Source organism: Kineosporia sp. NBRC 101731 (assembly GCF_030269305.1).
GTDB lineage: Bacteria > Actinomycetota > Actinomycetes > Actinomycetales > Kineosporiaceae > Kineosporia.
The window spans coordinates 261,467-319,137 of the sequence record NZ_BSTC01000001.1; the positions used below are offsets into that span (position 1 = coordinate 261,467).

32 protein-coding genes and 1 pseudogene (1 of these 33 cut by a window edge) are annotated in these 57,671 nt (G+C 66.8%); 15 read left to right on the forward strand and 18 right to left on the reverse strand.

Features of this window, described 5'->3' with window-relative positions:
* Positions 1 to 6,337 precede the first annotated feature (6,337 nt).
* Positions 6,338 to 7,496 (reverse strand): annotated as a pseudogene (locus tag QSK05_RS36210) (IS630 family transposase).
* A gap of 8,246 nt (positions 7,497 to 15,742) precedes the next feature.
* Here QSK05_RS36210 and QSK05_RS01185 point away from each other — a divergent pair.
* Complete coding sequence (locus QSK05_RS01185) at positions 15,743 to 16,873, forward strand: ParA family protein (RefSeq protein WP_352299594.1); 1,131 nt, start codon at positions 15,743 to 15,745, stop codon at positions 16,871 to 16,873.
* Positions 16,874 to 17,154: 281 nt separating this feature from the next.
* Entirely contained in the window at positions 17,155 to 18,261 is a 1,107-nt protein-coding gene (locus QSK05_RS01190; RefSeq protein WP_285592981.1) for a ParB/RepB/Spo0J family partition protein, read from the forward strand.
* Between the two features lie 70 nt (positions 18,262 to 18,331).
* Here the strand turns inward: QSK05_RS01190 and QSK05_RS01195 are convergent, their stop codons facing one another.
* Positions 18,332 to 19,273 (reverse strand): D-alanine--D-alanine ligase family protein, encoded by a 942-nt coding sequence (locus QSK05_RS01195; protein ID WP_285592983.1) that lies wholly within the window; start codon positions 19,271 to 19,273, stop codon positions 18,332 to 18,334.
* Between the two features lie 40 nt (positions 19,274 to 19,313).
* On the reverse strand, positions 19,314 to 20,633 hold the full coding sequence (locus QSK05_RS01200; RefSeq protein ID WP_285592986.1) for an aminotransferase-like domain-containing protein: 1,320 nt from the start codon (positions 20,631 to 20,633) through the stop codon (positions 19,314 to 19,316).
* Positions 20,634 to 20,866: 233 nt separating this feature from the next.
* On the opposite strand from QSK05_RS01200, the gene QSK05_RS01205 reads away from it, so the two are divergent.
* A complete protein-coding gene (locus QSK05_RS01205) occupies positions 20,867 to 21,529 on the forward strand; it encodes a GNAT family N-acetyltransferase (RefSeq protein WP_285592988.1) in 663 nt (220 codons plus the stop codon).
* A 99-nt stretch (positions 21,530 to 21,628) separates the two neighbouring features.
* Here the strand turns inward: QSK05_RS01205 and QSK05_RS01210 are convergent, their stop codons facing one another.
* The 9 genes from QSK05_RS01210 to QSK05_RS01250 all read right to left on the reverse strand — a co-directional run bounded on the left by QSK05_RS01210 (position 21,629) and on the right by QSK05_RS01250 (position 35,818).
* Positions 21,629 to 22,792 (reverse strand): N-acetylmuramoyl-L-alanine amidase, encoded by a 1,164-nt coding sequence (locus QSK05_RS01210; protein WP_285592990.1) that lies wholly within the window; start codon positions 22,790 to 22,792, stop codon positions 21,629 to 21,631.
* Between the two features lie 56 nt (positions 22,793 to 22,848).
* Complete coding sequence (trxA, locus tag QSK05_RS01215) at positions 22,849 to 23,184, reverse strand: thioredoxin (protein ID WP_231483662.1); 336 nt, start codon at positions 23,182 to 23,184, stop codon at positions 22,849 to 22,851.
* 145 nt (positions 23,185 to 23,329) lie between these two features.
* On the reverse strand, positions 23,330 to 24,352 hold the full coding sequence (gene trxB / locus QSK05_RS01220) for a thioredoxin-disulfide reductase (RefSeq protein ID WP_231483664.1): 1,023 nt from the start codon (positions 24,350 to 24,352) through the stop codon (positions 23,330 to 23,332).
* A 114-nt stretch (positions 24,353 to 24,466) separates the two neighbouring features.
* Positions 24,467 to 25,819: an RsmA family anti-sigma factor gene (locus tag QSK05_RS01225; protein WP_502879722.1), complete on the reverse strand. Its 1,353-nt coding sequence runs from the start codon at positions 25,817 to 25,819 to the stop codon at positions 24,467 to 24,469.
* Between the two features lie 2 nt (positions 25,820 to 25,821).
* On the reverse strand, positions 25,822 to 26,589 hold the full coding sequence (sigM, locus tag QSK05_RS01230) for an RNA polymerase sigma factor SigM (RefSeq protein WP_285593000.1): 768 nt from the start codon (positions 26,587 to 26,589) through the stop codon (positions 25,822 to 25,824).
* Positions 26,586 to 29,657, reverse strand: coding sequence for a protein kinase family protein (locus tag QSK05_RS01235; protein WP_285593002.1), 3,072 nt, complete (start codon positions 29,655 to 29,657; stop codon positions 26,586 to 26,588). Before QSK05_RS01235 ends, sigM begins: the two co-directional genes overlap by 4 nt.
* 259 nt (positions 29,658 to 29,916) lie before the next feature.
* Positions 29,917 to 32,715: a murein biosynthesis integral membrane protein MurJ gene (murJ, locus tag QSK05_RS01240; protein ID WP_285593006.1), complete on the reverse strand. Its 2,799-nt coding sequence runs from the start codon at positions 32,713 to 32,715 to the stop codon at positions 29,917 to 29,919.
* On the reverse strand, positions 32,712 to 35,336 hold the full coding sequence (locus QSK05_RS01245) for a DUF6049 family protein (RefSeq protein WP_285593008.1): 2,625 nt from the start codon (positions 35,334 to 35,336) through the stop codon (positions 32,712 to 32,714). The genes murJ and QSK05_RS01245 overlap by 4 nt, the downstream gene beginning before the upstream one ends.
* The gene (locus QSK05_RS01250; RefSeq protein WP_231483675.1) at positions 35,333 to 35,818 is read right to left on the reverse strand and encodes an NUDIX hydrolase; all 486 of its coding nucleotides are present in this window, start codon (positions 35,816 to 35,818) and stop codon (positions 35,333 to 35,335) included. The genes QSK05_RS01245 and QSK05_RS01250 overlap by 4 nt, the downstream gene beginning before the upstream one ends.
* Here QSK05_RS01250 and QSK05_RS01255 point away from each other — a divergent pair.
* Together QSK05_RS01255 and QSK05_RS01260 are read left to right on the forward strand one after the other, a co-directional pair.
* Positions 35,817 to 37,439 carry a CCA tRNA nucleotidyltransferase gene (locus QSK05_RS01255; protein ID WP_502879699.1) on the forward strand — a complete coding sequence of 541 codons (1,623 nt, stop codon included), beginning with the start codon at positions 35,817 to 35,819 and terminating at the stop codon, positions 37,437 to 37,439. The two genes, QSK05_RS01250 and QSK05_RS01255, sit on opposite strands and share 2 nt — an antisense overlap.
* A gap of 409 nt (positions 37,440 to 37,848) precedes the next feature.
* Positions 37,849 to 40,164, forward strand: coding sequence for an FHA domain-containing protein (locus tag QSK05_RS01260; protein WP_285593012.1), 2,316 nt, complete (start codon positions 37,849 to 37,851; stop codon positions 40,162 to 40,164).
* Here QSK05_RS01260 and QSK05_RS01265 read toward each other — a convergent pair whose 3' ends face one another.
* Together QSK05_RS01265 and QSK05_RS01270 are read right to left on the reverse strand one after the other, a co-directional pair.
* Complete coding sequence (locus QSK05_RS01265) at positions 40,165 to 41,529, reverse strand: MFS transporter (RefSeq protein ID WP_285593016.1); 1,365 nt, start codon at positions 41,527 to 41,529, stop codon at positions 40,165 to 40,167.
* Positions 41,530 to 41,631: 102 nt separating this feature from the next.
* The gene (locus QSK05_RS01270) at positions 41,632 to 42,147 is read right to left on the reverse strand and encodes an endonuclease V (RefSeq protein WP_285593018.1); all 516 of its coding nucleotides are present in this window, start codon (positions 42,145 to 42,147) and stop codon (positions 41,632 to 41,634) included.
* A 174-nt stretch (positions 42,148 to 42,321) separates the two neighbouring features.
* On the opposite strand from QSK05_RS01270, the gene QSK05_RS01275 reads away from it, so the two are divergent.
* The gene (locus QSK05_RS01275) at positions 42,322 to 42,624 is read left to right on the forward strand and encodes a hypothetical protein (RefSeq protein ID WP_285593020.1); all 303 of its coding nucleotides are present in this window, start codon (positions 42,322 to 42,324) and stop codon (positions 42,622 to 42,624) included.
* A gap of 19 nt (positions 42,625 to 42,643) precedes the next feature.
* Here the strand turns inward: QSK05_RS01275 and QSK05_RS01280 are convergent, their stop codons facing one another.
* Together QSK05_RS01280 and QSK05_RS01285 are read right to left on the reverse strand one after the other, a co-directional pair.
* Positions 42,644 to 43,717, reverse strand: a complete 1,074-nt coding sequence (locus QSK05_RS01280; RefSeq protein ID WP_285593022.1) for an inositol-3-phosphate synthase — start codon at positions 43,715 to 43,717, stop codon at positions 42,644 to 42,646.
* A 19-nt stretch (positions 43,718 to 43,736) separates the two neighbouring features.
* Positions 43,737 to 44,381: a PadR family transcriptional regulator gene (locus QSK05_RS01285; RefSeq protein ID WP_285593026.1), complete on the reverse strand. Its 645-nt coding sequence runs from the start codon at positions 44,379 to 44,381 to the stop codon at positions 43,737 to 43,739.
* Between the two features lie 910 nt (positions 44,382 to 45,291).
* On the opposite strand from QSK05_RS01285, the gene QSK05_RS01290 reads away from it, so the two are divergent.
* From QSK05_RS01290 to QSK05_RS01320, 7 genes are all read left to right on the forward strand, one after another.
* On the forward strand, positions 45,292 to 47,835 hold the full coding sequence (locus QSK05_RS01290) for a transglycosylase domain-containing protein (RefSeq protein ID WP_285593028.1): 2,544 nt from the start codon (positions 45,292 to 45,294) through the stop codon (positions 47,833 to 47,835).
* Positions 47,836 to 47,838: 3 nt separating this feature from the next.
* Entirely contained in the window at positions 47,839 to 49,572 is a 1,734-nt protein-coding gene (locus tag QSK05_RS01295; RefSeq protein ID WP_285593029.1) for a glycosyltransferase family protein, read from the forward strand.
* A gap of 80 nt (positions 49,573 to 49,652) precedes the next feature.
* Complete coding sequence (gene rpsF, locus QSK05_RS01300) at positions 49,653 to 49,943, forward strand: 30S ribosomal protein S6 (protein ID WP_231483693.1); 291 nt, start codon at positions 49,653 to 49,655, stop codon at positions 49,941 to 49,943.
* A 73-nt stretch (positions 49,944 to 50,016) separates the two neighbouring features.
* A complete protein-coding gene (locus QSK05_RS01305) occupies positions 50,017 to 50,595 on the forward strand; it encodes a single-stranded DNA-binding protein (RefSeq protein WP_285593031.1) in 579 nt (192 codons plus the stop codon).
* Positions 50,596 to 50,659: 64 nt separating this feature from the next.
* On the forward strand, positions 50,660 to 50,896 hold the full coding sequence (gene rpsR / locus QSK05_RS01310; RefSeq protein ID WP_052528300.1) for a 30S ribosomal protein S18: 237 nt from the start codon (positions 50,660 to 50,662) through the stop codon (positions 50,894 to 50,896).
* A 17-nt stretch (positions 50,897 to 50,913) separates the two neighbouring features.
* A complete protein-coding gene (rplI, locus tag QSK05_RS01315; RefSeq protein WP_285593034.1) occupies positions 50,914 to 51,363 on the forward strand; it encodes a 50S ribosomal protein L9 in 450 nt (149 codons plus the stop codon).
* Between the two features lie 99 nt (positions 51,364 to 51,462).
* Positions 51,463 to 51,666: a hypothetical protein gene (locus QSK05_RS01320; RefSeq protein WP_285593037.1), complete on the forward strand. Its 204-nt coding sequence runs from the start codon at positions 51,463 to 51,465 to the stop codon at positions 51,664 to 51,666.
* 6 nt (positions 51,667 to 51,672) lie between these two features.
* On the opposite strand, the gene QSK05_RS01325 is transcribed toward QSK05_RS01320, so the two are convergent.
* Complete coding sequence (locus tag QSK05_RS01325) at positions 51,673 to 53,028, reverse strand: MATE family efflux transporter (RefSeq protein ID WP_285593039.1); 1,356 nt, start codon at positions 53,026 to 53,028, stop codon at positions 51,673 to 51,675.
* Between the two features lie 450 nt (positions 53,029 to 53,478).
* On the opposite strand from QSK05_RS01325, the gene dnaB reads away from it, so the two are divergent.
* Both dnaB and QSK05_RS01335 read left to right on the forward strand, forming a co-directional pair.
* Positions 53,479 to 54,861 (forward strand): replicative DNA helicase, encoded by a 1,383-nt coding sequence (gene dnaB / locus QSK05_RS01330; protein ID WP_285593041.1) that lies wholly within the window; start codon positions 53,479 to 53,481, stop codon positions 54,859 to 54,861.
* Between the two features lie 79 nt (positions 54,862 to 54,940).
* Entirely contained in the window at positions 54,941 to 55,804 is an 864-nt protein-coding gene (locus QSK05_RS01335; RefSeq protein ID WP_285593043.1) for a phosphotransferase, read from the forward strand.
* Between the two features lie 224 nt (positions 55,805 to 56,028).
* Here QSK05_RS01335 and QSK05_RS01340 read toward each other — a convergent pair whose 3' ends face one another.
* Positions 56,029 to 57,671, reverse strand: partial view of an MMPL family transporter gene (locus tag QSK05_RS01340; protein ID WP_285593045.1) — the 3' portion only. Its footprint extends 538 nt past the window's final position; 1,643 of the gene's 2,181 nt are visible here — the last part of the coding sequence; its start codon lies beyond the right edge, outside the window — the gene reads right to left on this strand; it ends in the stop codon at positions 56,029 to 56,031.

A 57,671-nucleotide genomic window follows, 5' to 3' on the forward strand; every position in this document is an offset into this window, starting at 1 on the left:
GTGCGTCCGTGCGTCCGTGCGTCCGTGCGTCCGTGCGTCCGTGCGTCCGTGCGTCCGTGCGTCCGTGCGTCCGTGCGTCCGTGCGTCCGTGCGTCCGTGCGTCCGTGCGTCCGTGCGTCCGTGCGTCCGTGCGTCCGTGCGTCCGTGTCGCCGTGGGACTTAGCCGGCCCTGCCTTGATGGCCATAAGCCTACGGATGATCGTTTCGCCACTCGCCGTCGCCCGATGCCAACTTGTCAGACCCATGGCTACCTACTTGCACCACCACGAGCACCAGCCCTAGCGAGGAAAGTGGCGTGTCAGATAGTGACGGGCGGCGCGACCTACGGCGGTCAACCGCCAGTTCGCCACCGAGCCTTGATGCTTAGGTGGACCCCTGACGCTTGGCTGTCCTCTCAGACCACGTGTCCAGCTGCCGATCGTCTAGGCCTGCCATGACAACGACGCCCAACGTCTCTCCGCCGTAGGTCGATCCCTCTGCACCACCTGAGGTGCCCTCGACCTCGCATGCAGCCTCTGCTTGCATGAGCACACCTCGCAGAGCCCCCCGATGAATGCACGGGTCAGAACACTCGGCAGACTCCTCGTCTCGTCGATTCACGTGAAACATGCTGACAGCCGATCGAGAGCAGTCGCTGCGGTCGAGCCACCTATTGAAATGGGACAGGGGCTTGTCGCATAGGGGAGGGCTTCTCGTATGTCATCTGGCATGGAGGACATCACGAAGTGCCAGACAGAGGCGGAGCCCTATGGGGTGCAGCCAGGCGAGTCTGGACATGGCGCAACGGGCGATTCTGGCGGAGCCGCAGTCAGTGAGCAATCCGTCGACGGCGGCGAACTGGCGGCTGCGGCGGACGATGACTTGGCTCAGCTGGCAGCTGTGGTCCCAGGCGTGGCGAAGAGCTGCTGATGTAGTGAGGACCTTGTCGAGTCAGGTCGACTCGCCACGCGTTCTAGCATTGCTCAGCGGTGAGGGTCGCTGCGGCAAGCCGTCCAGTCGTGATGTGGCTGGAATGCGTCCGCCGGTGTGGTTGCCCACCGGGCCGGCCATCTGTCGAGTGGCCATCTGGCGGTTGTGAGGTCGTTGAGCACCTTCGGGCTCGTGTTGACTGCTGCATAGCAGTGGGTGCTACCAGGCCTAGCGCGGTGGCCACCAACGTTCGCGGGGTCAGCCCGACCAAGATCCGGTGCTTCCGCCGAGGGTGAAGCCGGTCAAGGTTCGTGGCCGCTTAGCCGTCCGTGGCCACAGCAACCAGCGCGGCAGCTCACGAGCGCAGATCGTGCTGCAGTTGCGTGCGGGCTCACGAACGCGGGGAGTGCCTGGAGGCCGGGGTGAGCGTGGATTTGCAGCGCTGCTGGAGGAGACGCGGTTCACGCAGACCCAGCCGGTGGGAATGACTGCTGCTCTGGATGATCGGTCCGTCCTGACAGCCCGTTGGTGCTAGCACTCGATCGTGCGGGCGTGGGTCATGTGGTGACCCACGCATCCTGCTGGCGCAGATCGTTGGCCCGTTGGCACTGCGGTGCCATCGTCGGGCACGTCCTGGCTAGCGTTGGAATGAGGGTCATCCTGAAGCATCTGGCGCCGGCTGAACGGGATGCCCCATGCCCCATGCCTCAGGCACCTGGTCCCTGGTAGCGCCAGTCCTGGGTCTCGGTCCATGACCCGGACCTCGCCGAACGGCTGGTCCTAGACCTGCCATTGACCTTCGCAGGGGATGGTGCGTTGCGCCCTTCACATAGGCAGGCGTTGTCGTCGCGTGCTGCTAGAGGCGCAGTGCTCAATAGCTATTGCAGTGGCCACAAATGATGGCTGGCCGCCGCTAGTTCGTGACCATGCAAACCCTCCCAAGGACGTGCAGACACATCCCGGCCGAAAATTTGGGATTGCCTGATCACGAACGTCAAAGGTGGCCGACATATGTAGTTGCCGCCACTCGCCCGTTGGGTGGTGCCTAGCTCGATGCTGGGACTGGGACAGCGGAACATCGCTCTCCGACCGATGTTCAACGGTCAGACTCTCCCCGTCCAAGCGGGCTATCCATCACCGTTCGCGATGGTGACGCAGAAATGGCGAGATCCACACCGGGCCGGCAGCCCGTGCACAGCACCTCTGAGCCACTTCATTCGGGAGAGCTAAGAGCGGGCGCAACCTATGGTCACGGGCGGAATGGTGAGGACAGGTACGGAAGATGACAGCCATGGACGCGCATGATGCGGACTGAGAGCAGCGTTCCCTCGGTTCTCGTGGCGACTGGCCAGCGAGGGCGTTGACGTCAGCGAGGTGTTACTTCCCAATGAATCAGGGCCCAATGGCTACGCGTCCCGAACTAGCGCAACATCATCTGATGGAACTTTGAGGAGATGAGGCGTTCAAGAGCTGGCAGCAGATCTGCACCTCGTTCGTCTCATGTCCACTGCAGGAGTCGGCAGTTGGGGCCGCTGCTCGCGATTGTCAGCCGCTGTAGGTCGCCCCAGGGGACTTCCCGTGTGCCCTGGGGCGGCCTGCGACCTGCGACCTGCGGCCTGCGGCCTGCTTGGCTGACGGGCCGATCGGGCGGCTCGGTTCCTATCTGGTTGGCACAAGAGGTTCACCGCAGAACGTTTCACGTGAATCAAGCTAGCCACGTTAGTTGGACACGCGTGGGGGAGCCAAGACCGGTTGGGTCAGCCAGCCCGACTCAGCTGATCTGACCGGTCCGTGGCACTGTCCAGACTTCGCCTCGAGCAAATCCCTACCTCCGGGCGGTGGTTGTACGCGCGTGCTCGGCACGAGGCTGGCCTGCGCGGAACTATGACGCCGGCGCCCCTGCGGAGGGTTCGGTGATGCCAACAGCCTTCCGTGAGAGGTTCTGTACAGGGCAACGCGCCAGTCTTGGGTGGTGGCATTGTCCGGTGAAGAGGGGTCACCCTGCGCACGGCACCCCCGTGACCGTAGGTCTGTGGCACCGTCGCGGCAATGACTCATGGACGTCGCTCCATCGATCGTCCGAGCCTGTCCAGAACGGCCCGGACGCCTCCTCGGGTGGGGAATTCCATCAGCATGAGTGTCCGGCGCCTGATGCATTACGTCCTGCCGTAACGCTTCACCCCGCTGTCTGGATCCCGGGATACTTCCTCCGCGGCGAAGTCGCGCCATAGATGCTGATCGCCGAGTGGTCCGACGGTGCCGAGGCGAACCGCGATGGCGAGATGGGGCAGGACGCAGAACCGAGGCTTGCGTAGATCGTGACCGTCGGCTGGGCGTCCACTTGCCTGTACGCGAGCTGAGGCGTTTCACGTGAAACCTCGACTCGCCCGGAGAGATCTTGGGCGGCTCCTACTGCCTGAACACGGTGCGGTTGCCGTGCAAGGCCAGTGCCTAAGCGTGACTGCTGGCCGAGAGCGGAGGATACGTCAGCCGACAGGCGGGGCTCGCCCGGTCCAATTCGGAGAGCTTCAGTTCACGGCGTGCGTCAAGGCTTAGCCTCCTACGCAAACAAAGCTGGGCCTGGAGCCGAGTGCCGGTGATGACAGTGACGGTGGGGGCCTTCAAGGCAGCCCGAACGGCTTCGACTGAACCGGGCTCGGCTCGGTCGTCGTGCCGGAGTCGTCAGCAGCTGGCGGGCTTGTTGGTCTTCGCAGAGGGGATCACAGCTTGGGGGCCATGTTACTGAGACCCAGTTCGCAGCAGAGATCCTTCTGTGTGGCCGGCCAAGCCTCCTAATGCCCCGCCTTGCGATGCAGGCGCCTTGCGATGGCTAGATGCCGAATGCATTGGATCCACCGTGGGGGTTGTCCGCAAGACCCACCTCGCTCAATCAAACTTGCTGCAAGGCTCCTCGTCGGCGAGGAGCCTTGCAGCGTCACCATGACCAACTGCGCCCTGGCAGATCTTGCCAACGATCACGCCGATCGGGACCTAGGCCAAGCACATTCGGGACCACACCCACGCCCGTACTCAGCCACCGCGACTTCGCCCTGCGCACCTCGCGAGCTCACAAGCTGGGTACTGCTTCGATGAACTATCGGAAGCCTCGCAACAGACGATCGCTGATCATCAGCAACTGCGCATCCACCGATTGGTATCCGAGCCGCACCAATCCTGTCGTCGTCGAATCTTTCCCGGACGCGCTCATCGCTACCGGCCACGAGCTCTTCGTCGACGGAGCCAGCTATCGACCTGGAAGCGATCCAGCCATACCTAGCCTGGAGGCTCGACACTCGAACCCGCCAACCAGATTGCACCAAGACCACAGGACACCAGGGAATGACGTGATCGAGACCGGACGCTGATCATTCTGTCCTCCCTTTCGTGTGGCGGCCGCTGAAAGTGGTTGTCCACAGACTCATCCCCACTGTGGACGAGCGTTGGTTGGGGAATGGCCTCTCGAAGGGAAGAGTTCGGCCGCTGATCTACGGACCCCAAAGCCCTGTGGAAAACTCGCTCCAGTTCCCCCGTCCGGCGATGCGCCGATGTTCTTCCAAGGAGCAGGCCTCGTGTGTAGCTGTTTGCTGGGCGAGGACTTCGGGGAACAGATTGACGGACCATCTCCGCCCTGTGGATAGCGCTGTGCAGTTTTGTGGTCACAGTCGTTTGACCTGCGGTTTGGCATCACCATGGCTGTGGAGAAACCTGGGGACAACCGATCAAGTGTTGATGTCCTGGAAGCATTAATCAGGGCCTCATTGGTCGACTCTGCGTCGGTTGAGACCAAGAGCGATGAGTCTTCTGATTCCCCTTCGCCGCACGCGTTCACCACGCGGAATCAAGGCTAAGAGCCCTGCTCGCCGACTGGCGGTGCCCAGCAATGGGGGAAGGTTTTCACAACAGGGACTGCCTCAGGGCGACCTAGTGCGGTGACCACAGACGTTCTCCGCCACTCCTTCAGCCGTGATCATTCAGACCTTCCCCGGGGAGAGTCTGCATGATCATGAACGGGGAGGCGGCTGACCTTTGTGGTCACCGCACTAGATGTTTGGCCTTGGAAGCTTTCCCACAGGGCGTGGATGGACCTGTGGATTCTTGCTTCAGAAGCGCTACGAGCCTTCGGACCACCTGAAGCTGAACGGTGTCCCGCGTCGCGACATCGCTAAATCCAAACCGCTCCGCTCAACGGTGTGGTTGAAGAACCGTTCCAGGTCAACAGCGCATCCGGGTCAGACCCGATCCGGTTGCATCAGAGGGCTGCCAATCGCTACTCGGGAGCGGAGGTTGGCGGTCGCGACAGCTGATGCGAGGCTTGGTGCGTCCACGATCGGGTAGGTCCGCGTAAGGATCTGCTAGCAGATCAACGCCGGCAGGGCATCCGCCAGGCATAGTCCCTTGTTTGAGTACCTGCCGCCTATGTGATGTACGAGTCCCATTCCCGCAGGCGGACCAATGTCCGTGCCTGCATTTCAAATGCTGGCACTAGAGCGAATCCTCGATCTGCGTATGCGAGGCGCTACTGATGCGCCGTTCCACGTGAAACACATACCAGGGCTCTCACCCTCAGGAGGACGTAGTGGCGCTCGCACCGATTCCCAGGAGCGAGAGGACCTGAACAAGTGACGGGGGACGGCCGAGTCAATCGCCTTCTTGACGGGTGATTAGGTGTGGATCACCTGTCAAGAACGGCCCGCGCAACTTCGGTCGGGAGCATCGGTCCCAATTGACCAGCAGCCAACCGCCTGACGTATCGGTCGCGGTGAACCCGTGGGCAGCCACAAGGATCTGCCATTGCCTCTAGCAAGGACTCCCAGCGCCGCCTTGCTATCTGGCTCACGCCGTACGTGCTGACGTGCAGCAGGCGGGGATGCCGAAGCGAGCAGAGAGTCGCACTTGGGTGATGAGGACTGGGTGGCGAGCAGATCCATCCAGTCTCCGTAGACAGTTGGTTCGCGCGTGCTGCCGAGAAGGTTCAGTTCTTCGCAGAGCCGGCCGCGTCGAGCACCCGGAGATATGAAGGAGAGGATCTTGCTGTGGACGGCCAGCGCCTGGCGGATGTATTCACCAGTGGGTCGCGATCACCCTCGGCTTCGCTCGTTCGCACCCGAACCTGTTGACGTAGTCATGGGGGTCCCGGATCCCCGGACTCCCGGTGCTGGGCTACTGCCAGGATCAGCTTCGCGAGACGCTCAAGGCCCGTCGATCTGAGGTACATGCCGTTGTGCAGCGCATGGCGACGGCCGGATATGTGTCGACGCCGGCGTAAAAGTGCTCGGGCTCATTGAATGTGCCAGGCTCCCTACTCAGACACCAAGTTGTCGAGGGTTGCTGTTTGCTAGCGCCCCTATCGCTCGCTCCGTTTCACGTGGAACGGAGCGAGCGATACGACTAGTCCTGCATCTAGTGCGTTGGCCACGAACGTTGCGGGTCAGGTTTCCGCGGGAATGATCGTGGTTCTTGGCCGACCCCAGCGGTGACCTTTCTCGGCGCGGATGCGGGCTCGTTCGCGGCGTTGGGTGGCCAGGATGTCGGGGTGGCGGGCATTGGCGTTGCGCCAGCGCAGGTGGGCTTGCAGGTCGCGGGTCAGGACGGTGTGGTTGGGGTAGTTCGAGGCGGCCATGGTGAATATCCGCGAGGGCCTGAACTGGGCTTCGATGGGGTTGGCCCAGGACGCGTAGGTCGGGGTCAGGCAGAGCTCGATGTTGTGCGCCGCGCACCATTTCCTCACCGCGGGTGTCTTGTTCGCGGAGAGGTTGTCCAGGATGACGTAGATCGGTGCGCCGTCCGGGCGGGCCGCGCGGATGCTTTTCATCGCGGCCAGGGTGTTCTGCCCGCCTTTGTGGCGGCGGTTGATGCCCCAGAGCTGGTCGTCGCCGAGGCTGTAACAGCCGTGGAGGTAGCGGATTGCGTGGCTGCGGGGGTAGGTCGCCGGGAGTTGGTCGGGGTGTTTGGCGCGGTTCCAGGTTGAGCCTTGGTGCGGGCGGATCGGCAGGGGTCCGAACTGGTCGAACGCGAAACACCGGTCCGGGAACCGGTTGGTGACTTCCTCGATCCGGTTCACTTTCGCTTAGAAGTCGGGGTCGGGGGTGACTCTTTCCAGGTCCTAGTCCGCTGGAACGTGATGTCATGTGTGGCGAGGATCTGCCGCAGCCGTTCCCGCCCGACGGTGATCAGCCGGGCCGGTTTCATGTCCGGGTCGACCTTGGAGAATGAGCCTTTCACATAGCCGGAGAGTTTACGGATGTTCCACTGGATGAAGGGAAGCCCCAGTTTTTCGGTCTGGTGGTGGCCGTCGTGACGATGGCTTTCACGTCGTCGTCACTGATTAGGCGGGGACGGCCTCCCGCCCACCGAGGGTCCAGGCATGCCAACCCTCGATCGTTGAAGTCGTGGATCAGTTTCCCAACGGTGTCCTCGTCCGCTGCGACCAGCCGGGCGATCGCCGGGATCGGGGTCCCGGACGCCGATGCCGTGATCATCATGGCCCGCCGGACCCGGATCGATCCGTGTTTGCCTCGCCGCATGATCTGCTGCAGCCGGCGTCCTTCATCCTCGCTCAGCCGCCGGGCCCGCACTCGTTCCGCCATCGCCGCCCCTCTCACACCTGCACGAACTGTGAGGGATCAGCGTGATGGTCTGACGGCCATCACGCCCGGACCGGGTCCCGGCGTGTCACAAACCGGGCAACGTATATGGCCAACGCACTAGGTGGAACGACCTCAAGCACTGAGCAGTGCTCTGGGCAGTCATCGGCCTCCGAGCTATCAAGAGTGGCGTCAGCCGGCGAAGACCAGGGGAGTCCGTACTCGATAACTGCCGCGAGATCGTCGACCGAGCTCTGTCGATTTGAGGGAGAGAGTCTCGACTTAGGGACGTGCGGGCGACGGCGGGGGCGCCATGATGGACGCGCATCCCAGGGTTTAGGGCTGTGGGTTGGAAGACCGCGCACAGCAGAAGGGTGGCGCGGGAATGCTCCCTCACTGTGCCACCGACCTTGGAATGCCAGTCATTACTTGATTGCCACGAGAAATCCGACGAGCCATTGCGTCTGACACGGAACCGCATGACTGGTCAGATTGTCATCACAGTGCTCGGACCGGCTGCACACGCAACGACTGGCTGATGGTGGCTGGCGATGCTCGTTGGACGTGGCAATCGGTTGTGGCTGATCTGTCACACCCAGCGAAATGACAGCCAGATTCCCCGCTTCGTCATGCGGTGGCTCGTCACGCTTGGACGCCGCCATCGACCTTTGTCACGACGGATGAGCTTGTGAATCTTCGCTGAGGCAGGTCACGAAGATGTGCCTTTCATAGGGGAGAAGTGGACTGAGCTCGATGTCACTGTGCATACAGATGGATATGGCAGGGGACTCCAACTGAATGGCGACCCTTGGCCAGCCGCCTTCGTCAGGTCAACCCGTGCAGCGCTTCGGCTGCTCATCGGCGGTACATGGCAGATGGCTTCCGAAGCAGCAAGCCACAGCAGTGGAACTGTTCGGCAGGTGAAATTGGCAGGGCAATTGCGATCAGGTGAATGACGCGCCAGTGTCCGCTGAGCCGATCTGGCATCTGTGGCTAACTCCTGAGCTTGGCTCAACGGCGAATGCTGGTCTCCAACGGAGGTCGTGCTGTGCAGCGCTTCGCCTCCAGCGGCTGTTGCGGATCGGGATGGGTGAATGAGCAAGGCAGCCTTGGGAGTTGCTATTCCGCATCCCTTGGGCGGAGGCCTGTTTCTAGATCAGGCAGGGTCCTCCACAGGGTGTGGGCTGAGCTGTGGATCGCTGTCGATCGTTCTGGGCGCATAGAGCAGAGCAGCGCCGGGTGTCCCTGATGGAGAATGGGAGATGCGTGAAGCCCAAGGTTCGCCGCTGTCGACACGTCGGGTGGGTGGTTGCTCATGACCTGGTTCGGTGGCCGCAAACGTTCGCCGGCACTCTCTCAGCCGTGATCGTGTGAACCTTCCCCAGGGACGGTTCCCATGATCACGAACGGGGAAGTGGCCAAACTCCGTGGGCACCGCCTCAGCACTGATTCTCGCGATCAGTACTCAACCATCCTGATTCTGTTCGGGTCCTCGCACCGGCAAGAGCGCAGGCGCGTGGCTGTGACCGACTGAGGTCGATAGCCCTCGTCTTGGTTTCACGTGGAACGTTGCCAAGGCACTCCACATCGGTACTGGGTTCGTCATGCGCGGTGAGCGCGGGTGACCTCCATCCAGGGGGAGATCTGGCAGGATCCTTCGGCGCATTCTTGGGATCGCTGTGGATAAGACTTCAGGTGGATCCGCCAGGCCAAGGGCGGTGCCCTGTTCCGCGGCCCCACCGCTGGGAACTCCTGGCATAGACCATCGAGGATGGTTCTGGCTGGCCGACACTGAGATCCCGTGCGATGGGACTTCCCTGATGCTGTGAGTTCAGCACCGCGGGTACGGGATGTGTTGAGGTCGGGTACGGGATGTGTTGAGGTACTGACTGCCTAGGCGCTGCTCATCTTGGCGTTGCGAATGAAGGCCCGAGATGCGCAGCCTGGCTTCGCGGGATCGGGAATGGTTGTGGACAGACCAGCGACTCGATTTCCAGCAGGCCTTCTAGGTATTTGGCCGAAGTGGTGGGTCATCGGTGGGCTGATGATCCTGAGCTGGAGTGCGCTCACGTCATCGCGACACATCTGTTCGCCATAGTTCCCTCAGCGGCCCTTGCTCGGGTGACAGTGCTTCTGCGGGGTGGCCACTCGTTGTGTCGCGATGAACCACGAGGCCTTCGATCTGTGACAGCTACTTAGTTCGTCTTCGATCGAGCTGGAGCTCGAAGCCATCTTGGATTACGGAGTCCATTGAACGACATCGTGATCTTGGATCTGCTGCTGGACCTTGAGCAGAGGAGAAGAGCTGAAGTTGTCTGGCGCATCTGAACGATGCTGGATTCGGTCATGGAGTGGATCTGTCACGCGAACGACTCCACCTCTTCGGAGCCAGCATTGTGCGCTACCGCCTTCCTTCCGCGTGAGAGTCGGGTCGGTTGGTAAGCCTCAATTTCCGTTGCAGGTCTCAACCAGGGCTAGAAGATTCGGGCTTTTCCGCCGGCGAGATTTGGGCAGCTCCAGGGAAAAACTGCTGAGTTCTAGCATTGCGGCACGGCTGCAACGGGATGATGCCTGCGGCATTGACCGCAACGGCTTCGTCATGGGTGCCTGCTGGGCCACGGTGGTGTTGGAGTCCATGCCCCACACCAAAAGCGCGCGGGGCCACGTTCTACGGCACCATTCGGAATCTGTCCGCTACCACAATTGCGCTCGGTCATGGGTCGCCTTCAGCTGGTGTACGAGGCGTTTGCCATCGAGGTCGAATTTGCTGATCCGGGTCAGCTCCTGCATCGTTGGGCGCCGTACTCGCGATGATGAGGGTTGTTGCGGATGAGCGTGCCCGCAGCAGAGCTGCCAAGCGCGGCTCAGACCCCTCATCGTGGGTGGGGCCGGCCGCATCCCAGGCCACGAATGTTTCACGGGAAACGCCGCGTCCTGCGTGGATCAACGGCCCATGGGGGAGTGGGTCCTGATGAACATCGAGCCGCTGAGAACTGGATCAGATCCGTGAAGGCTGGGCCACGCAGCCACCCGATATCAACGGGCTTGCTCTGAAGAAGTGATCCAAAAGGTCTGGCACCTTGCGGGCAGAGGCGATGCGATGTTTCTGGGAACGGAGGGGTGATCGGCGATTGTTCGTGGTCACTGCACTAGACCGAATCACTGCATCTGTCGGATGCGGCAATACCAGCGCTGTCAGCCCCGACGCCGCAGAGTCGTCACCCGCGCGGATAGTGCCACGCACCCGAAGGGTCCTTGGCCGGCCAATATCAGACAGCTTCGGCTCGAAAATGACCTAGTGCGGTGGCCACCAACGTTCGCCTGCACTGCTTCGTTCGCGATGAGGCAATCCCCAGTCTTCGGCCTGCAGATGCCCCTACTTCCTCCCCGGGGATGGCTTGCATGATCATGAACGGGAAGGTGGCCAACCTTCGTGGTGACCGCACTGAGTCTGGGGCAACCGCCGGCAGACCCAAGGTTGACTGGACCGGTATTGCTTCTGGCCGCTGGCATCTTGGGTTCTGTCACCTTGCCGTGGCTACGGCAGATGTGCTCGTTCTGATGACACAGACGCCCAGAGCTGGTGAGCGAAGAGCTCCTCGCGATGTGCCTTCGGCTGAGTCACAACCAGATCTGACCTGCTGTGGCTGATCGAAGTCTTCGGGAAGATGTTGATCATTGGTCGCATCGATATTTGCTCTAACCGAGGGCCGTCAAGCCTGACTGGCTGAACCACTGACTGTTGCGTGTCGGACCGGAGTAAGCGTGTTGACAAGCTGTCTTGCCTTGCGGATGTCCAGCTCAATGACAGCACTCTGAGCATTGCCAGCATCATGAAAGCGTCTTGGCCGTCCCGTCCTTCTCACGTGCCAGAGGGTCTCGGTTGGTGGCGAGACATTCAGAGGCCCAAACTTTCCTGACCGATGTGACCTCGCTGGGCCCGCCTAGAAATGCGGCGAAGAGATCTGACAGGCGATGTGGCGACATCACTGCCACTCAATGGCCCGCCTCGGAAGTGACTAGTCGTGTGGAATGGCGGCCGATCCGAGCCAGGCAGGTACCGAGCTATAAGAGAAGTTCTCATGCATCTGGGTGGCGATCCCGTGGCCAGAAAGTTGACTGGTGGCGAACCGTGGTTTGGGCGGAGGCACCAGCAAGCACTCCCTAGCGCGATCCTGACGCGAGCACGAATTGGCCAGGCCTGGAATCGGATCATGACGGCTGACGGCAGTTAGCGGATAAGGAAGTTGCCCGAACATGGCTGAGCCAGCTGTCGTTCACCCAGCCGATGGTCATCTCAGGAGTGGCCTGACGATCGCAGCCGATGAGCCACATCGAATTCTGTCTGCCGGCATCTGGCTCATCCGTTGCAGCACGCTACTCAGGAGGTGACGAAGCCCAGAGGGATGAGTCGGTGGCTGCTGGATTGGAAGGATGCCAATAGCCATCTGTTCACGTGAGCGAGCCGACCGCCATTGGCTGGACCAAGCGGCGCAGCTCAGCTGGCCGGCGCTATCCATGCATGGCGAAGCGATGGACGTCCCTAGTCCGGGCGCACGATGAGACATCTCATGGCCAAGATCCAGCTCAGAAGCCATAACGGTCGTAGGGCCGGGTAATTGGCTGGCTTGGCTTCGCGATTGACTACTACGACGAAATGGCGCCGACGCGGCCCCAGCCGTCCGAGCACCGGGCCAGACCGGTGCTCATGACGAGCAGCGAATCCCCAAGCATGTCCCCTGTTGATGCGCGCACAAGATGAGCCGCAACTGCCTGTTCGACCTTGGACAGGCGCCCGTCCGAAAACAGATCATGCCGATAAGGCTCCTCGATCGCCTCACCACCCGTGAGTCAAGGCCACGGACGCGGTCTTCAACGGCTGTCTCTTCTTGGGTGGCTTGCCATGACGAGTCTGTCGCTTCCGCCATCGACTCCGGTCGTGTGGCGATCGCGATCCGCTTCTGAAAGGGCTGGAAGCTTCGGCGGCTCACGGTCAGCATCCACTGATGTGAACGACCCGCGTCAGCAAGACCCCAGATCCTGTCAGAGGCGTGACCGTACGGAAGGTCCTCGAGCGGTATGGCCAAGTGGGATCAGCCAGAACGAGGTGGCTCACGTCAGGGGAGTGCTGGGACTAACGAATGGCACGGCGCCGCTCAGTTGGCGAGCACCTCGGGATTCACACCGTTGCGGTCCGGTGTGTCGCCCAACTGAGCTGATCTTCCGAAGGGTGCCCCGGCGGTTGATAACAGCGGTCGATCTGGCAGTGGGCTCATACAAGAAAGATCGATGACGGGGTGATGACCGCCGGCGCTCTGTGGAGGCACCACATCCGAGGTTCCCTCCTCGTGAGCCGTCCCGTGAGTTCAATAGGCCTTGGCTTGAGGGGGGTGGGCCAGGGTCTGCCGCGGAACCTGTCTGCGTCTCAACCGCCCGAGTCTGACTGTCTCAGTCTGAGTGACGCTTCACCTCTGCGCCCGATTCAGCCGGCGACGTTCGTGCTGAGAGGCAACCAGCCTGCGTCAGGCACTCCCATAGAACGAGCCAGGGGTAGCCGGCGATGTTCAGACCTGGACGGATGGGCCGCCACAGCGAACCGTAGAGCAGCGGAGGTTCTGCATGAGAGGGACGCTGGTCGGCCGCAAGCTGTCCGACGATCTCGGTGGTTGTTCGCTCAGTCCGCGGCAATACAGCTGGTTGTGACGCGGTTCGACGTGGATCGGTTCATGGAAGCAGGCCATGCACATCACCCGGCCATGGGAGCAGGTCAAGGAGCCGGCCCGGGTTAGCAGTCGGCCGATTCGAGATATTTGATTCACATGATTGAGACGCTGGCGTTGATCAGGATGTGACGCTGGAAGACGGATAGTGGTCCCGGAGTCCCGGAGTCCCGGAGTCCCGGAGTCCCGGAGTCCCGGAGTCCCGGAGTCCCGGAGTCCCGGAGTCCCGGAGTCCCGGAGTCCCGGAGTCCCGGAGTCCCGGAGTCCCGGAGTCCCGGGCGCGCGGAGTCCGGGGGGTATGAAGCCCTGGGATTCCGGAGTCCCGAAACTCGGCCGTTCAGTAGTCGAGGAGCCCAGGGGAATCGAAAGACCCGGGCCCAGGAACCGGGCAGAGTAGCTGGCTTGAGACCAGCGAGGGATGGCAGCAAGACCTGATAGTGATTGATGCTGTGGCCCCGGATAGAGATTCCGGTTACGAGGGGCAGAACTGGATGCACCAGCTGGGACGTGGATCGCCATTTTCGAAGCGATCCTCAGATGGATTCAGGCGATCTCTTCGAGTCAACTCGGGCGAGGCGTGAATCATCAGCCGGTCACGCCGGCCGGCCAATCGCTCACGGTCGGCTGACCGCTGGATGGTGATCTGTCGGACGGGAAAGGTTCACAGGATCACGAACACGGAGGTAGCTGGTGGGGGAGGCGCTCATCGCGGATGAGGTGGCCTCGCAGCTCATGGCCTCCTGCGTCTGAGTCCTGCCTAGCGCAAGGTTGTCCAGTAGCGCTGACTCCTTCCGCGGGTCGCCAGCGATCTACTGATCACTGATCGCGTGGCAAGGAGCAGCCTCAATCGATAAGGGCACTAGGGCCGCGAGCGTGAGCAGTCAGTTGCCGCAAGACGGGCCGCCTCAGGATGTCTGGCCAGCCGCTGTCACCGGTGTCTGAAATGGCGTGCGGTCGGCGTAGACACAGCGTTGTGCGAGCCACTCCGAAGTTGCTGTATGCGCTACATCTCGTCGTTTCACGTGGAACAACAGGGCCCATGTAGCCGCCCTTCTCCGTCCCGTTCTTGCTCCGGGTCGCCCCTGGAGCGGGCGTCCACGAACCTTGACCGGGCCCCACCTTGTCCTTCGCCAACCGGCGGTGACCAGCCTTCGGCCGAGAGGCGTCCTCAGATCTCCGAGGATGAGGTGAAGGCCTTTCGGGAAGTAGAGGCAGTGCCTGGCCGGAGGCGGGGGGTGCAGGATCAGCAACGAGGGGACGTCGGTCGCAGCCGACGAGGGTTCGTGTCCACCGCACTAGCGCGATCCTCGCAACAGGCGAATGACTGCGCCGTCACGGTCGCCACCTGATTAGTGACTCGCAGTACACCTGGCCTCACATCATGGGTAGTGTGATGTCGACATGGTTGACTGAAGTCATCGCGATGAAAGAGCGCCGTGGGGGCGGTTCGGCGCACATCGCTCACCACTGACCTGTGGACAATGTGGGGATCTTCAGGTGTGGATGACTGCGGTGGATAGCGCGGAAGGCCTCCTCACCTGCTCTGATTGACCAGGCTCCGCGAGTGTCCACAAGGCAGAAAGTTTTCCACAGTCGGGAAAACCTGTGGATGAGCGCACCGAGAGTGGGTCGAACGCGAGATGATGGCGGAGCTGGACAATGGAAGGGACGTTGGTGAGCGAATTGGGCTGGCCCTCGGCAGCACTTAAGCGAATGGCCAATGGTCTCGGTTGGCCCAAGAGCGACCGCACGTTGGTTTCCCGTGAAACATCGCCCCGTAAACCCGAATCCCACCCTGAGCCCGCCGCCAAGCGCGCCAACGTCTTCGCTCGTGCGGCCGAAGCAGAAGCGAAATTCGCAGTAGAGGATTCTCCGGCTTCGGGGAAGCCGGCCACCGGTCTCAGGACCGGACGGCACGCAGCGCCGGCCCAGGTGGTGCAGTCTCCGATAGCACCCCCACCCCCGTCCGTGCCCCAGTCTTCGGCAGGGTCCCAGTCTTCGCCAGGGGCTCCGCTTAAGGCGACGCCTCCAACACTGCCGACGGCTCCCTCCGGTGAGGTGGTGCGGGATGAAGATGGACTGGTCCAGTCGGTCCCGCCCCCGCCCACCGCGCCGGAGATGACGTCCAAGACCTTGAATGACCAGGGCCCCAGCTTGGCTCGGCGCCCTGATGCCGTAGTAGACCTGCGCGATTCGGTGGTCGACCTGCGCGACGACGATTTGCCACCTGCTCCGGTAGACCGCTTCACCACCGGGGGAGGAGTGTTCGCCGCGGAGAGATACGATCGTGGCGGTACACCCTTGAGAGTTCCGGGCCGGCCGATCGCTACGCCTGACATTGAAGAGATCGTCGCGACGTACGCGAGCCGGGCGGCTCTTAGTGAGAGTGGCACTTTGATCGACGTGGACCGGGCCGAGCGACATGGAAGCGCTCCGGCCAATGATCACCAGTACGTCGGCGCCGACAACGGTGCCAGCCGGACCGGGGCACGAGCCCTGAGTTCCCCCACATCATCTGCAGAGGTTCGGATGTCATCGAGCAACGAGCCCAGCAATGCGGACACTGAGGCCGGATACTCGGTTTCTGTCACCCGTCCCTGGCTGGGAGTGGAGCTGGGCGCGGAACCGACTCCGGGATTCCGGCAGCCGGTTCAGCGTCCCGCAGAAGCCCGGGAGGCAGGCGCGACGACCGCACCGGCGGCGACAGGAAGTCAGCCGCTGGTCGAATCGATCTCGCTGATCGACGACACTCCGCTTGCGCTGGAGGTCGCTGAAGACACGCGCCGCCGCATCGCGCTGGCCGGGCGTCGTTTCCCCCGCCCGAAGGAGACGCGGGTACTGACCGTGTCGAACCAGAAGGGCGGCGTCGGTAAGACAACGACGACGGTCAACCTGGCAGCTGCTCTCGCCCAGGCCGGCCTGCGGGTGCTGGTGCTCGACAACGACCCCCAGGGCAACGCGTCCACCGCTCTGGGCATCGACCACCACGCCGAGGTGCCGAGCATCTACGACGTGCTGGTCGAAGGGATGCCGCTGAAAGACGTCGTGCAGAAATGCCCAGACGTCGAGAACCTCTGGTGTGCGCCGGCCACGATCGACTTGGCCGGTGCCGAGATCGAACTGGTCTCGTTGGTGGCGCGTGAGTCGCGGCTGCAGCGGGCAGTGGCCACCTACCTCGAGGAGCAGGAGGCCGGCCCTGGGCGTCTCGACTACATCCTCATCGACTGCCCGCCGAGCCTCGGACTGCTGACGGTCAACGCGTTCGTCGCGGCGCAGGAGGTGCTGATCCCGATTCAGTGCGAGTACTACGCGCTGGAGGGTCTGTCTCAGCTGCTGCGTAACGTGGACCTGATCAAGGGGCACCTCAACCCCAGGCTTCACGTCTCCACGATTCTCCTGACCATGTACGACGGGCGTACCCGCCTGTCGTCGCAGGTTGCCGACGAGGTTCGGGCACACTTCACCACCGAGGTGCTGAAGACGACGGTTCCGCGGTCGGTCCGGATCTCCGAGGCTCCGAGTCACGGGCAGACGGTCATGACCTACGACCCGGCCTCGAGCGGTGCGCTCTCCTACCTGGAGGCCGCACGTGAGCTGGCCGAGCAGGTCCTTGACGACAATGAGCGCGAGCAGCGACAGGCCCACGCAAACCGCACGTGAAACAGACAGCAACGACCAAAGATCAAGACCGACCGGTCGTGACAACGGCCTTGGTTGCGACTGGGGCGTTCGGACGAGAACGGCCAGTAGCCACCCGACTCGACGGGCTGAGGGGTTCAGCCTTGAGGCATATCCGTCGAGTCGGGATGTAAGAGCTGCGCCACACGGGTGAATCTCACCCGATGGGCGCACAGGCAAGGCCGTTGACGGGGACTCGACAGCCAACCGGCGCAAGCACGTGACAGAGCGGAAAGACCCATGCGTAATGACGAGGAGCAGGCGTGAGCGACAAGCGTAGAGGCTTGGGGCGAGGCCTCGGAGCGCTGATCCCGCCGCCTCCGGCCGCCCGCCCTGCTGGCGACAGCCCGGTAGACAGCGCTTTCTTCAGTGAGCGTCAGGACGGCGAAAGTCCGGCCGACGCGACGAAGGCCAAGGAGCCGGCGGCGAAGGTCACGCCGGAGACGACAGACACCAAGGTCGAGCCGGAGGCCACGCCGGCCAAGCCCGAAGAGCCGAAGGGCCCCGAACTGGTCCAGGTGCCGGGCGCCTACTTCACCGAACTTCCGGTCGGCACCATCGGGCCGAACCCCCGCCAGCCGCGGACGGAGTTCGACCAAGAGGCGATGGCCGAGCTGGTGCACTCGATCAAAGAGATCGGTGTTCTTCAGCCCATCGTCGTGCGAGCGGTGCCCGGCATCGACGCCGATGGCAAAGAGATCTCCTACCAGCTCATCATGGGCGAGCGTCGGTGGCGAGCGAGCAAGGAGGCCGGGCTCGAGACGGTCCCGGCGATCGTCCGCGACACCAACGATGATGACCTGCTGCGCGATGCCCTGCTCGAGAACCTGCACCGCAGTGAACTGAACCCTCTGGAAGAGGCCGCGGCCTACCAGCAGTTGCTCGACGACTTCGGTTGTACGCACGAGGTTCTGGCCACGCGGATCGGCCGGTCCCGGCCGCAGATCAGCAACACGATCCGGCTCCTTCGTCTGCCGTCCAAGGTGCAGAAGCGGGTTGCGGCCGGAGTGCTCTCGGCCGGTCACGCCCGTGCGCTGCTCGGTCTCGAAGACTCCGAGGCCATGGACAAGCTCGCGACGCGCATTGTTGAAGAGGGACTCTCCGTCCGGTCGACGGAAGAGGTCGTCAAGCTCACCGATCCGAGCGAGACCAAGTCCAAGCCGCGCAACAAGCCGAAGGCAGGCGGCCGCAACGTCGAGCTCGACGACCTGGCGAGCCGCCTAGCCGACCTGCTCGACACCCGCGTCAACATTGCTCTCGGCCAGTCCAAGGGCAAGCTGAGTGTCGAGTTCGCCAGCGTCGAAGATCTCAACCGGATCCTCGACATCCTCACCCCGGAGTTGCGTAAGGCATTCCAGAACGGGGAGTAGAACCCAACACCTTGAGGACGCCTACCAGCACGCGTGCTGGTAGGCGTCCTCAATGCTGTGGGAAGAACCGTCAGACGAGCGCCCGCTCGACCAACTGCCGGTAGACCGACGCCGGCGACAGCCCGGCGGCCTCGATCGACATCGGCAGCAACGACGTCTCGGTCATGCCCGGCGCCACGTTGACCTCGAGAAACCACGGTTGCCCGGTCTTGTCCACGATGAGATCGGTGCGGGACACATGGCGCAGCCCGAACGCCTCGTGCGCAGACAGCGCGGCGGCCTTCACCGCGGCCGCGGTCTCGTCAGAAAGCCGGGCCGGGCAGAAGAACTCGGTTGCCCCGGCGATGTACCGCGCGTCGAAATCGTAGAAGCCGGAGTCCGGCACGATCTCTACCGGTGGCAGGGCGACCGGACCGTCACCCGTGTCCAGCACCGTCACGGCGACCTCGACCCCGGAGATCTGCTGCTCGACCAGCGCCACATCCCCGTACGCGAAGCAGTCGACCATCGCCCGCGGCAACGACTCCTCCCGGCGCACGGCACTCGCGCCCAGCGCCGATCCACCCCGCGCCGGCTTCACCACCAGCGGCAGACCGAGGCGTTCCACGATCGAGGTCAGTACCCGGTTCGCCCCGAGCTCCCGGAAGATGCCGTGCGGCAACGCGACGAATCGCGGTGCGGTCAGCCCGGCCTCCGCGGCGATGCTCTTCGCTACGGACTTGTCCCACGAGAGCCGGCACGCGGCCGGGTCGGAGCCGACGTAGGGCACCCCGACGAGCTCGAGAACATCTCGTACGGCGCCGTCCTCACCACTGACCCCATGCAACAGCGGCCACACCACATCGATCTGACCCGACCGCAGGGTGTCGAGCAGCCGGTCGTCGACATCGGTGACCGTGACCTCGCATCCGGCCTCACGCAAGACCTCGGCGACCCGGCGGCCCGACCGTAGAGATACCTCGCGCTCGTGCGAGAGGCCACCCGCCAGGATCAGAACCCGCGGTGACAACATGACTTCCGTACCTCCATCAGACATTTGTTCGTGACGTGAACTAGGAGAGATCAGGGCCCGGCGACTCGAAGGACGAGCCGATCCGGTTCGATCGCGGTGCGGGGCCGAAAGTGGCCTGCACCTCCAGCTCTTCGTCGATGACTCCGGCCAGCCGGCGGACGCCTTCACGAATCCGCTCCGGGGTCGGGTAGCAGTACGACAGCCGCATGTAGTCGCGACCCTGCCCGTCGGTGTAGAAGCCGGTTCCGGGCGCATAGGCCACGCGGGCCGTGACCGCGCGGGGCAGCATGGCTTTCGTGTCCAGGCCGTCGGGCACCTGGACCCAGACGTAGAAACCGCCCTGCGGGTTCGTCCAGTTCGAGGTGGGCAGCATGTCGTGCAGAGCCTGCAGCATGGCGTCGCGGCGTTCGCGGTAGAGCTCGCGGAACAGGCCGATCTGATGCTTCCAGTCGTGCTCGGCCAGGTAGGTGGAGACTGCCATCTGGCTGAACGAGCTGGGGCACAGGATCGCGGATTCGCTGGCCAGGACCAGTTTCTCGCGCACGGCGTGCGGGGCGACGGCCCAGCCCACCCGGAAACCGGGGGCGAAGGTCTTGGAGAAGGAACCCAGGTAGATCACGCCGTCGTCATCGAAGGAACGCATCGCCGGCAGTGGGTCGCCGTCGAAACCGAGCAGACCGTAGGGGTCGTCTTCCATCACGAGAACGCCGAAGCGGCGGGTGATCTCCAGGATCTGAGGGCGCCGGTGGGCGGCCATGGTGACGCCCGCCGGGTTGTGGTAGTTGGGAACCGTGTACAGCAGTTTTGCTCGTCGGCCGGCGCGCCGCAGAGCGACCAGGGTCTCCGAAAGCGCCTCAGGAATAAGGCCTTCCTCGTCCATCGGGACATGGATGACATCGGCCTGATACGACCGGAAAACTCCCAGCGCACCCACGTAGCTGGGAGCCTCGGCGAGAACGACGTCCCCGGGGTCGACAAAAATGCGGGTCACCAGGTCGAGGGCCTGCTGGGAGCCGGTCGTCACGACAATGTCGTCGGGATGGGCGGTGACCTGGTTGGGCGCCATCACGTCGAGGATGCGCCGGCGTAGGTCCGGATCTCCCTGGCCGGAGCCGTACTGCAGAGCGACCGAGCCTTTCCGGTCGACCAGCCCAGCCAGCGACCGGCTGACCACATCCATGGGAAGGGCCGAGAGGTTGGGCATGCCACCGGCGAGCGACACCACCTCGGGGCGACTGGCCACGGCGAACAGGGCCCGGATCTCGGATGCCGTCATTCCGTGGGTGCGTGCTGCGTACGAGCCCAGCCAGCGGTCCAGCCGCGAACCCTTGTCGTTCCTGAACCCATCACCGGTCTGCATGGTGCTGATCCCACCTTCACCGCTCGCGAGGCCTGAGTGGAGCAGACCATCAGGAAGAGTGGGCGTTGTCCATGGCATTACGTTCAGTAACTGGAAAGTAACTACATGACGTATTCACGTGGGCGGCGCGACAGGCTTACGATCTTTTTCGTTCGTACCCCTCGTCAGTATCCTTCTGTCTGCCGAGGATCTGATCGTCTCAAGATCGCACCGACCGCTGCAGGAGCTGCTGGATGAGCCGCAGGCTCGCACCGCTCACGCTGGACAACCTCTCGGATCTTCCGAGTACGTGCCGGCGTTGTGTCACCTGGGAACTCGACCCGCTGGCAGCGAAACAGGCCATGAAGGCCGGGGATACCGGGTTCGAGAAAGAGGCCTGGATCTCCGGGACGCTGCTGGAGTGGGGTTCGTGCGGCCGGATAGCCTATGTCGACGAGCAGCCCGCCGGTTTCGTCACCTACGCGCCGCCCACCCTGGTGCCGCGGGCCCTGGAGTTCCCGACGTCACCCGTCAGTGGCGACGCCGTGCTGCTGATGACCGCCCGGGTGCTGCCCCAGTTCGCCGGCGCCGGCCTGGCCCGGATGCTGCTGCAAGCCACGGCGAAAGACCTGAGCAAGCGCGGAGTGCGGGCGCTGGAGGCTTTCGGGCTGACCGCCGGTGGAGCCATGACCGCGGCGCCGGACGATGAGGACAAGGAGAAGGCGTCCTGCCTCGTGCCGGCCGACCTGCTCACCGCTGTCGGGTTCAAGACGGTGCGCCAGCACCACCGTTTTCCGCGGCTGCGACTCGAACTCAAGACCGCTACGTCGTGGCGCGAAGATGTCGAACTCGCCCTCGAGCAGATCCTGGGCACCGTTCGCCTCCCCGCGCTCACCGGCACCGGCGTCGCTCCGTAGCTCACGTCGTCCTCAAAACAACTCAATGAGGGACGTTGGTCAGCCCCACGCGAGAGGCCCCCACCGATGCGGTGGGGGCCTCTCGCGCGACTCAAGAGATCAGCGCTGACGAGCGAAGGCCTGAACGTCGCTGAGCGACAGCGTGCCGGTCTCGGCATCGTTCTCGGCCAGGTACAGACGCTGCACGGCGAACAGCATCGACTCGGCGATCAAGGCCCGGAAGTCCGCGTCACCCAGACGCTCGGCATCGCCGGGATTGGTGAGATACCCCAGGGCGAGGATCACCGCGGGCATCCGGGTCAGCCGCACCGGATCGTACGAGCACGGGTGGCTGCGGTCGTCCAGCATCCCGGTGCGGGCCACGATCTCGCGCTGCAACAGCACCGCCAGACGCTGTCCGACCTCCGAGTGCTGCCCGACCCGGCCACCACCCCAGTAATACGTGGCCACACCCGAGGCCACCGGGTTCGCGAGCCGCTCGGTGACCAGGGAGATCACCAGATCGGCGCCCTCCGACTCGGCCAGGGCCACTCGGTCTTCGGTACTGATGTCCTCGTCCGGCTGACGGGTCAACCGGACCCGGGCACCGACGGCGGAAAGCCGTTCGGCCAGCTGCAGAGCGACGTCGTAAGCCACGGTCGCCTCGTTGAGCCCACCGGCACCCGGTGTGCGGTCGGATCCGGGGTCGAGCACCACGGTCTTGCCGGTCAGGCTGACACCGGCCATGGCCACGGAGCCCCGCGAGCGCAACGCCCAGGCGTCTCCGCCCGAGACGGACCGCCCGAGAGCGCCGATGGCCGTGAAGGTGGGGCGACCACAGATGCCGTCGGCGGGCAGGCCGAGACCACGCTGCAGTTCACGCAGCGACGCCTCGGTGGCCGGCCCGAAGATGCCGTCGACCGGGCCGGCGTGCAGACCCAGCACGACCATCCGCTCCTGGAGCGCCGACACGTCGTCGCCGCGCATCCAGTGGCCGGCGGTGAGCAGCAGGGTGCGGTCGCCCAGACGCCAGCGGGCGCCGTCCAGGGCAAAGGCCGTCTGCGGCCCGACCAGGCCGTCGGCGACCAGGCCGCGGTCTTGCTGGAAACCGCGCACGGCCCCGTCGAGCTGGTGATCGAAGAGGGATTGCTCGGCCGAAGGAGCGCCCGGCAGCAGGGCACCCGCCCGGATCAGCAGGGCACGCACAACCGGCACGAGATCGTCGGTGTCACCCAGGCGGAGCGGGCGCCCGGCCGCAGCGAGCAGGCTGGTGGGCACATCCACGGCGGCCGGCGCTCCGTTCTGATGGCGGGGGGAAGAACTCACCATCGTCGGTGGGGTCAGTTCAGGAAGTCGGCCAGTTCACGGAGCAGGATCGGCTTCGGCTTCGCACCGATGAGCGACTTCACCAGCTCCCCGTTCTGGTACACGTTCAGCGTCGGGATCGAGGTGATGCCCGCGGAGGCCGCGACCTTCGGGTTCTCATCGGTGTTGATCTTCACCACGGTGATCTCCGGGTGCTGCGCGGCGATCTCGGCCAGGACCGGCGCCACCTGCAGGCACGGACCGCACCACGGGGCCCAGAAGTCGACCAGCACCGGCTTGTCAGACTTCAGCACCTCGGCGTCGAACGTCTCGTCCGTGACGGCCTTCGGCGCGCTGGTCGTGTCAGCCATGGGTTTCTCCTCGAAAGTGGCAAGCAGTGAAGCGATTTCAATTCAGCGAGACCAGGCCCACAACGGGTCTGGACGATGATGCCGGACCCGGTGGGCCACGGTGGGGAGGCCGGGCCCGCGAGTTCCCCGCGGGCCCGCAACCACCTCAGTGAGTGACGGCGCTCCAGTTGGCGACCGTTTCGGTGCGCTCCTTGGCCGCGCTCGCCACGGCACCCTCGTCGAGGCCGTTGGTGACGTCTTCCACCGCGGCCAGGAAGCGCTCGGCGTCGATCGCGGCCGTGGTGCCGGACGCTGCGGCGGTGATGGCCTGCTGGTACTCGTGGTCGACCACGTCACCACAGGCGAACACACCGGGCACGCTGGTGCGCGAGGACCGGCCCTCGGTCTTGATGTAGCCGGCGTCGTCGAGCTCCAGCACACCCTTGATCAGCTCGGTGCGCGGGTCGTGGCCGATCGCCACGAACAGGCCGGTGATGTCCAGGTCGCGCTCCTCACCGGTGACGGTGTCGCGCAGCCGGATGCCGGAGACCTTCGCGTCGCCGTGGATGTCCACGACCTCGCTGTTCCAGGCCCAGCGGATCTTCGGGTTGGCCTGCGCACGGTCCTGCATGATCTTCGAGGCGCGCAGCGAGTCGCGGCGGTGCACCACGGTGACCGAGCGGGCGAAGCGGGTGAGGAAGGTGGCCTCTTCCAGCGCGGAGTCGCCACCGCCGATCACGGCGATGTCCTGCTCGCGGAAGAAGAAGCCGTCACAGGTCGCGCACCAGCTCACGCCGTGCCCGGAGAGAACCTTCTCCTTGGGCAGGCCGAGCTCGCGGTAGGCCGAGCCGGTGGCCAGGATCACGGACCGGGCCCGGTAGGTCGTGCCGTCGTGCAGCTTGACCTCTTTGATGTCACCCGTGGCGTGCAGCTCCGTGACGTCGTCCGGGATCAGCTCGGCCCCGAACTTCTCGGCCTGGCTGCGGATCTTGTCCATCAGCTCCGGGCCCTGGATGCCGTCGGGGAAGCCGGGGAAGTTCTCCACCTCGGTGGTGTTCATCAGAGCGCCACCGGAGGTCACCGAACCCTCGAAGACCAGGGGGTTCAGGTTGGCGCGCGCCGCGTACAGAGCCGCGGTGTAGCCCGCCGGGCCCGAACCGATGATGATGACGTTCCTGACGTCGCTCACGTCTTCTCCAAGTCCACGGAATTGCCTGCTCGCTGTAGAACCGTTCGGGTGGTCGTCGTGTTCCCGACGCCACCGACCGCGCAGGCTCAGTAGGTGCCCCTGTTCAGAGGCGCCTCACGACTGCACCTCGACCACGTCGATGGTGCCGTCGTCACCAGGTTGACAGGTTCTGGCGACGATCCACACGTCGTATCCGCCACTTGCACCAGGCAGGACGATCAGTGCGGCCTCGCGGCCGTTGTACGTGGCGAGGTCGACCGCGACCGGCTGGGCGTCTTTCTGGTCGATCGCCTGGAGACATTTCTCCAGCGCCTCCGGGTCTTTCAGCAGGTCACCGTTGTCGGCCGTATCACCCGTATCGGCTGAATCGCCCGAGGTCGAGGAGTCGGAGGCACCCGGCATCTCGCCGGTCTCGGGCTCACCCTCGCTCCGGGCGGACATGGTGGTGTCGCCGTCTTCCGCAGCTCCGGAAGAAGCCGTGACCGGGGTCGTCACCAGACTGTCGATCTGCTTCTTCAGGCCGGCGCGCTGGTACTTGGTGCCGGTTTCCTGCACCGAGGCCAGAAGAGGACCGCTCGCTGTCGTGCTCGCGCTGCTGGAGTCACCGTCCGAGCCCCGGCCCTTGAGCATCCAGGCGGTGCCGCCGCCGGCCAGGGCCAGCACCAGCACCACCGCGGCCACGAGGCCCGCAGGGATCCGCGGCCAGCGCGAGGGCTCTTCGGCCTTCTGCTCCTCCAGCGCCTGGCGACGCACGCGCACGGCCTGGGTGGAGTTCTCCATCCGGGTGAGCTTGCCGGGAGCACGGTCGCGCACCGGCCGCATCGTCCGGGTCATCGAACCGGTGTCGGGCCCCTGCACCGCCCGGGCCCCGCGGCGCTTGCGCACCGGCTGGGTCAGCTCCGGGTCGGGGCCGTTGTCACGGACCGCCGGCTGCAGGATGGTCGCGTCACCCGCCGGGAACGCCGGCGAGTCGTTGCTCGTGGGCAGGTTGAGAGGCCGCACCGTGAAGGACGAGGTGTTCGGGGCGGGCTGCGAACGATCGCGCCGCACCGGTTGCGGGCCGGTGTGGTGCTGAGGCGGGGATTGCTGGGGTTGCGGGCCGGTCGGGCGCTGACGCTGGGGGCCGGTGGGGTGTTGCTGCTGCGGGCCGGTGTTGCCACCGTGGACATCACGGCGCATCGGGCCGGTGGCGCCACGACGGGTCTGCGGTTGTGACTGCGGCAGCGGTTGTGACACCTGGCCGCCCCGGGCCATGGCGAGTGCCTGCTCCAGCCGGGCCATCACCTGCGGGGGCATCGTCTCGGGCGGTGCCTGCCGGATCAGGCTACGGATGCCCTCGGCGCTCGAGAGCACCGCGGAGCATCGGGCACAGCCCATCACGTGGCCCTCGACCTGCCGGGCCACATCAATGGGAAGTACATCGGCGGCGAGGTCGGCGAGGAGGTCATCTTCCGGGTGCGCGGGCATGCTCACCACCCCTCTCCTGCTCGGCTGCGTCCTCGTGGCGGTTCGTCAGATCTGACGCGGCCGGTGCCTCTAGGGTTCCCGGGATTTCCCTGACGGCCACCCTGTTCATCGTCGTAGGGGTCGTTGCGGTAGGGGCTCGGGCGGGCGTCACCGATGAAACCGGGCGTTGCGGTACTGGCCCGGCCAGGTTGGCGATCATGGTTCTGCACGGGGGAAACACGCTGGGGCCCGGGCACCTCACCGCGCAGCAACTGGGCCAGGGCAACCCGGCCGCGGGAGCATCGCGACTTCACCGTGCCTTCCGCCACACCGAGCATCTGGGCCACCTCGGCGACCGGGACGTCGTCCAGATCAACCAGCACCAGGGCCACGCGTTGCGCCTCGGGGAGCTTGTTCAGGGCGGACCGGACGTCGAGCCGGGCCACCGTGGCGCCGTGTTCGTCGATCCCCGTGATCACGTCGCGCTCGCCCAGCGGCACGCTCGGCCGGGCGGCACGCCGGCGCATGCGGTCGAGCGCGGCGTTCACCACGATCCGGTGCAGCCACGTACTGACCGCTGCGTCGCCCCGATAGTGGTCGGCATAGCGCAGTGCCGAGACCATCGCGTCCTGCACGGCGTCGGCGGCTTCCTCAGGATCCCCGGTGGTGCGCAGAGCGACCGCCCAGAGGCGGTCGGCGTGCCGGCGGACGATCGTGGAGAAGGCGTCCGGATCGCCGGTGAGGTGGGCTGCGATCAGACGGCGGTCGTCCACCTCGCCGTCGTCACTCACGTCAGTCGCACCTCGGAGACATTCAGCCGGTACTCACCCTCGATCGAGGGCAGTTCGGTGAACCACACAATGACGTACTTCGCCTCATCGACATCGTCATCGGGGTCGACCGTGATCTTGCCGTCGCCCAACGTCCCGGAGCCGATCAGCTTCGAGCCGTCGTAGTCCGGCCCGTCGGCAGAGCGCAGCTGCACCCGGCCACCCGTTCCGGCGACATCGATCTCAGCGGAGCTTACCGCCGCCGAACGCCTCAACTCGATCGCCAGCCCCAGGCCTTTCTTCAGGCCTCCAAATTTGGCATTTCCGTACCAGTTGGACTCCCATTCGGTGCCCTTCTTGCCGTCCACCGCCCGGGGTGCGTCCGTGGAGTTCTCGTCGCCGTCACCCTGTGGATCGATCGCCGTGGCGGTACGGATCTTCACCGGCTCGACGGTCTTCTCGACGGGTTCGGCCGACACCGAGGCCTTCGCCTCGGCACTGACCCCCGGGCTCGGAGGTGGCTCGACCGTGTTCGCGGGCTGTGTGGTGATGCGAGGGCCCGTCTCCCGGACGGCGACCGAGTCGTCGTCGGAATCGAGCACGAGCCCGCGCAGCTGCCAGGCGGCCACCAGCAGGAGCACCAGGAACACCCCGACAATGCCGAACAGCACCTTGCGGGACTGCCCCTTGGACGGCGCCTCCGGCGGGATCACGATCGGGAACGGTCCGCTCGATTCCAGCGGTGAGGGTGGTTCGTTCGAGTGCGGGTTGTGCGACCAGCCCTGTTCCCAGGGCAGGCGGGAGGCGGCGGCCGCCGGCGCGCGCCCGTCGGCAGGGCCACGATGACGTCCTGGACCGGCCGGCTGGGAACCCATGGCGGAATGCTCACCCCAGGTGTCGCCGGGCGCCACCTCACCGTCGGGCGCGTCGCCACCCGGCCGGCCTGCGCCGGGCTGACCCGCTGAGCTCGCCGAGGCGAAGAACGACGGCGAAGCCCCTGGTCCGGCGTCCGGAGTGATCGGTCGGGCCATCAGGTTGGGGTTGCCGGAGCCCGGTACATCGGCAAGGGGGCGCGAGGTCGGCCGGCCGGCCCGAAGACCGGCGGCGGTGCGGGCCGCCGCAGCGGTCGGGATCGGGCCGCTGTCGAGCAGATTCGGCCTCGGCTGGTTCGGGCTGCCCGCTGATCTGGGGGGCTGGGCGAACTGCGCGGATCGTACGGTCGAGGGCTGCGGCGGCCTTGGAGGCTGTTGGGGCTGTCGAGGTTGCCGGACGGGTTCCGGAGCTGACGAGGCCGATTGATGCTGCTGGTTCTGCTGCGCCTTGCGGGCCTCGCGCAGAGGTGCCGGGGTGAGATCGGTGTTCGCGGCCGGCTCGATCCCGAAGAGGGCGTCGGTACGGTCGCCACCCTTCGGTCGCGGCGGCAGCGGCATCGAACCGGTCATCGCGACGCTGGGGGTCGGGAAGATCGACGCGGTACGCCGCACGGGCGGGCTCATCGGCCCGGCGTGTTCCGCGCTCTGGGGGCGGCTCGGCGGGCGGCCCTGGGGGCTCTGGGGAGCTTGAGGGCGAGGCTGGGCCTGTGGGCGCTGTGGTGATTGAGGACGTTGGGGAGACCCCGGTCCTTGGGGCACCTGGGGAGCGGCGGTGGCTTTTCGGGGTGCCGGACGGGCACCGTCGGTGCGGTTGCCACCGGTCGGCTGGTTCGGCTGGATGTTCTGCGCGGTCTCCGGCGCGGCTTCTTCCCCGGGCGGGGTGCTGCCGAACATCGCGTCGGTGCGGCCGCCGCCCTGAGCCCGTGGCGGCAACGTCATCGAGCCGGTGATCGCGACGCTCGGGGTCGGGAACAGCGACGCGGTGCGCCGTTCCGGCCGGGCTGCGGGGCGGTTGGGCGCGGCGTTCTCCGGGGGAGCGGCCGACGAACGCTCGGCCGGCGTCCCGCTCGGCCAGGCCTGCGGGCGCGAGCCGCGGTTGACCGGCGGTTGCCCGGACGGGTTGCCGGCCGACCGGACCTGGGAGAACAGCTCGGGGGAAACCGCACTCGGCGGGAGGGTCGCGTCCGGATCCACTTCCCGGTCGCGCCGCCGCGGGTCGAACAGGCTCTCGCCACCGGCGGGGGCCCATGCCGACGCGGCCCGGGCCGGGGTTCCTGGACCGACCGGTCCGGAAGTGCCCTGGCCAGGGGAGGACTGACCGGAAGAAACCGGGCCACCCGGCCGGAAACCCGAGGCGGGTGTCTGGCCCCGGGGCGGGCGGCCACGCATGACCAGCGCCGGGTTCGGCGTGGCCGGGGCAACGGGACGGCGGGGGCGGGAGGCCGACCGCAGCGGGGCCTCGTCGGCGCTCGGCCAGGGGGAGAGCGCACCGACGACCTCGGCCGGGGTGTGCGGACCGCTGTCCAGCGGCCCGAGCGTGAGCAGGCACAGCCGGTTCAGGTCGCCGGGGATGTCGGGGATCAGCTCGGAGGGCGCGATCGGTCCACCGTCGTTCGCCCGCGGGGCCGGCGCGAAACCGGCGTCGTCGAGCGGCCAGCGCCCGGTGAGCCCGGCGTAGAGCAGGCCGACGAGGCTCAGCGCGTCCATCCGGCTGGCCGTGGCCGCGACCTTGGGGTCGAGCCCGGCGGAGGCGGCCTCGACGGCCACTCCGGAGATCTTGATGGTGTTGTCGTAGGTGATGATCACCGAGCGCGGGGTCAGCCGCAGATGGTGCAGTCCGCGGGCAGCGGCGCCGCGCAGGCCCTGGGCTACCTCGCCGACGATGCGGCGCACCACCGGCGGATCCAGGGGGGCCCGCTCGATCAGGGTGGCCAGGCTGTCGCCGTCGACGTCGGCGCTCACCACGAACGTGATGTCCTCGTGCGTGCCCACGTCGAGCACCCGCACGAGGCGCGGATCATCGATCAGGGCGGCGCGGCGCGCGGCGTCGGCCACGTCGGCCGAGTAGGGGTGTCCGGGTCGCATGACCCGAACCGTCACCGGCCGGTCGAGCGTGAGGTCCGCCGCCCGCCAGACCGACGAGTCGGTGTTGGCGTGATAGCGGTCTTCAAGTCGGTAGCGGCCGGCCAGAACGGTGCCGCGGGTGGCGTTGGACAAGCCCGTGCACTCCTTCCAGCCCGATGGCAGCGCAGTCCGTCTGCAGTCCGTCTTGTCGGCAGTCGGCACGGATGCCGGCCGCTGACGGGATCGTCGGTACGGATCCGTATTCCATCGTAGTTCTCCCGGTCGCCCGGAACGAGATGTCATGCACATCACGCACACAAGAGCGCCTTACGCCCCATTGGAGTGACACGCGGGAACCAGTGAGAACACAGAGTGAGGACGACGCGATGGCGTCGCCCTCCAGTGTCCGTTCTCAGTAGGTCGAGTGCCGGGCGACCGTCTCCGGAGACGACGGCAACCGTCGCAACAGCGGCCCGAAAACGTCCTCGATCTCCTGGACCCCGAGCTGACGCAGGCCTGCCACGTAGATGAACAGCAGCATGAGCCCACCGACGACGGTGGCGATGATGCACGTCACCCAACCGTCGCCGAGGAAGATGTGGGTGGACCGCGCCATCAGCCAGGCCACACCACCACCGATGCCGCCCACTGCGAACAGTTCGATGTGGGAGCGCACCACCGCGCGTCCGTCCAGGTCACCGAAGCGCATCCGCAGGATCCAGTAGGACAGCAGCGCGCTGACGAAGTTCGACGCAGCCATCGAGAGGCCGACTCCGATGACGATGTACTGCGGGCTCTCACGCAGCAGATAGAGCGAGACCAGGTTTCCCGCGGCCCAGGTGCCGCTCGTGGCGATCTGGATGAAGAACGGTGTCTTCGCGTCTTCGAAGGCGAAGAACACCCGCTGGAACAGATACTGCGCGCTGAAGGGCACCAGGCCCACCGCCATGGCCATCACCACGTAGGCAATGCCGTTGGTGGTAGATCGGTTGGCGCTCGGGAACATCGAGGCGGCGATGTCGGGCCCGAGAGCCAGGATGGCAGCCGTCGAGACCACGGTGGCCAGACCCGTCAGCCGCAGCCCGAGCGAGAGGTCGGCCCGCACGTCCCGGATCCGGTTCTCTGCCGCGGCATTCGACATCCGCGTGAACAGCGCGGTGACGAGCGAGACCGCTACCAGCGAGTGCGGCAGCATGAACAGCAGCAGGGCGTTGTCGTAGATCGCCTTACCGGTGTTGATCGCTGCGTCCGGATGATCTTTCAGCAGGTTGCTGGCGGTGGTGGTGACCTTCGAGATGACCACGAAGGCCAGCTGCTGCACGACCACCGCGGCGAAGGTCCAGCCGGCCACCCGGCTCGCCGAGGCCAGGCCCACTCCGCGCAGACCGAACTTCGGCCGGTAGCGGATACCGGCGCGGCTCAGCAGGGGGATCAGCACCAGGGCCTGGGTCGCCACGCCGAGGGTCTGGCTGCCGGCCAGCAGCATGACCTTGGTGCCGGTCCATTCCGTACCCGACTGGGTGCCCCCGCCGTAGACCGCGATGAAGGCGGCCAGACCGGCGATCGAGACCACGTTGTTGAGCACCGGCGACCACATGAACGCGCCGAACTTGCCGCGGGCGTTCAGCACCTGGCCGAGCAGGGTGTAGACGCCGTAGAAGAACACCTGGGGCAGACACCACAGTGAGAACGCCGCGGTCAGGGCGATCAGGTCGGGGTCCCAGTCGTCGGACGCGTAGACCTTGACCAGTAACGGCGAGCCGATGAGCACCAGCACCGTGACCACGGCGAGTAGACCGAGCGCCGCGGTCAACAGGCGGTTGATGTAGTCCTCGCCGCCGTCTTTCTGCTTGGCGGCCCGGGCGATCTGCGGAACCAGGACCGCGTTCAGCACACCGCCGGCCAGGAGGATGTAGAGCGCGTTGGGCATGATGTTGGCGACCGAGAAGGCATCCGCCGCACCGGCGTCACCGCCCGGCGTCACTGCCGCGACCAACACCGAGGCGCGCACGAAACCGAGCAGCCGGGAGACCATCGTTCCCGCTGCCATCAGTGCGCTGCTGCCCAGCAGCGAGGAGGCGCGCGAGGCAGACTGTGCCCGGTTGTCCTCGTCCTGATCCGCCGCCTCGAAGTCCGGCTCGGCCTGACCTCGGTCGCCGTAGTCCCAGTCGTCGTACCCGTGCTCGTCGTACCCACGATCGTCATAGCCGCGGTCGTCACGGGAACGCGGCGCCACCGGTGGCAGCGGCCGGCGCGGGGCCCGGGCGATCGGCGCCCGGATCGGCGCGATCGGCCGGGTGACGTCCGAGGGCATCGCGGTGCCCTCGACGAGCCCCAGCAGGTTCAGTGAACCCGTCAGCTCGGCCGGGTCGAGGCCGGACAGGTCGTAAGGGCTGTCGGGGGTCGGGGGCGGCGGCTGGGCTGCACGACGGCCTCGCCGGCTGTTGCCGGGTGCCGGGGTCTCGGGGTCGAGCGGGTGGAAGTACTGCTGCTGCTCCCCGCTCCCGGAGTCCCAGTCGTCGTACCCCTGCTCGTACCCCTGCTGATAACCCTGGTTGTCGTACCCCGGGTCGGAGCCACCGTGCTCCGGATCGCCAGGGCCGGTCCGGTCGTCACGCGTCTGGTCGTAGGGCTCGTCGTACTGCCCGTATCCGCCGCCCTGACCCGAAGCACCGGCCTGGCCGTACTCGCCCTCCGCGTACCGGGCCTGCTCGGGCCGGTACGGCCGCACCTGCACGGTGGGGTCTTCGGGGGCCACCGGCAGCGGCACGGCGTGCTGGTTCTGCGGGTCCTGGTGCTGGTTGCGTGGCCGCCGGAACTCCTGCGGCACCGGCCGGGTGGGGTCGGCCGGTGCCACCGGCTGATCGCCCTGATCGACCCGGGGCGGTGCCGGGCGCGGCCGACGCCGGCGCGGCTCGGCCGGTGGCTGGTTCCACCAGGCGTCGGCGGGCTGCTGCGGCTGCGGGGCCGGGGGTGGCTGCTGCTGCGCCTGCCGCTGGGCCTGGCGCTGAGCCGACCGTGATCGGCGGGTGGGACCTTCGTGCTGGGACACGTACTCGGACTCTCTCTGGGCCGCGTACGGGTCTCCCTCGTACTGGTCTTGCGGGTACTGCTCCTGCGGGTGCTGACCGTCAGCCCGCCGAGGTCGCATCGGGCGGTCCGGGTCGTCGGAGGGCACGGGTGTGCCGTCGTCCGACGACCACCCGCTCACCTGTTCTCCTTCGGCATCGTCGGACTGCGACGCTCCGCCCCTTTCGTTGCGGCCATCGTCGGTACCGAGCTGGACTTCTGTTCATGCATACCCCGCGGGGCACCCGGAGTCCCGGAGGCTGATCCGGTGCCGGGGGCGCGAAGTTTGTCGTCCCCGGTAACTGAGCCTTGTGGAGATCGTTCTGTTGCGCCACCCGAGCGCTGGATCGGTGCGCTGTCCGTCACATTCGCCGGTTCGGCAGGGACGTCAGGGGTGGGAGAACCGTCAGTGGCGATGGGCGGCGCGGCTTCCTTCGTCACCTTGCGGGCAGCGCGGGTGGCCTCGTCATCGACGTCCGGAATCGAGTTGAGCGGCACCTTCGGCCGGGTCTTGTTGCGCCGGAAGCTGCGCAGCAGACCGACGAGCAGCAGCAGGCCCAGCAGGACCGCCATGCCGATCATGCCCCAGCTCTCCCAGTTCGGGCGCACCTTGACCTCGAAGGTCTGCGGGCTGCCGAGCACCCGCTGCTTCGTGCCCTCGCCGGTCAGCAGCTTGGTCTCGACCAGCACGTTGCCGGTCGCGATGGCGGTGGCCTCGACCCGGAACGACTGCCGGTGCCCCGCCAGGATGGTGACGGGGTCGGGCTGGCGATCGATCTTCAGCTGGCCGGACCCGGCGCTGAAACTCACCGAGACCCGCAGGTCGAAGTCGGTCTTGTTGTCCACGGTGACGGGGATCAGGGCGGAGCGGGCCGTGAAGACCTTGCTCTCCGTCCCGATGAGCAACTGCACCTTGCCGGTGAGATCGCCCACGTCGTCCATCACCGCCCGGCGGGCCTGGGCCTGACCGTCCAGGTCGGACCGCCAGGCGTAGGACAGCAGCGAGGTGATGCGCTGCTCCAGGCGCTGTACGACGTCCTGATTGTTGATCAGCGCCGGGGCGATGTTGCCCAGATCGCGGTCCATGGCCTGGGCGTTGCTCAGGTTGCCCTTGGGCAGCTCGCTGCGCACTGCCTTCCGGCCGTACCGATGGGCCTCGCGGTCAACGGCGGTGGACTGACCCAGCTTCTTCAGACTGCCGATCGACACCCACGAGGCCTCGCGCAGGGCATTGGTCAGCCGCTGCACGTCGCCCGGCTGCGGGTCCCAGTTGCGCGGCGCCACGGCCAGGACCTGCCGGGACTGCGAGTCGGAGGTGGGCGCGGCCGACTCGGCGCTGATGGCGGCCAGGACGGCGAGCATGGTCTGCGTGGTCTCGGCACCGCGATCACGGCCGGAATCGGCGAACAGGTCGGACAGCTCGTCGTCGTAGAGCAGGCCGGTGAGCGTGTTGTCCTTGCTGCGCACCGTGCTCTTACCGTTCGGGGTGTAGCTGATCTCCGGTTCGGCCGGCTGCTGGCTCTCGGAGAGGATCACCGACTGGTGCCCGGTGTCCACGAGGCCGTCGATCGCCTGCCGCGAGATCTGACCATCGGCCGGCCAGGCGATGCGCGAGTACAGCGACGAGCCCAGCGCCTTCTTCTCGATCGACTCGCCGAGCTTGTCCGACTGACGTAGCAGGCCGGAGCTCTTACCGCCCTTGAGCAGGGAGTTCAGATCGGTGTCGGCATACGGCAGGCCGAGCACCGTGCGCTTCTTACGACCTGAGACGATGCGGCTGAGCCAGGCCGTTCCGGCCGTCTTCGCGGCCTCGTTGCTGATGGCGAACGGGGTCGCCGCCTCGTTGCCGGAGGGCTGGCTGGGAGAGACAGAGGACGAGCTGGTCGCCTCGTCGTCGCCGTCGGCCTCCTCGTCGTCCTGGGTGGCGGCCTCACTGATCCCGCCCTCCTTCAGAGACTGGGCGGCGGCCAGCAGCGCGGGGTCGACGGCCCAGCCGATGGCCGGGTCGTCGGTGGCGGTGAGGATGCGCGAGAGCCGGGAGTCGGGCAGCAGTTCGGCCGCGGCCTCCTCGGTCGCCAGGCCCGCCGTGGTGGAGGGGACGACCGAGGTCAGCGGCGCGAGCAGGGTCAGCCCGACCTTCGAGTCGCTCTCCTGCGGGGCCCAGACCAGGGTGGAACGGATCGCGTCGAGCTGCCGGCCGGCCGCCGAGGAGGCGACCAGCGAGAACGGGCGCGCCCCGAAGGAACTGCCCCAGCTGGTGAGCCCCAGCCCGCCGGCCGGGACGGTCAGCGTGAACGGCACCGACTGCTTCGCCCGGACATTGCCGAGGTTCTGGCTCCTGAGAAGGGTGCTCGTGGTGGCCACGTCGCCGTTCTCGACCCAGTCGATCACCGCCTCGCGCCCGTCCAGCACGGCGTAACTGAACCGCAGCGACACCGTGACGTTCTTCAGGGCCCGGGCGCTGAAGTTCCGCGCGACCCCGGTGACCACCAGATCGTCCTGTGCCGTCACCGAGGTCGGCGAGACGCGCGACAGGGTGAGTTGCAGGTTCCGGGAGGCAGTGGCGGAGCCCTGAGTTCTTGTGGACGTCGATGAGCCCCCGGAGGTGGTGGTCACCTGCTCGGGGGTGGAGTTCGATGGCTGGGCCTGTCTGCTCGAGGCAGCCAGGGCAGGCGCAGTGGACGGGCCCAGCACCCCGAGGGTGATGGCCATGGTCAATATTCCGGTGGTGAGCCCCCGGCGCACGTTCGCCAGGTACCTCACGCGGAATCCAGGAGTCGCACACTCGCCTCGCGCGCTATCCGGCGTTCATTGGGGAACGCCAGTTTCTGGTCAAGTTCAGGAAGAGGCACCCAGGCCACGTCGATCGCCTCGTGGTCCGGATCGCCCTCGGTACTGAGCTGGCCGCCGGTGGCCAGCAACAGGTAATGATGCACGTGCTTGTGTACTCGTTTGCCCTCGACCGAGAACCAATAGTCGATCGTTCCCAGACCGTGAAGTATCCGGCCACGAATGCCGGTCTCCTCCTCGATCTCCCGGACGGCCGCCTGTTCGGGCGTCTCGTCCAGTTCCAGATGCCCCTTGGGCAGGCACCACTCGACCCGTCCAGCGCGGTTCAGCCGGGCGATCACGGCCCCTCGCGGGGCCTCACCCGAGCGGTCGACGACCAGGCCGCCGGCCGAGGTCTCCTCCACGGTCGGCAGCGACCTGCGCGGCCCGTTCGGGGGCCGTGAGGGTCGGGGCATGTCGTCACTGTACTTACCCTGGCGCACCCATCTGGCACGCTTGGGACTCGTGCCACAGACCCCCTCCGACGACCTGACCGATGCCCGCCGGGCTGCGGCAGCGCGTCTGGTCCCGCTTCAGCCCCTGCTCACCGAGCTCGGATCCGTCTTCTCCTCCGCAGGTCACCGGCTCGCGCTGGTGGGTGGGCCGGTGCGCGACGCCCTGCTCGGTAGGCAGAGTCCCGATCTCGACTTCACCACGGACGCGCGCCCGGAAGAGACCATCCGGCTGCTGCGTGGGTGGGGTGACTCGCACTGGGACATCGGCAAGGCCTTCGGCACCATCGGCGCGCGCAAGGGTGACCACGTGGTGGAGGTCACCACCTACCGCGCCGACGTCTACCGCGAGGACTCCCGAAAGCCTCAGGTGGCCTTCGGCGACACGCTCGAGGCCGATCTGCTGCGCCGTGACTTCACCGTCAACGCCATGGCTCTGGAGCTGCCGGAGCTGACGTTCGTCGACCCGTACGGCGGGCTGGCCGACCTGACGGCCGGGCTGCTGCGCACGCCTGGTGCCCCCGAGATCTCGTTCGGTGACGATCCGCTGCGGATGATGCGTGGGGCCCGGTTCGCCGCCCAGCTCGGGTTCAGCGTTGCCCCGGAGGCCCTGACCGCGATGACGGCGATGGCCGACCGCATCTCCATCGTCTCGGCCGAGCGGGTCCGCGTGGAGCTGGAGAAGCTGCTGCTGGCCCCCGACCCGCGCCCCGGCCTGGAACTGCTGGTCTCCACCGGTCTGGCCGCGCACGTGCTGCCCGAGCTGCCGGCCCTGAAGCTGGAGATCGACGAGCACCACCGGCACAAGGACGTCTACGAGCACTCGCTGATCGTGCTGGAGCAGGCGATCGCGCTGGAGGACGGCCCGGACGGCCCGGTGCCGGGCCCGGACCTGGTGCTGCGTCTGGCCGCGATCCTGCACGACATCGGCAAGCCGGCCACCCGCCGGTTCGAGGAGGGCGGCGGTGTGTCCTTCCACCACCACGAGATGGAGGGCGCCAAGCTCACCACCCGGCGGATGAAGGCGCTGCGGTTCGACAAGGAGACGATCCAGCAGGTCTCCCGCCTGGTGCAGCTGCACCTGCGCTTCCACGGCTACGGCGACGGCGCCTGGACCGATTCGGCCGTACGCCGCTACGTCACCGATGCCGGCCCGTTGCTGGACCGTCTGCACAAGCTCACCCGCTCCGACTGCACCACGCGCAACCGGCGTAAGGCGAGCCGGCTCGCCTCCGCCTACGACGACCTGGAACTGCGCATCGCGGAACTGCGGGAACGGGAAGAACTCGACGCCGTCCGTCCCGACCTGGACGGCAACCAGATCATGGAGATCCTCGGCATCCCGGCTGGACGCGACGTGGGCCGGGCCTGGAAGTTCCTGAAAGACCTGCGTCTGGACCGGGGGCAGATCGGCTACGACGAGGCGCGCGAGGCGCTCGTTGCCTGGTGGGCGGGGGAACAGGCGTCCGCCGGCCCGACCGCCGACCAGACTTCTGGTGACCGGGTGGGTGGGACGAGTGACGGCGATGACCCGTCCGGGGCAACACCCGCCCGTCGGGGCGGGGAAACCACCGCATCGGCCTAATCGTTAGCTACGAAGTGACCGGACACCCCGGCAGGAGCGCCGGTCGTCAGGGAACATGGAGACGAGGTAATCCGGGGATTGTCCGGAATATGGACGCCTGAGGGGGTGGCCTTGATCGCAGAGACTGTGCGCTGATCACTCTTGGTCACCGTCAGGATTTGTGGTGAGAGCCGCGTTCATTCGCAACAATTGGGCTGTGTCGCGGCGCGTCAAAGGGCAACGGCTACGCCTGATGGGGTAAGCCTGGTCGTTTTTCTTTGGCATCGCCGTTGGTCTCCGGGCCCGCTGGACTCTAGAGTGGCGGAGCCTCGGACACTTGAGGTGAGATCAGGCGCAACCCGTTGTACAAGGCAATCTGCAACGCGGAGCGACCGAGTCGTTACTAGTACTAGTAAGGGGAGGAGTCATCGTGCAAAGCGGGATCGCCTATGCCGCAGGGCAACTCCTTGCCGTGGTCGCGCCGAGAACTGTGCTCGTCGTGGACGCGCCGACGGACTGGTCTCTGGCCGGCCCGTTGTGGGAGCTGGCCCTCGACGACGCACCCGTCGACGAGATCCTCGACGTGCTGGTCCGGCGCGGTATTCGCACCGCGCCCAGCTTCGCGATCGTCCGGGTCGAGGTGGACGCCGTTCGCGCCCTCGTCCGGGGCAGCGTGCCGGTGTGCTTCGAACGGGCCGGTGAGCCGGTCCGGCTGGACGCCACCGGTGCCACCACCTGGCTGGAAGGCCTGATCTCAGGCGCCCGCCGGGTCCTCGTCGGCGATGTGGAGACCAACTCCGAACTGCCGTTCACCGTCTCGACCGGGGTCGTGCTGGTTTCCGGCCTGGCCCTGAACTGCACGCCGACCACGTCCGACAGCGACGCGGACGCGCCGGCTGCCATCTCCGAAGCGCCGGCCGCCGCACTCCCGGCCGCCGCCGCGCTCGAGGCACCGGCCGACTCGCCGTCCTCCGAATCCTCGGCCCCGCTGAGCCTGGCCGGGTCCGGCGCCTCCGACCGGGTCGTCGACCTGACCGAGGGCGAACCGCGCACTCCCGCCTACTCCGGTGCTCCGGGTATCGAGGCCCGTGAGGGCTGGCAGCCGCTGCCGACCCGCACCGGTGGGTTCCAGCGCGAGGTCAACGGCCACGTGCCGTCGGTGCTCGACTCCCCGTCCACGGGCTCCTCCTCCAGCGGCGCCCTGCAGTCGTCCTCCGGTTCGACCCCCACGCCCGCGTCGTTCTTCGACTCGCGCAGCGGTAGCGACGACCCGGGCGAACTGCTCGATGTCGACGACCTCTCCGGCGGCTCGTCCGACGAGAACGAGGGCGAGAGCGCCCGTTCGTTCGACTTCGACGACCTGCTCACCGACGACGCACCCGACTCCGGCCCGGTCGAACTGTCGAGCCCGGACCCCGGCGGCAACGACGCGCTCAACCTGAACGGTTCCGGTCACGGCCCCGGCGTACCGCCGAAGCCGCGTCCGGGGGGTGCCCCCGCCGGCTGGCCGCCCGTCGCCGACGAGCCCGACCCGTTCTCTCAGTTCCGGTCCGAGCCGGAAGCGCCTGCCCCGGCACCGTGGGGTGCCCCGGAGCCGACGCCCAGTGCGTTCTCCTCGGAACCGGCCCCCAGCGCCTTCTCCCCGGAGCCCACGCCGAGTGCGTTCTCCCCGGAGCCGACGCCCAGTGCCTTCTCCTCGGAGCCCGCCCCGAGTGCGTTCTCCCCGGAGCCCACGCCGCAGCCCGAGCAGCCCCCGCTGGGTGAGCTGCCGTTGCGTGTGCGTGGCCGGTCGCTGCGCCCCGAGCACCAGATGCCGCCGTCGGCCCCGAACTCCCCGGTCAACGGTTCCCGCATGCTCGGCAACCCGGCCGACCGTTCGCCGCAGGGCACCGGATCGATCTTCGAGGCCCCGGTCGCTCCCGCGGCCCCGGTCGAGGAGAACGACTCCGAGGTCTCCCGGGTCGACTTGCCCCCGGCCTTCTTCCGCGGTTCCCGTAACCGTCCGGAGGACGAGCTCGAGGACGAGGCCCCGCAGGCCGAGTCCAGCTGGCAGAGCGGTCCGGAGAGCGACTCCTGGGCCCCGCCGAGCCACGGGTTCAACGGTTCCGGTTTCAACGGCCAGCCTCCGGCCTTCGGTGGCCCGCCGGCGATGCCCGACACCTTCCGCCCGGACACCGAGGCCGGTGACCAGGGCTACGAGGACGAAGAGGGCACGGTCGCCGACGAGCCGATCTCCGACGACGACCAGCAGGACTCGGCGGAAGATGTCGAGGGTCGCGAGCCCCCGCGTCTGCTGGGTGTCTGGTGCGACGCCGGGCACGTCACCTCGCCCGACCGCTCCGAGTGCCGGGTCTGTGGCCTGACGGTTCCGCCGCAGGCGCCGATCCTGGTCGCCCGCCCGCCCCTGGGCGTGCTGGTGTTCGACAACGGTGACCGCATCGAGGTCGACCGCCCGGTCGTGCTCGGTCGTGACCCCAAGCCGCGCACCGACTCGGCCGACCCCGAGGCGCCGTACCTGCACGCCGTGGCCAGCTCGACCGGCCAGGTGTCCCGCACGCACGCCGAGATCCGGCCCTCGGGCTGGGACGTCCTGCTCACCGACCTGGGCGCGATGAACGGCACGGCGCTGACCCTTCCGGGTGAGTCGCCGCAGGCCATCGACCCGGGTGTGCCCACCGTGATCAGCCCGGGCTGCCGGGTCGACCTCGGTGGCGAGACCGGCTTCGTGTTCGAGGTCGAAAACTAGTCAGTCCAGATTCCGCTGACGAGCGGGGGTCCGGTTCACCGGGCCCCCGCTCGCGTTTTGCGCCTGGGCCCGCTGGCGGTGCTCGCGGAAGGTGTAGCCCACGCCCGCGACGGTGAACAACAGGGCGACATCCATGAAAACCATCTGTGAGTAGCCGTTCTGGGGCAGCAGCAGGATGGACAGGCCGGCCGCGGAAACCAGTGCGACGTTGAAGACCACGTCGTACAAGCCGAAGACGCGTCCGCGGAAGGCGTCGTCGACGTCTCCCTGCAAGATCGAGTCCACGCAGATCTTGATGCTCTGGCCGGTGGCGCCGAACACGAAAGAGCCGAAGTAGAGCAGCCAGATCGCCGCGTCGGCCACGAAGAACGCCTGCACCACGGCCGAGATGGCCAGGCAGGCGCCGATCCAGCGCCAGGCCCCGATCCGGGCGGCCACCATCGGCGTGACGAAGGCGGCGGTGGCCACGCCGAGGCCAAGCGCACCCACCACCTGAGCCAGCAGCCGAACCCCCGCGTCCGGGTTGTTCGGGTCGCTGAAGTAGTTGCGGCACAACAACATCACCGTGATGGTCATGATCCCGTAGCCGATTCGGTGCACCCCGATCACACCCAGGGCGTTGGCCACCGTGCGGCGGCTGCGGATGTGCTGCCCCCCGGCCCGCAGGTCGCGCAGCACGTCGCCGGCCAGGCTGCCGATCGAGCGCAGGTTCAGCGGTGCGCTCTGGTCCGGGCCGAGCAGGGTGCGGGGCATGCGCAGGGCCAGGAGCGAGGCGGTGGCGTAGCCGAGGGCCGCGATCGTGACCACGGTGGCGTCGGTGGAGTCGCCCGCGCCCAGCAGCATCCGCACGCCGTAGCCGAGGGCCCCGCCGGTCATCGTGGCCACGGTGCCGCAGGTGGGGGAGACGGCGTTGGCCATCACCAGCTCGTGCCGGGGCACCACGTGCGGCAGTGACGCGCCCAGACCGGCGAGGAAGAACCGGTTCATCGACAGACAGGCCAGAGCGCTCGCATAGACCGGCGGGCCGACCCCGAGGATGAAGATCATCGTGGCCACCGCGAGCACCATCACCGACCGGATCGCATTGGCCAGCAGCAGAACCTGCCGTCGTTGCCAGACGTCGAGCAGGACGCCGGCGAACGGGCCGATCAGGGTGTAGGGCACAACCGTCACCACGGCCGCGATCGCCACGGCGGTGGGGGTGGTGGCGCGGTCGGCGGAGAAGAAGACCAGGCTGGCCAGGCCCACCTGGAAAGCTCCGTCGCTGGCCTGGGACACCAGACGCACGGAGAACAGCTTGCGGAAGTTCGCGCCCCGCAGCACGACCATCAGGTCGGCGAGGAATGACGTTCGGTCTCCCGGCACCCGACCAACAGTAGGCGCGTCATTGCTTCGTGCAACGGATGAGCTGCGAAAATCGGCCGTTTCCCGGAAGCCGCCGGCAGGTGCAGACCGACCGGCGGACCGTCAGACAGCCGGGGGTAACCCCTTCGACAGGCGGTCGACTGCGCGCAGCGCCTCGGGGATCCGGTGCGGGCCGGCGAGGTGACGCACCAGAGCGGCCGCCTCGTCCACTGCTATGCCTGCTGCGGTGACGTGCAACGGGCGCTGCGACGATCCCCGGCACACCTCCACCGCATGCGTGGCAGTGCGAAAGGGGGTCTTCGCCACGCCGATCACGGTCAGGCCGAACTCGTTGTGCACGTAGCGACCCATCCCGGCGGTACCGGTCGGGTCGAGGTCGACGAATCCGTCCACCAGCAGCAGATCGGGCAGCTCGTCGAGGCCGGACAGGACGGCTCGCACGGATGGCAGTTCGCGCTTGTAGAACTGGCCGGGTTCGTAGGGGGCCACCTCGTCCACCATGGCCACCCAGGTGCCGGTGATCCGCTCGAACAGGGGGCCCTCACCCAAGACCAGGGCGCCCCGGGCACCGCCCGCGGGCGGGTACCCCACGTCGGCCGCCGCGTATAGATGTGCCACATCGCCTCCGTACTGCACGTTGGGGCCGATCCCGAAGATCGTCGCGAGACTACTGGCAACCCTCGCAATCCAGCTGGTGAGGTGCCCGTTCGGGCATCTCGGCCGATATGGTCGTCCCCACGTTTTAGGGTGTTGCTGGAGGGGATTCTGATGGACATTTTGTGGTTGTTTCTGATGAGTGTGCCGCTGACGGTGCTTCTCGTACTCGTCGGCGGGCTGTTGCGCGCATCCCTCGGGCGACTACCGGGGTGGTTCTTCCCCGCCGGGCTGGGGGTGTGCCTGGTGATCCTGATTGGTACGGTGATCTGGGTGCAGGAGGGCACGGAGGGGGGCCTGGAGGCGATTCCGGCCCTGGCTGCCGGGATCAACGTGGTCGTCGCGGCGGCTGCCCTGATCGTGGGCTGGATGGTGTGGAAGGTCCGGGAGATGCGCAAAACCCGGGAGCCGGACAGCGTGAACGCTGCCCGGCTCCGGTAGGACGGTGGTGCTGTGAGGATCAGGCCTCGCCGCGGATGAACTTCTCCACGTCTTCCTTGGCCTGACGGTCCTCGACCTGGACCGGCGGGGACTTCATGAAGTACGCCGAGGCGGAGACAACCGGGCCACCCACGCCGCGGTCCTTGGCGATCTTCGCGGCGCGCAGGGCGTCGATGATCACACCGGCCGAGTTCGGGGAGTCCCAGACCTCGAGCTTGTACTCCAGGTTCAGGGGCACGTTGCCGAACGCACGGCCCTCGAGGCGCACGTACGCCCACTTACGGTCGTCCAGCCACTGCACGTAGTCGCTCGGGCCGATGTGCACGTTGCGGGCGCCGAGGTCGTGCTCGATGTTGCTGGTGACGGCCTGCGTCTTGGAGATCTTCTTCGACTCCAGGCGGTCGCGCTCGAGCATGTTCTTGAAGTCCATGTTGCCGCCGACGTTCAGCTGGTACGTGCGGTCGAGCACGACACCACGGTCTTCGAACAGCTTGGCCATCACGCGGTGGGTGATGGTGGCGCCGACCTGGCTCTTGATGTCGTCACCCACGATCGGCACACCGGCGTCGATGAACTTCTGTGCCCACTCGGGGTCGGAGGCGATGAACACCGGCAGGGCGTTGACGAACGCGACGTTCGCATCGATCGAGGCCTGCGCGTAGAACTTGTCGGCCTCTTCCGAACCCACCGGCAGGTAGCTGACCAGGACGTCGACCTTGCGCTCCTTGAGCACGGCAACGATGTCGACCGGAGTCTCGTCCGACTCCTCGATGGTCTCCCGGTAGTACTTGCCCAGACCGTCGAGCGTGTGGCCACGCTGCACGGTGACGCCGGTCGGCGCCACGTCGGCGATCTTGATGGTGTTGTTCTCGCTCGAGTTGATCGCATCCGCGAGGTCGAAACCGACCTTCTTGGCGTCCACGTCGAAAGCGGCGACGAACTCGATGTCGCTGACGTGGTAGTCGCCGAACTGGACGTGCATCAGGCCGGGGACGGTGCCCTGCGGGTCAGCATCGGCGTAGAAGTTAACGCCCTGCACGAGTGAGGACGCGCAGTTACCTACACCGACGATGGCAACGCGGATGGAGCCCATGCGTTTCTCCTTCTGGGTTCTAGCGGGATTCGTGATCGGGACCGGGCGCCGGGGCGGGGAGTGGCGGACGGTCACCGTCGTGTGGGGGGTGGGTCATGTTGCTCGCCCGCTCGGTGTCGATGAGCTCCGAGAGCCATCGCACCTCGCGGTCCACGGACTCCAGGCCGTGCCGCTGCAGTTCGAGCGTGTACTGCTCGGCGCGTTCCCGGCTGCGGTGCATCGACTGCCGGTAACCCTCGCGCCGCTCTTCCAGCCGGCTTCGCCTGCCCTCCAGGATCTGCAGCCGGGTGCCGGCGTCGGTCCTGGCGAAGAAGGCGAAGTGGACGTCGAAGCGCTCGTCCTCCCAGGCCGCGGGGCCGGGGTGACTGACGAGCGACTGGAAGCGCTCTTTGCCTTCGGCGGTGAGCTCGTAGACGATCTTGGCCCGCCGGCCGGCCAGGGGTGAGGCCGGGGTGGCAGTGTCGGCTCCGTTGCCGGCACCTGCCTCGTGGATCCACCCGGCGGCCAGAAGCGACTTCAGGCACGGGTACAACGTGCCGTAGGACAGCGCCCGGAACGGGCCGAGGAGAGCGTTGAGCCGCTTGCGCAGCTCGTAGCCGTGGAGCCCGGACTCCTGGAGCAGGCCGAGGACGGCCAGCTCCAGAACGTCGCTACGACGGCCCATGCCGGCACCTCCTCTTCCTGTCTCTGGTCGATCCCATTGGGCTGCGAGGGGATCCGGATATACGGACTGCAGTTGCTGCGTTACATCGGAGCAATGTATCGGAGCGATATATCCAAGGCTCGAGTTGAAGATACGACGCCGTGAACGCGAGGACAAGGCCGGGTAGCTCACAGTTGACGCCTTACTCGTGCCAAACCTGTCTCTTTGGTAACTCGGCGTTAAACCTGCGCCAGCACGACGTCACTCATAGCCAGAGCCCTTACGCTCGCTACCGGCGGATTTGGGAACAGGCGGGGGGTCGCCGCACACTGGACCGATCCGTCAAACGGACGAATGCCTCAGGGCGCACGGAAACAGGAGGGCATCGGCCATCGTGGAACGTCCTTCTGGTCCATCCCGTCGTCGCCCAGGTGGGCCCGACGGAGACCCGAACGCTCGTGACGGCCTGGGTGGCCGCCGCTTGGATGCGCAGCAACCGGGTCAGTCCGGTGTCGCCGGTGGGCAGCGGCCCGCCGCGCAACCCGGTTTGGGTGGGCGTCGGCTGAACGCGCAGCAAGGGCAGTCCCGGCCCGGGCTCGGTGGGCACCGCAACAGCAACAGCGGCGGTCAGGGTCCGGTTACTCCTGGTGATCAGGGTCGACAGCAGCCGCCGCCGTCGCGCGCTGAACTTCGGCGCGCTCAGCAGGCTCAGGCCCAGCAGCAAGCCTCCCAGGCTCCGCAGCAGCCCCCAAGGGCTCAGCAACCTTCGCGGCCGCAGCAACCGTCGAGGCCTGCGCAGCCTTCCCGTGAACGTCCTCGCCAGAACCGGCCCGACCCGGGATATGCGCAGGATTCGGGATATGCCGAGAACCGCAGCGCTCCGGTCGCTCCCGGTCCGTACCAGCGTGACCCCTACCAGCGTGACGAGCCGATGCGCCCGGCCGCTGATCCTCGTGAACGTCCGCGGAGCTCGCGATCAGCCGAACGGCCCAAGGCCCGCCCGGCTGCTCCCGGTTCCGACCCGTATGCCGCTCTCTCCTCCTCCGACCACCAGGAGGCTCACACCGTCGCCTACGGCGCGTCGCCGTACGACGAGCTGGGCGGTCCGGCACAGTCGCCCGACGGAATGTCACGAGGTCGACGGGCTCAGAACCGTCTGCGGGACAGCCGCGCCGGTCAGCTGTTGGCCAACACTGGCGCGCTGAGCCTTTTCGGCAGCCAGGAGGATGAGCAACTGGACAGGACCGGGGAGCCCTTGCGTAGCTCCCGCACGTCCCGTTCTCGTGCCGGTGGGGCTGGCGCCGGTCTGCCCCCGCAGGGCTATCACCGCTACTTCAACTACCCGCGCTGGGGTAAGCGGGGTGTCAAGCGCTGGCTGCCGTCCTGGAAGCTGGTCACCGGTACCTTCGCGTTCTTCACGCTGCTGCTCGTCGGCGTCGTGTTCTATTTCTACAACTCGGTCGACATCCCGCCGGAAGACCCGACCACTCTGGCGCAGACCACCACGGTCTACTACGCCAACGGCAAGGACGAGATCGGCCGTCTCTCGGTGACGAACCGCGAGAGTGTGAGCCTCAAAGAGGTCCCCGAATCGCTGATCCACGCCGTGCTCGCCGCGGAAGACCACTCGTTCTATGAGAACAGCGGTGTCAACTACACCTCGATCGTCCGCGCCGCCATCGCCACGGTGACCGGTGGGAACCAGCAGGGTGGTTCCACGATCAGCCAGCAGTACGTGAAGAACGTGTACAACGAGCGCGAAGTATCGTACAAGCGCAAGATGAACGAGGCCGTGCTGGCGGTCAAGATCAACCGCAAGCTCGACAAAGACGTCATCCTCGAGCGCTACCTCAACACCATTTACTGGGGTCGCGGTGCCTGGGGTGTACAGGCCGCCTCGAAGACCTACTTCAACAAAGACGTTTCCAAGCTCGACGAGTCCGAGAGCGCCTTCCTCGCCGGCATCATCAACGCCCCCGGGCTCGCTGACCCTACGGACGGCGACCCGCTGCACAAGGAACGCGCCAACCGCCGCTGGGGCGTCGTGCTCGATGCGATGGTCACCCGGAACTGGCTCGACGCGACCAAGCGCTCGCAGTTGACCTTCCCGAAGGTCGTCAAGCAGAAGACGACCACCTCGAGCACCGGTCAGGCCGCCTACCTGATGGAAATGGTGAAGGAAGAGGCTCAGGAAGCCGGTATCGACGAGAAAGACCTCACCACCGGCGGTTACCAGATCACCACCACGTTCAACAAGCGCCTGGTCAATGCCGGCGACAAGGCCGTGAAGAAGTGGACCAAGGACGCGCCCAAGGGCCTACGCGTCGGCATGGCCTCGATCAACCCGAAAACCGGTGGCGTGTTGGCCATCTACGGCGGCACGGGGATCGATAAGCAACTGAACCAGGCCACCAAGGACCGCGCCCAGGCCGCCTCCACGTTCAAGCCGTTCACCCTGATCTCGGCGCTGGAAGACGGCGTCAGCCTGGAATCGACGTACAACGGCAACAGCCCCCGCGTCATCCGGGCCGGCACCAAGGAGATCAAGAACGACAGCGGCGTCAGCTACGGCTGGATCAACCTGATCAAGGCCACGGCCAGCTCGGTCAACACCGTCTACGTCGACCTGAACAACCAGATCGGCCCGGAGAAGACCAAGAACGCGGCGATCGCCGCCGGCATCCCGAAAGACACGCCCGACCTCGGCTCCAACCTGGTCAACGTGCTCGGTACCGCCAGCGTGCACCCCATCGACCTGGCCAACGCCTACGCCACCTTCGCGGCGCAGGGTGTGCACCGGCAGTGGCACACGATCAGCAAGATCACCAAGACCCAGAACTCTGATTACAAGTACGAAGTCCCCTCGGACGTCGTCAAGGGCGACAAGGTCTTCGACGAGGACAAGGTCGCCGACCTCACCTACGCCATGGAGCAGGTCGTCCAGCAGGGATCCGGTGTCTACGCCAAGGCACTGAACCGTCCGGTGGCCGGCAAGACCGGTACCTCGTCCGGCAGCAAGTCGGCCTGGTTCGCCGGGTTCACCCCCCAGGTGGCCACGGTCGTCGGCCTGCACCAGGTCAAGAAAGACGGAAAGAGCCTGGGCGAACTCCAGGGCTTCGGCGGGTTCACCAGCATCTACGGTGGTTCCATCCCGGTGCGGATCTGGACCGACTACATGACCGCCGCGCTCGCCGGCAAAGAGATCGTCGACTTCGCGAAGCCGCCGCGCGGTGGTGAAGTGGTCAGCTCCTCGCCGACGCCGACGGTCACCGTGCCCCCGACCCCGACCGAGACCCCGACACCGACGCAGACCGAGCAGCCGACCCAAGAGCCCACCCGGCCGAGTCAGCCGACCTTCACCCAGGATCCGACGACCCCGCCGACGGAGACGACCGACCCGGTCGTCACCGAGACCACCGGCAACACTCTTCCGACGTTCCCGGGCCAGGACGACGGCAACGACGGGAACAATTGACGGATGAGCGGCAGACGGGTCCGGCAGCCCAGTGTGAGACCGGGCTCGCCCCGCTGGTCACAGACAGCGGCAGACATCGACGACGGTGAGGGCGTCTACGCGCCCTCCCGTCTCGACCCCCTGGTGCGCTCGGCCAGTCCCGTCATCGGCGGGCCGGCCGGGCGCCGCCTCGCCTCGGCCGGCGGATTCTGGCGCGCCGGAACCGTGCTCGTGGTGCTATCGGCCGTGGTGTTCGGGCTCGGCATCGTGCAGAAACAACATTGCCGCGCCGACGGCTGGAGCTCACCCGACCAGTTCTGGCACGCCTGTTACAGCGACATCCCGGTCGTCTACGCCAGCTCCGGCCTCGGTGGTGCTGAGCGCCTCGGCCTGACCGCATCCCTCGGGTCCGGCGGTGGCCTCGGCCAGTCACCGCTCGCCGGGCTGATGATGTGGGTCACCTCCGGCCTGATCGACGGCGATGCCGCGGGTGCCAACCGCAGCTTCTTCGACCTCACCGCGCTCCTGCTCGCCGCCCTCCTGGCGGTCGCGGTGGCAGCCACCGCATTCACCCTGGGCCGCCGGGGCTGGGACGCCTCTCACCTCGCCCTCAGCCCGGTCATCGTCACGGCCGGCCTGATCTCCTACCAGCTACTGGCCGTCGCCCTGGTCGCGGTCGCCCTCTTCGCGCTGTCCCGCAGCCGGGCCCTGGCCGGAGGCCTCCTGCTCGGCCTGGGCATCGCCGCGGCCCCCCAGGTCGCGGTGATCGCCCTGGTCGTCGCCGTGCTCTCGCTCTGGCGCTCGCACTCCTACGACCCCGAGTCCGATTCCGAAGAGGCGGCCATCGAAGCCGGCCGCGACCCACGGGCGCTCGCGGGCGTGACCTTCGCCGGCAGCGCCGTGATCGCCTGGCTGCTGGTGCGGGTCGTGCTGCTGCCCGGTGTCTCCGGCCAGCTCGGAACCACGTGGGACGCCTGGCGTCAAGGTTCACCCGGCTACGGCTCGCTCTGGCTGGTGCCGCAACTCCTGGGCGCGTCCGAGCCCGACCCGGCCTCTTCGTGGGGCGGCCGCGCCGCCCAGCTGTTCTTCGGCTGGCTCTTCGGCGCCGATGCGCTCAGCGGCACCGCGACCTCGGTGCTCGTCGTGATCGCGATGATCGTCGTGACCGCGCTGCTGCTGCGCCTCACGGTGGCCCGGGTGGCACCGCTGGCACCGATCGGGACGGCGCGAACCGGGGACGACGACCAGACCTTCACCGGACTGCCCTCGTCCAAACCTTCGTCCGCCCTCTCGTCCACCATGGCCGACTGGGTGATCCGGCGCGTCGCGCCGGCCTCGCTCGCCGCCCTCGCGTTCCTGCTGGTGATCTCGAAATCCCTGCCGGCCCAGGCGTCCCTGCTGCTGTTGCCGTTGATGGCCCTGACCGGCCTGCGCTGGCGCGATCACCTGATCTGGGCCGCCACCGAGGCTGTCTACTTCGTCGGGATCTGGCTCTACATCGCCGCCGAGACCACCTCCAACCGCGGGCTGCCGGCGCAGTTCTACCTGATCATGCTGCTGGCCCGGCTGGCCGGCATCACCTGGGTGGGCATCCAGGGCATCCTCGTCTACGGCGGATCACAGGCCGTGGACGAGTCGTTCCGCGACCAGGCGGTGCCCACCGGCAGCATCGGTATCGAGGAGATTTCATCTCCAGGCCTTGACGAAGGTACGCTTCGAGGCGATCGAGAAGCTGGGACTCCCCACTCCCTGGGGTGAAGCAGCTTCCGACGACGCGCAAGACCCCTCCTGTCACGGAGAGACCGTGACCGCTTAGACCGAAGGAGGTGGGTGTTCTCATGCGTCAGTACGAACTGATGATCATTCTCGACCCTGAGCTGGAAGAGCGGACCGTCGCGCCCTCGCTCGACAAGTTCCTCGGCGTCATCCGTAAGGGTGGCGGCACCGTCGAGAAGGTCGACATCTGGGGCCGTCGCCGGCTCGCGTACGAGATTCAGAAGAAGGCCGAAGGCATCTACGCGCTGGTCGACATGACCACGACGCCTGCCGACGCCAAGGAGCTCGACCGCCAGCTCAACCTCAACGAGTCGGTGCTGCGGACGAAGCTGATCCGCCCCGGCGCTCGCTGATCTCCTCACCGCTGTCCGGCCGTAGCGCCGTCGGCATCCCCACCAGTAACCAGCAGGACCGGAGAGAAACCGTATGGCCGGCGACACGACGCTCACGCTGATCGGCAACCTCACCAACGACCCCGAACTGCGTTTCACCCCGTCGGGGGCGGCGGTGGCCAACTTCACCGTGGCCTCGACCCCCCGCGCGTTCGACCGTCAGTCGAACGAGTGGAAAGACGGCGAGACGCTGTTCATGCGCTGCTCGGTGTGGCGAGAGGCGGCGGAGAACGTCGCTGAATCGCTGACCCGGGGTTCTCGCGTGATCGTCACCGGGCGGCTGAAGAGCCGCACGTACGACACCCGCGAGGGCGAGAAGCGCACGGTCGTCGAGCTCGAGGTCGAAGAACTCGGCCCGTCGCTGCGATACGCCACGGCCAAGGTCGCCAAGACCCAGCGCAGTGGTGGCGGTGGAGGCGGTGGCTTCGGCGGTAACGGTGGTGGCGGCGGTGGCGGTGGCTACTCCGGTGGCAACAGCGGCGGTGGCGGTGGTGGCTACTCCGGTGGTGGCGGCGGAAACTCTTCCGCCCCGGCCGACGACCCGTGGGCCACGGGTCCGGCGTCCGGTGGCGGCGGCGGTTTCGGCGGCAGCCAGGAAGAGCCCCCCTTCTGATCATTCCGCCGGCCGGGCCCAGGCCCGACCGGCGAACCCACTCGTGCAGTAAGGAGTAACCACGATGGCAAAGCCTCCCGTGCGCAAGCCGAAGAAGAAGCAGAACCCCCTGAAGGCCGCCAAGATCACGGTGGTCGACTACAAGGACACCGCTCTGCTGCGGAAGTTCATCTCCGACCGGGGCAAGATCCGCGCCCGTCGGGTCACCGGTGTCACGGTGCAGCAGCAGCGTGAGATCGCCAAGGCCGTCAAGAACGCGCGGGAGATGGCCCTGCTGCCGTACTCCAGCTCGGCTCGCTGAGTAGAGGAGAAGCGACGATGAAGCTCATCCTCACGCAGGAAGTCTCTGGCCTGGGTACCCCGGGCGACGTGGTCGAGGTCAAGGACGGCTACGGCCGTAACTTCCTCGTCCCCCGTGGCCTGGCCACGGTCTGGACCAAGGGTGGCGAGAAGCAGGTTTCCGCCATCCGTAAGGCCCGTAAGACCCGTGAGATCGCCACTCTCGAAGAGGCGAACTCGGTCAAGGCCAAGCTCGAGTCGAAGCCGGTCCGCCTCGCGGTCCGCGCCGGTGCCTCGGGTCGTCTGTTCGGTGCGATCACCCCGTCCGACATCGCCGCGGCGATCGTCGAGGCGCAGGGTCCGCAGGTCGACCGCCGCAAGGTGGAGATCCCGTCGGCCATCAAGACCACGGGCGAGCACATTGCCCGGGTCCGGCTGCACGCCGACGTTCAGGCCAAGGTGACGCTGAAGGTTGTCGCCGAGGGCTGAGCAGTACCTCGTTCACGAAACCCGGTTCCCGCCCTGCGGGAGCCGGGTTTCGCGCATTGGCCCTTTGGCCGTCCTCCGTCACCGGAGAGAATGTTTCGTATGAGTAACGCAGTACGACCCTCGTTCGGGCGCCGCATGTACATGGCCCTGTTCCAGATCATGGGGCCCGCCGACGTGAAGCCCGTGGGCAGCCCGGCGGCGCACAACCCGCACGACCCGACCGTCCCGGCCGGCTACCACCTGGAGACCTTCACCCAGCCCGACGGGGTGAAGAAGCGGATCATGGTGCCGGACTCCGAGTGACCGGTCCTACCGGTAAGCGCCGGTGACCAGCCACTGGTCACCGCGCTCGCGCCGCCGCAGCACCACCGCGCGCACCACCATCCAGCCCCCGGCGAAGGCCACCCAGAGCCACACCAGGCCGGCCTTGCCGTCCGGGCCCCAGAGCCCGATCGCGATCGCCGCCGGTGCGTACAGAGCGGTCTGGATTACGGCCGCGTAGGCCAGGAAGCGCCCGTCCCCGGCCCCGATGAGCACGCCGTCGAGCACGAACACGTATCCGGCGACCGGCTGGGTGAGGGCCGCCACGATGAGCGCCCCGGTGAGGGCGCGCCGGACCTCGGGATCGTCGCTGAACAGCGGCCCGAGCGCACCGGCACAGAGCAGCAGCACGCCCGCGAACACCACTCCCGCGCCGATGCCCCAGCGCACCATCCGCTGGGTCGCCTCGCGCACACCCTCCACGTCGCCCCGGCCCAGCGCGGTCCCGGTCAGCGCCTGACCCGCGATGGCCAGCGCGTCCAGACCCAGCGCCAGCAGGTTCCAGACGTTGAGCGCCACCTGGTGGGCAGCCAGGGAGGGAGCGCCGAAACCGGCGGCCACAGCGGTGGTCAGGAGCAGCAGCAGGCGCATGGCCATGGTGCGGATGAGCAAGGGGACGCCGGTGCGGCCTGCCAGCCTCACACCGGCCAGGTGGGGCTTCAGGGAGACACCCGCGCGGCGGGCGTCTCCCACCACGTAACCGGTCGCGGCGATCGCCATGGCGCACTGGCTGATGGTCGTGCCGATCGCCGACCCGGCGATGCCCCAGCCCACCCCGTGCACCAGCAGCAGGTTGAGCCCGGCGTTCAGCAGGGCGCCGCTGACCGCTATCCACAGGGTCACCCGGGTGTTCTGCAGTCCTCGCAGCACGCCGACCAGGGCCAGCACGATCAGCATGGCCGGCACCCCGGGCAGGGCCCAGCGCAGGTAGGTGATGGCGGCCTCGCGCACGCCGGGCTCGGCCCCGGCCGCTCCGACCAGGTCCACCGCGTAGGGCGCCACGGCGTAGCCCAGGAGCGCCACGCAGACGCCGATCCCCGCCGCCAGCCAGGCTGCGTCCATCCCGATGGCGATGGCCTTGGTGCGGTCGCCCGCGCCCATCAGCCGGGCGACGCTGCTGGTGGTGCCGTAGGCGAGGAAGACGAAGATGTAGACGGCCGTGGTCAGGATGCCGCCGGCGATGCCCAGGCCCGCCAGCTCCGTGGTGCCCAGGCGTCCGACGATGGCCGAGTCGACGAGCAGGAACATCGGTTCGGCGATCAGCGCGCCCAGCGCGGGCAGCGCCAGGGCCAGGATCTGCCGGTCGGTGTTACTCCGGCCGGGGTTCCTGCTCAGCCGGATCACCTCGTTGTCTCGCTTTTTGCCTCGTCATGGGCGCGTCGCGGTCGACGCACACATCACAGTGTGCACGACCTGGTGCCGCAGATCCGGAATGTACCGATTTTCGTTCGGTTTCGGCCAACAGGGGTCGTTGTGAGGTTTTTGGTGACGGTGAGGTGACGATGCACTGAATGGGCCCGATCTTTTTGGCATCCACAGCCCGTGGACAGATCCTTGGCCGGTCAGAGGCCTGTGAGACCTATCTCGTCCACTAGTTTTCCCCACTGTTATCCACAGCCTGTGTACAAACCCCGGGCTTTGTTAACCACTTATCCACAGGCGGAGCCGAGTTGTGCACCGATTAGGCCACCCCCTGTGGAGAGTGGCGTTGAACGGCTGCCCGGCGACCCGTATTTTTCAGGGGCCTGCTCACCCGTCGAGTCGGTCGCAGAGCAACAGCTGGGAAGAGGTTCGATGTCACTCGCCGATCTGTCCGTGTCGCCGTCCGATTCGGGCGGTGGGTCGGACCTGGGTCGAACGCCACCGCAAGACGTGGCGGCCGAGCAGAGCGTGCTCGGCGGCATGATGCTCTCGAAAGACGCGATCGCCGACGTCGTCGAGGAGCTCCAGGGCACCGACTTCTACCGCCCGGCCAACGAGCTGGTGTACGACGCGATCCTCGACCTCTACGGCCGCGGTGAGCCCGCCGACGCCGTCACGGTCGCGGCCGAGCTGACCAAGCGCGGCGAACTGGCCAAGATCGGCGGCCCGGCCTACATCCACACCCTGATCTCGTCGGTGCCCACGGCCGCGAACGCCGGCTACTACGCCCGCATCGTGCGTGAGCGCGCCGTGCTGCGTCGCCTGGTCGACGCCGGCACCCGCATCGTCCAGCTCGGCTACAACGGCGCTGACGGCCGCGGTGGCGGTGACGTCGAGGAGATCGTGAACTCGGCGCAGGCCGAGATCTACAAGGTCAGCGAGCAGCGCACCAGCGAGGACTACCACGCCCTCTCCGAGGTGATCGAGGGCGCGATCGACGAGATCGAGGCCTCCAGCCACCGCGGCGACGGCCTGACCGGCGTCCCCACCGGCTTCGTCGACCTCGACGCCCTCACCAACGGCCTGCACCCTGGCCAGATGATCATCATTGCGGCGAGGCCGGCAATGGGCAAAAGCACCTTCGGTTTGGACATATTGCGTTCTGCCGCAATCCATCACCGCATGACCTCGGTCATGTTCAGCCTCGAAATGGGGCGCAACGAGATCACCATGCGTCTGCTCTCGGCCGAGGCCCGCATCCCGCTGCAGAACATGCGCAAGGGCACCATGCGGGAGGAAGACTGGACCCGTCTGGCCAAGACGATGGGCGACATCAGCGACGCGCCCCTGTTCATCGACGACAGCCCGAACATGTCGCTGATGGAGATCCGGGCCAAGTGCCGACGACTGAAGCAGCGGCACGACCTCAAGCTCGTCGTGATCGACTACCTCCAGCTGATGACGAGCGGTAAGCGCGTCGAGAGCCGCCAGCAGGAAGTCTCCGAGTTCTCCCGGGCCATCAAGCTCCTCGCCAAGGAGCTGCAGCTGCCGGTGATCGCGCTGAGCCAGCTGAACCGTGGTCCTGAACAGCGCACCGACAAGAAGCCGGCCATGTCCGACCTACGCGAATCCGGTTCTATTGAACAGGATGCGGATATGGTCATCCTTCTCCACCGAGAAGACGCGTACGAGAAGGAATCTCCGCGCGCGGGCGAGGCTGATTTCATCGTGGCCAAGCACCGTAACGGTCCTACCGACACGATCACGGTGGCGTTCCAGGGTCACTACTCGCGCTTCGTCGACATGGCGCAGTAATGATGAAATGGAGGACGCGGCTGGTCGCCGTGCCGGTGACGGTTGCCTGAGGAGATGGTCGGGAGGGAAGCGGTCGGCGATGACTTCCATCCCTCCCAGCTGGGGTAAGGCTGAAAAACTCGACGCCGGGCAGATGGCCGATGAGCTCTTCGCCAGGACCGGGACGCGGCTCGTGGTGGAAGGGCCGTGCGCCGGCGGGGAAGTGGGTGCGGCCTTCGTGCGCTGGGAAGACGGTCACCGGTCAGTGCTCAAGTGGCGTCCGCACAGCAGGAAGGCCGATCTGCTGCGGGGTCCGCTCGCGGTCTGCGAAGCGGCCCGGACGGCGGGTATCCCGGCTCCCGGAACAGAGCTGGTGGAACAGATCGGGCACGCCGTGGTCATGGTGCAGGAGCTCAGGCCCGGCACCCAGCTCGACCATCTCGACCAGAGCCTTCTCCACCAGGCGCTCAGCATCAATGACCGGCAGAAAGATCTGCTCGTCGACCGGCCGGACATCCCGCCGATCCAGTTGTATCTGCAGGACGACGGCCCCGGATACTGCCTGCACGAACCGCTCAGGCAGTACAGCAACCGCACCGCCGCCCTGGAGCGCCGCATCCGCGCGGTCACTTCGGACGCGGCCAGGCACCACGACGCCGTTCACCTGGACTTTCACCCGGGCAACCTGCTGGCCGAGGGCGGCTCGATCACCGGTCTCGTGGACTGGGACGGCGCCGGCCGAGGAGACCGGCGCCTCGACCTGGTCACTCTCTACTTCGGCCTGCACCACCGAGGCCGGCGGCCGGAAACCTCGACGCTCGACGGCGTCCTCAAGCACATCCCCGACCACGAACTCCAACCCCTCTGGGCCCACATGAGCCTGCGCCTGACCGACTGGGCCATCCGGCACCACACCGACGATGACGTGAACCATTGGCTGGATCTCGCCGAGCAACGCCTCTGAGATTCTGGTCGGGCTGCGTGGACCGCGAGAATCACGATCGTGCTGACCAGGAGTATGAAAACCCTGACCCATCAGTAAAGCTGGCTTACCCAGTGCGCCATGGCGAGCTGACCGGCGCGTCCTGAAGGCTTCTGAGGTATTGCCACCTGGTCATCCTGACCGCAGCGATCGGGTCTGTCGGCCTGGTTCTGTGGGGATTGTGTGAGGGTTCCCCAGCCCTCTCGTCAGCCGTGAGAGAAGGTGATGCGCGGAAGCACCCGACGCAGCCAGACAGGGCACCACCAGGCAGTCTTTCCGGTCAGCCGGAGCATCACCGGCAGCAGAACAAGGCGGACCAGGAAGGCGTCCAGGAGCACGGCGATACCGAGGACGACGCCCATCTCCTTCGGGGGGAGCGGGCCGGACAGGGCGAAGGTGAAGAAGACCGCCACCATCACAGCCCCGGCGGCGAAGATCACCCGGCCCGAATGGGCCATCGCACCGACCATGGCCTCGCGCGGGTCGCCGGTGCGTTCCCAGTGTTCTTTCGCCGAGGCCAGCAGGAAGACCGTGTAATCCATGGCGATCGCGAAGACCATGGCGAAGAAGAACACCGGGGCCCAGGCGTCGAGGAAACCTTGTGAGGTGAAGCCGAGCAGTCCGGCCCCGAAGCCCTCCTGGAAGATCAGCCGGGCCACTCCGAACGCCGCCGCCGTCGAGAGAAGGCCGGCCAGCGTGCCCAGGGCGGAGATCAGCGGGGCCTGGAGTGCCACCAGCAGCAGGAGAAAGCCCAGCGCGAGCACGATCCCGATGACCAGCGGGGTCGAGTCGTCGAGTTGCTTCTTCAGGTCGAGATTCTCCACCGCTGCCCCACCGACCAGGGCTGATGTCGGGAGATCGGTGCGTAGCCGCTCGACGGTGGTCACCAGCGCGGGATCGGACGGGTCCACCGTGGGCACGGCCTGGAACATCATGGTGCCGTCGGCCGCGGCCCCGGCCGGTGTCACCGTGGCGATGCCCGGGTCGGCGGAGAGAATCTCGGCGATGGCCAGGCTGTCACCGGCGGCACCGATGATCTGCAGGGTGCCCGGTGCTCCCGGGCCGAAGGCCTTCTGCACCACGTCGTACCCCACCCGGGCGGAGGCGTCGGCAGGCAGCACTTTGATCGAGGGCATCGCGGTGCGCAGGCCGAGTACGGGGGCGGTGAGGGCGAGCAGGATCACGACGGCGGCGGTGCCGAACAGCACGGGACGTCGCCACAGGCGCTCGCCCCAGGCCTCGAACCGGGGGGAACGGGACTCGGACGTCCGGGACCAGGGGAGGGACAGCTTGTTGATCCGGTCCCCGAGAGACACCAGCACGAGGGGCAGCAGGGTGAGTGTCGCCGCCAGCACGAAGACCACGGCCAGCATGACGCCGGCCGCCATGGAGCGGAACGACGGGCTGGGCACCACCATCACGGCACTCAGCGACACCACCACGGTCAGGCCGCTGAGCAGCACGGCTTTACCGGCGGTGTCCATGGTTTCGGCTACCGCCCGGCGGTCGTCCAGACCCGGAACGGACCGGGCGGACCGGGCGGCCCGGGCGGCCCGGTAACGCACCACCAGGAAGAGCGCGTAATCGATGCCCAGGGCCAGCGCGAACATCATCGCGAAGTTCATCGCCCAGATCGAGACCGGCACCAGATGGTTGATCAGTACCAGCGATCCGGCCGAGGCGACCAGCCCGGCCAGGGTGAGTAGCAGCGGCAGCCCGGCGGCCAGCAGGGCCCCGAAGGCCAGCACCAGGATCGCCAGGGTGATCGGCCAGGAGTACAGCTCGGACTTCAGCATGGCCTCGAGGTTGGCCTCGTTGAAGTCACTCCAGAGGAGGGACGATCCGGTCG

Bases quoted from the DNA above. Each gene is read 5' to 3' on its own strand.
- QSK05_RS01185 (WP_352299594.1), top strand. From the start codon at position 15,743: ATGTCATCGAGCAACGAGCCCAGCAATGCGGACACTGAGGCCGGATAC.
- QSK05_RS01195 (WP_285592983.1), bottom strand. From the start codon at position 19,273: ATGTTGTCACCGCGGGTTCTGATCCTGGCGGGTGGCCTCTCGCACGAG.
- QSK05_RS01200 (WP_285592986.1), bottom strand. From the start codon at position 20,633: ATGCAGACCGGTGATGGGTTCAGGAACGACAAGGGTTCGCGGCTGGAC.
- QSK05_RS01205 (WP_285592988.1), top strand. From the start codon at position 20,867: ATGAGCCGCAGGCTCGCACCGCTCACGCTGGACAACCTCTCGGATCTT.
- trxA (WP_231483662.1), bottom strand. From the start codon at position 23,184: ATGGCTGACACGACCAGCGCGCCGAAGGCCGTCACGGACGAGACGTTC.
- QSK05_RS01225 (WP_502879722.1), bottom strand. From the start codon at position 25,819: ATGCCCGCGCACCCGGAAGATGACCTCCTCGCCGACCTCGCCGCCGAT.
- QSK05_RS01255 (WP_502879699.1), top strand. From the start codon at position 35,817: ATGTCGTCACTGTACTTACCCTGGCGCACCCATCTGGCACGCTTGGGA.
- QSK05_RS01250 (WP_231483675.1), bottom strand. From the start codon at position 35,818: ATGCCCCGACCCTCACGGCCCCCGAACGGGCCGCGCAGGTCGCTGCCG.
- QSK05_RS01275 (WP_285593020.1), top strand. From the start codon at position 42,322: ATGAGTGTGCCGCTGACGGTGCTTCTCGTACTCGTCGGCGGGCTGTTG.
- QSK05_RS01280 (WP_285593022.1), bottom strand. From the start codon at position 43,717: ATGGGCTCCATCCGCGTTGCCATCGTCGGTGTAGGTAACTGCGCGTCC.
- QSK05_RS01285 (WP_285593026.1), bottom strand. From the start codon at position 44,381: ATGGGCCGTCGTAGCGACGTTCTGGAGCTGGCCGTCCTCGGCCTGCTC.
- QSK05_RS01290 (WP_285593028.1), top strand. From the start codon at position 45,292: ATGCGCCCGGCCGCTGATCCTCGTGAACGTCCGCGGAGCTCGCGATCA.
- QSK05_RS01295 (WP_285593029.1), top strand. From the start codon at position 47,839: ATGAGCGGCAGACGGGTCCGGCAGCCCAGTGTGAGACCGGGCTCGCCC.
- rpsF (WP_231483693.1), top strand. From the start codon at position 49,653: ATGCGTCAGTACGAACTGATGATCATTCTCGACCCTGAGCTGGAAGAG.
- QSK05_RS01305 (WP_285593031.1), top strand. From the start codon at position 50,017: ATGGCCGGCGACACGACGCTCACGCTGATCGGCAACCTCACCAACGAC.
- rpsR (WP_052528300.1), top strand. From the start codon at position 50,660: ATGGCAAAGCCTCCCGTGCGCAAGCCGAAGAAGAAGCAGAACCCCCTG.
- rplI (WP_285593034.1), top strand. From the start codon at position 50,914: ATGAAGCTCATCCTCACGCAGGAAGTCTCTGGCCTGGGTACCCCGGGC.
- QSK05_RS01320 (WP_285593037.1), top strand. From the start codon at position 51,463: ATGAGTAACGCAGTACGACCCTCGTTCGGGCGCCGCATGTACATGGCC.
- dnaB (WP_285593041.1), top strand. From the start codon at position 53,479: ATGTCACTCGCCGATCTGTCCGTGTCGCCGTCCGATTCGGGCGGTGGG.
- QSK05_RS01335 (WP_285593043.1), top strand. From the start codon at position 54,941: ATGACTTCCATCCCTCCCAGCTGGGGTAAGGCTGAAAAACTCGACGCC.